The organism is Sphingopyxis lindanitolerans (assembly GCF_002993885.1).
Taxonomy (GTDB): Bacteria; Pseudomonadota; Alphaproteobacteria; order Sphingomonadales; family Sphingomonadaceae; genus Sphingopyxis; species Sphingopyxis lindanitolerans.
The window spans coordinates 4105743-4149434 of record NZ_CM009578.1 but is presented as its reverse complement, the minus strand read 5'-3'; the positions used below and the strand labels follow the sequence as shown (position 1 = coordinate 4149434).

Below are 43692 nucleotides of genomic sequence, written 5' to 3'. Positions count from 1 at the left end.
GCGTCGCAATCGGCAGCGAAGGGCGCACCGCGCTTGCCGCCATGGTGACCGGCGGCGTCGGCGACATCCCGCTCCCGGCCGGGTTCCGGCTCGACGCTTATGCGCAGGCGGGCATCGTCGGGACGCGACCGCACCGACGCCGACGCCTTCGCCACTTGGCGCGGCGCGGCGTTTCCGTCGATCGATACCGCCGCCGTAGGGGCGCGGGTCGCCGCCCGGCTATGCGGCGACGCGGCCGCCGGTTGTTTTTTCGCGCTCTGCGAGAGCGAAGGTCGGGCCGCACTGATGGTCGGCCTCTGCGCCCACGAGGATGCGCGCGAGGCGCTCGCCCTGGCGGTCGCGGCGCGAAGCTTTCTCGAACGCCATTGGCATGAACGGACCACCGAGGATGCGCTGGCCGCCGTGCGCGACCGATTCGCCGCGACGCAGCTTTGTCACCTGGCCTGGAGCGAGGGCCATCCCCCGGTCGCCCCCCGCCTGCTGGCGGTCACCGATACCGGAACCGCCGCCGCCGCCGAATCCTATGTTCGCGCGACCGGCGATGCACCGCCCGCCACGACGATCGACCGGATCGAGGCGCTGCTCGAACCGAACGGCGCCCTTGCCGTCGTCGGTCCGGCCTGATCAGCCGAGCGCGGCAAGCCCCGCCGCGACATCGGCCTCGATGGCAAAGATCGGCGTGAAACCGCTGATGTCGAAAACCTCGTGGACCGCGGGCGACAGGCCGGTCAGCACCAGCCGGTGCCCCCCGGCCTTCGCCGCCTTCATCCCTTTCAGAAAGACGCGCAGCCCGGCCGAGCTGACATAGGCGACACCAGCCAGGTCCATGATCGTCGCCGGATGCTGCTGGACGCGATCGGGCAGGACCGCTTCCAGTTCCGGCGCGCTGTTGCTGTCGATCCGTCCCGATGCCGCGACCAGCCATGCGCCGTCGAGTTGCTGTTCGCTGATATCCATCATTCCGTCCCATTGCCCTTTGGCGCGCGCCGCCGCGCACCCTTATGTAGCGATTGTGAAATTTTTCCACTCGATTAAGTTGAAGCCCCGCAGGCGCAAGGCCCTGCCCCTGGATCGATCGGTGTCGTGGCGACGGAATATAACTGCACCCTGTCCGACAGCCGCGCCGGTTTGCAGGCGCTGATGGACAGCGCGGAGGCTTTTCTCGCAGGCAATGCGGTTCCCGATCGCGCCGCGGCGCAGATGCTCGTCGCGCTCGACGAGATCGTCAGCAATATCTTCGCCCATGGCGCCCGTGAGGGCGAGCCGACCGTCACGGTCGCGCTGCACGTCGCCGAGGGGCGGATCGCGGGCGAGATCGTCGACGACGGCATCGCGTTCAACCCGCTCGCGGCGGCGGCGCCCGACACCGGCCTGGCGATCGAGGACCGTCCGATCGGCGGGCTCGGCCTTCATATCGTGCGCGCGACGATGGACGATATCCGCTATGATCGCGATCACGGACAGAACAGGCTACGATTCCATAAGATATTCGCGCTAAACGATTCGGATTAGGGGCCGCGGCGCCGCCTGTGGGGGCACGGCGCGATCGGGGGGTGGTGAATGTTCAGTTCGTCGTGCAAGTTCGTGCCCGACCCGGCGGCGCCCGCGCCGCTGCTCGCGGTTTGTCGCGACGCCGCGCTGGGCCTGTGCGTCCGGGCGCTGCACGACTGCGCACCGGGAAGCGTCATCGAGAGTTTCGACGGCGACATCGGCCCGCGCGTCTCGCAGCACAGCCTGCAGGTGCGACCGGGGCGGCACATCGCGGGAACGCGGCATATCGGCTATCTGTCGCACGCCTGCGACCCCAATTGCCGCCTCGACATGACGCGCTTTGAACTGGTGGCGCTGCGCGCGATCGCGGCGGGCGAGCTGCTCTCGATCGATTATGCCGCGACCGAGGACAGGCTTTACGCGCAATTCGCCTGCGCTTGCGGCGCCCCCGGCTGCCGCCGCTGGATCACCGGACGCGACGAGGCGATCAGCCCGGTCGGCGCCCGCTTCCTCGCGGCGCAGGGCGGCGCGGTCGCGCCCGTCTGACCGGCCCGGGCGATGACAAGCCATTGGTGGGAGCGCGACGATCTTCGCTATGAGGCCGGTCAGCTGACCTTCGCGGGCCATGACGTCGCGGCCCTCGCCGCGGCGGCGGACGGCCCGCTCTACCTCTATTCCGCCGCCCGCGTCCGCGCCAATCTCGCGCGGCTGCGCGCCGCGTTCGCCGAAACCGGCCGCGCGCATCGCGTCTATTATGCGATGAAGGCCAACCGTCATCCGGCGCTGCTCGCGATGCTCGCCGGGACGGGGCAATGCGGCATCGACATCTGCTCGCCGCGCGAACTCGATCAGGCGCTCGCCTGCGGTTTCGGCGCCGACCGGATCAGCTTCACCGGCACCGGCGTCTCGCGCCGCGATCTCGACGCGCTGCTGGTGCACGACGGCCTCGTCATCAATTGCGATTCGATCGGGATGATCCGCCGCATCGGCGAACGCAGGCCCGGACGCGCGATCGGCATCCGCGTCAATCCGGCGCGCGGAGTCGGCTATGGCGACAGCGAACGCCTCACTTACGCAGGCGCCCGGACCACCAAATTCGGTATCTATCGCGAACAATGGGCGGAGGCGCTCGCCGCCGTCCGGGCGCATGATCTTCGCGTCACCAGCCTGCATTTCCACGTCGGCTGCGGCTATCTCGACGACCAGCTCGGCGATTGGGAAGCGGCGCTGGCGGCGGGCCTCGCCTTTCTCGCCGACCTTCCCGACGTGCGCGTCGTCAATATCGGCGGCGGGCTGGGCGTGCCGCACCGCGCGTCGGACCGGCCGCTCGGTCTCGCGAAATGGGCGGCGCTGCTCCGGCGTCATTTTGCGGGTCGCACGGTCGAAATCGCAGTCGAGCCGGGCGATTATCTGGTCAAGGATGCCGGGATGCTCCTGCTCGAAGTCACCAATGTCGAGCGCAAGCAGGACACGCTGTTCGTCAGCGTCGACGGCGGTTTCAACCTGCATCCCGAACCGGCCTTTTACGACCTGCCCTGCGAGCCCGTGGCCTGCGTCCCGCGCACGGCCGACCCCGCGTCGTTCCAGCGCTGCACCATCGCGGGCAATATCAACGAAGCGCTCGACCTGTGGGCCGAGGACGCCCTGCTCCCGCCGCTCGCGGAGGGCGACGTCCTCGCCCTGCTCAACGCCGGTGGCTATGGCGCCGCGATGAGTTCGGATCATTGCATGCGCGGAATTTTCCGCGAAACCCTGCTCGCCTGATCAGAAATCGAACTGCGTCCGCAGCCCGAAGGCGTCGGCCGAATAGTCGCGGTCGCCGGTCACCGTGCCCAGCGCGGCATCGTCGACCATCAGATGGCCGTAATTGGCGGTCAGCCGGACGTAAGAGATCGGCGCCCAGACCAGCGAAACGCCCAGCGTCCGCTGGCGCCCGCCGACGATCCCGGCATCGTTCAGGTCGAGATGGTCGTAGCGCGCGTTGATCTCGATCGCCCCCGGACCGCCCTCGGTGATCGGGCGTTTCGGCGACAGGCGATCGAATGCGCCGTCCTTATACCCGCGGCTGTCGCCGCGCGTCAGGACATAGCCGACCTCGGCATAGCCGCCAAAGAAGGTCGGGTTGGCGAAACCGGGGCGGCTCGCCTTTTGCCAATAGGCTTCGCTCGCAACGTGGAACGGCCCGCGCAGCACCGCGCCCTCCAGCCCCAGCCCGCGTTCGCTCGACACGGCAAAGACGCCGGTATCGACGAGGCGGGCGTCGGTCGTGTGAACGAACGGTCGCGGCGCGTAGCGCACCCCGCTCGGCCCGTCGTTGAGCTGGCGCCAATGCGCCGATCCGGCGAGATGCAATTGCGTATCGCCCAGGCGGGGCATCCACACCGCGCGCCCGTCGAGACTGAAACTGTTGTTCGTATCGCTCAGCAGGTCATTGGCATTGTCGCCGAATATCCCGCCCTGAAGCAGGAACGCCTTGCCCTTATATTGCCCCGACAGGCCGACGCGGCGCTTGAAATTGAACGCCTGGGTAAAGGCCGCGCGCTCGGTAAAGCTGTTGAACAGGTCGCTCGTCAACTCGTCGAGCGACCAGAAGGGCTTGATCTGGCCCGCGGTGACCGAGAAAGGCCCCGGACCATAGGTGAGATAGACATCGGCCAGCTCGACCCCGCTGTTCGCGAAGTCGGCCTCGGCCCGATAGGCGAACCCGCCCGGAATCTTGCCGTCGACGCCCAGATAGATGCGGCGAAATTCGGTCGCGACACCGCCGCGCGTGTTGGTCACGCCCGCGGGCGCGTCGATGCTCGCGACATCGACCTGCATCCGGCCGCGCGGCTTGAAGCTCCAGCCGTCGGCGGTCTTGAGTTCGGGGGCGCCCTTCCAGACGATTTCAGTCGCGGGCTTCGCCGCCGCCGCCGGGGCGGCGGGCGCGGGGGAGGCGGGCGCCGCGACCGGCGGCGGCGCCGGTTGCCCCATCGCGGCGTCGAGCCGGGTCTCGAGCATCTGCACCTGCCCCTTCAGCGCCGCGATCTGCGCGCGCAGGTCCGCGGCTTCCTCGGCGGTCATGGCCTGGGCGTGGGCAGCAGTCGGCAGGGTGAAAAGCGTCGTCGCCAGCAGGGCGGCGGTCAGGGCGTGGCGCATCGGCGAATTGCTCCATAGCATAAGGTGACAATCGCTGGGCTGTTATGACCGGCAGATGACAGTTGCACGTCATTTCGATGACATTTTTGTTTCATCATGCGTTTTCACGCGCCCCCAATCGCCCTATTGCCTGCCCGCTGCGAACGGTTAAGGACGGGCAAGTTTTTTTGGCCAGCTTTCTTGGCCAGTTTTTTCGGGCAACCGTTCGGCTGCCCCCTTCGGGAGATCATCATGACGATCAAGTTTGACGGGCGTGTTGCCATCGTGACCGGCGCGGGCGGCGGGCTCGGCCGGGCCTATGCCCTCGAACTCGCGCGGCGCGGCGCCAGGGTCGTGGTCAACGACCTCGGCGGATCGCGCGACGGCACCGGTCATTCGGACGCCGCACTGGCCGTCGTCGAGGAAATCAAGGCGGCGGGCGGCACCGCCATGTCGAATGGCGGCAGCGTCACCGAATATGACCATATGGTCGAAATGGTCGCCAAGGCGAAGGCCGACTGGGGCAGCGTCGACATCCTGATCAACAACGCCGGCATCCTGCGCGACAAGAGCTTCGCGAAGATGGAGCCCGCCGATTTCGACCTTGTCGTCCAGGTCCACCTGCTCGGCAGTGCGAACGTCACCAAGGCGGTGTGGGACATCATGCGCGAGCAGGCCTATGGCCGCATCCTGATGACCGCGTCGTCGACCGGCCTTTATGGCAATTTCGGCCAGGCCAATTATGGCGCGGCGAAGCTGGGCCTCGCGGGGTTGACCAAGACGCTCCACCTCGAAGGCGCGAAATATAATATCCGCTGCAACACGATCGCGCCGGTCGCGGGCACGCGGATGACCGAGGATATTTTCCCGCCCGAATTGTTCGAGAAATTCACGCCGGAAAATGTCGTCCCCGCTGCGCTCTATCTGGTCAGCGAGGATGCCCCGACCAACATGATCGTCGGCGCCGGCGCCGGCGCGTTCCACGCCGCCTATGTCACCATGACCCCCGGCATCGCGCTGCCCGAGGGCGAGCGCACCCCCGAAGGCGTCGCCGCCGCCTGGGACAAGATCATCGACCGCAAGGGCGAGACCGTCCCGCAGTCGGGCGCGGAGCAGTCGATGGCGGTGATGAAGGCGTTGCAGGCGCTCGGCTGAGATTTATCCGTCATCCCGGCAAAGGCCGGGATGATGGGACTGCGATTGGCGCCGCACTGTATTGACACACCAATACGCCTATGCCATATTCCAGGCGGGGCAAGGGGATCGGTCTAAGAAGGACGACCCCGATGTATAGTGAAAGCGACCTGCAAGCCGCGGTCGATGCGAAAGTGATGACGCCGGAGGCCGCGCAGGCCTTTCGGTCGCACGTCGCGTCGGTGCGCGCCGCCCCCGGAGCGGACGAGGAATCCTTCCGCCTGATCACCGGCTTCAACGACATCTTCGTCAGCATCGCCGCGGTGATCCTGCTCGTCGCGGTCGGCTGGATCGGCGAATCGATCCACCCCGCCCTCGCCGGGGTCTTCGTCGCCGCATCGGCGTGGGGCCTCGCCGAATATTTCACGAGGCTGCGCCGTATGGCGTTGCCCAGCATCGTGCTTGTCCTTGCCTTTGCGGGCGGCGTGCTCGGTTCGATGATCGGGTTCCTCGTCAAGCATGGCGAGGCGATTTTCGGCCATCAGCCGGCTGAATCGACGATGGCGATCGTCGTCAGCGCGATGGCGTTGATTACCGCCGGCGCGACCTGGCTGCACTGGCAACGGTTCATGGTGCCGATCACCGTCGCCGCCGGAACCGCCGCCATCGCCGCGACTGCGGTCGCGCTGGTCCTGTCCATATTCGGCGTGTCGACATCGCCCGACCTCGTCATGACGCTGGTGCTGATCGCCGGGCTCGGCGTCTTCACGCTCGCCATGTGGTGGGACCGCAGCGACCGGGTGCGCCAGACGCGGCGCAGCGACGTCGCCTTCTGGCTCCACCTGCTCGCGGCGCCGATGATCGCCCACCCGATCTTTCACCTGCTCGGCGTGACGCGCGGCGACGATATCGGCAGCGGCGCCGCGGTGATGGTCGTCGGCATCTATATCCTGTTCGGGCTGATCGCGCTGGCGATCGACCGCCGCGCGCTGCTCGTCTCGGCGCTCGCCTATGTGCTGTTCGCGATGACGCAGCTTTTCCGCACCTTCGGCGCGGTCGAACTCAATGTCGCGCTGACCGCGTTCGTGATCGGATCGGCGCTGCTGCTGCTCTCGGCCTTCTGGCAGAATGCCCGCGCCATGGTGGTGGGGTTGCTGCCCGCGAATCTGGCGAACCAGCTTCCCGCGACGGTGCGGGCCGTCAGCCCGATACCAGCTTCATAAGCTTGCGTTCGACGGGGGCGAGCACATTGGTTAGCTCGTCCCCGCGTTTCAGGATCGCCCCGGCTTCGGAGACAAGGGCCCACATGCCCTGTCGGCTCCGCAAGGCGGGGCGTTTTTCGATGCGGTATTCGGGGCGCTCGGCGGCGCGGCGAAAGGCTGAGAAGATCGCCGCATCGCGGTGGAAATCCATCGCATAATCGCGCCAATGCCCCGCCGCGACCATCCGGCCATAAAGATCGAGAATGCGCATAAGTTCGATGCGCTCGAAACCGGTCTGCTGCGACGCCGCCCGATTGGCGAACGGCAGAGGCGTCACCGTCCCCATGGATTCGCGTTCCTAGGCGCTTTTCCGGCTCCCTTTGCGCTGCGGCGCGTCGGTCTCCTCTTTGCGCGCATCGCGCTCGGCGATCAGCATCGCGAGCTGTTTTTGCATCTGTTCGAGCTGGCATTGCAGCAATTCGACCTTCTGCGTCGCGGGGTCGAAGCTTTCGTTGCACGGCGTCCCATAAGGCACGAACTCGCGCGCATATTCGGTTGCATCGAGCAGGGTCGAGCGCGCCGGGATGCCGACCATCACCGCGCCCTCGGGCACGTCCTTGGTCACCACCGCATTGGCGCCGACGCGCGCGCGCGGCTTGACGATGACCGGCCCAAGAATCTGCGCGCCCGACCCGACGATCACATCGTCGCACAATGTCGGGTGGCGCTTGCCGCCGACGCCGTTGGCGGGATCGGTGCCGCCCAGCGTCACATCCTGATAGATCGATACATTGTCGCCGATCTCGGCCGTTTCGCCGATCACGACGCCGAAACCATGGTCGATGAACAGGTGGCGGCCGATCTGCGCGCCCGGATGGATGTCGATTCCGGTCATCCAGCGCGCGAAATGATTGACGAAGCGCGCGAGGAAGAACAGGTCGGCCTCGAACAGCCAGTGCGCGATGCGGTGCATGCCGACCGCGAGCAGCCCCGGATAGAGCAATATTTCCCAGCGCGACCGCGGCGCCGGATCGCGCGCCTTGATCGAATCCAGATAGGCGATCAGCCCGTTGAACATCGCGTCTATCCCCTGCGACCCTATTTCTGTACCGCGCAAGATAGATGTTCGGGGGCGGCATTTCCACCCCTGGCGTGTTTTTGTCGATCAGCGCCCGAACAGGCCGATCCGCAGCAACCGCAACCCTTCGCTCCGCCAGCGCCTTTCGCCATCCCGCGCGGCGATCGCGGCGGCCCAGCGGTCGAGCATCAGCAAGGCCTTGCTTCCGCCGAAAGACGCGCGCGGCGGCGCGGGCTGGTCGCGGGCGTCCGCCAGGAATTGCCGCCCCTCCCCTTCGCCCGCCTGAAGCCCGGCGCCCCAAAGCAATCCCCAGCGCGCGCCGCCCGCACCACCCGAAAGGCGGAACAACGCCTCGCCGAACCCCGCCGCCGCCTCGCGCCGCTCGGCTTCATTCTCGGCGAGCAGCATTGCTTCAGCCGCGTCGACGAGCGCATCGAGCCCGTCCTGCCCGGCCCACGTCGCCTGCAATTCGGCGAGCAGCGGCTCGCCCTTCGGCAGCGCGGTGGGATCGGTCGCGAGCATCGCCATCATGTCGCGCCACCAGGCAAGCTTGATCTGCCCGATCATCGGCTCGCGCGCATCGCCGATCAACCGAGCCAGCCGCTCGGCCAGCGCCCACAACGCCGCCATCGCCGGGCGCCTTTCGCGCGGCACCGCGACCATCACGCGCGGGTCGCGGATGTCGGGGTAGGGTGCGCCCTCCGCTGCGTGATTATCTAGCATATATCAGATACACCGTGCCCCTGCGAAGGCAGGGGCCCACCTCCTATGCTATCGTCGTCCGGCACGGTCGGCTCAAGGTCGCAATGGCGGGAGATGGGCCCCTGCCTTCGCAGGGGCACAGCCTTTAACTGCGATTGCAGACCGCCTTCACCGCCGCGATCACGCGCGGGGTGTCGACCAGCGCCGCCTTTTCGAGATTATGCGCATAGGGCAGCGGCACATCCTCGTTGCACACGCGCATGACCGGGGCGTCGAGATCATCGAAGCCCTGCTCCATCGCGACCATCGCAAGCTCGCTGGCGATCGAGCAGGTCGGCCAGCCTTCCTCGACGACGACCAGGCGGTTGGTCTTCTTGAGGCTGGCGAGCATGGTCGCGACGTCGAGCGGGCGTAGCGTGCGCAGGTCGATGACCTCGGCCTCGATCCCCTCGCCCGCCAGCGTATCGGCGGCTTCGAGCGCGAGCCCGACGCCGATCGAATAGCTGACGATGGTGACATCGCCGCCCTCGCGCATGATCCGCGCTTTGCCGATCGGCAGGACATAGTCGGCGACGTCGGGAACGTCGAAGCTGCGGCCATAGAGCAACTCATTCTCAAGGAAGACGACCGGGTCTTCGCTGCGGATCGCGGCCTTGAGCAGGCCCTTCGCATCGGCGGCGTCATAGGGGGCGATCACGATCAGGCCGGGGACGCTCGCATACCAGGGCGCAAAATTCTGGCTGTGCTGCGCCGCGACGCGGCTCGCCGCGCCATTGGGGCCGCGGAACACCATCGGACAACGCATCTGGCCGCCCGACATATAGTTGGTCTTGGCCGCCGAATTGATGATGTGGTCGATCGCCTGCATCGCGAAGTTGAAGGTCATGAACTCGATGATCGGCTTCAGCCCGCCCATCGCCGCGCCGGTGCCGAGCCCGGCAAACCCATATTCGGTGATAGGCGTGTCGATGACGCGGCGCGCACCGAATTCATCGAGCAGGCCCTGCGTGACCTTGTAGGCGCCCTGATATTCGGCGACTTCCTCGCCCATCACGAAGATGCGGTCGTCGGCGCGCATTTCCTCGGCCATCGCATCGCGCAGCGCTTCGCGCACGGTCAGACGAACGGTCGCGGTGCCTGCGGGGATCGCGGGGTCGGAGGCGCGTTCGACGGCGGCGGGTTTCGGTACCCTTTCCTCCGTTTGCCCTGAGCTTGTCGAAGGGCCGTTCTTTTCTTCCACCGTTGCAGAAGAGGAGGACGGTGCTTCGACAGGCTCAGCACGAACGGGCTTGGAAGGCGCTTCCTCGCCTTCGCCCGCGATCGTCGCGATCACGGTGCCGACCTTCACATTGTCACTGCCTTCGGGAACCAGGATCGACGCGATCGTGCCTTCGTCGATCGCTTCATATTCCATCGTCGCCTTGTCGGTCTCGATCTCGGCAAGAATGTCGCCCGATTTGACCGTATCGCCTTCCTTGACGAGCCACTTGGCGAGCGTGCCCTCTTCCATCGTCGGCGACAGCGCCGGCATCTTCAGTTCGATCGCCATCTCAATATTGCTCCACCAGCACGTCGGTATAAAGTTCATGCGGCTCGGGCTCGGGCGCGCTTTCGGCGAAGTCGGCGGCGTCGCTGACGATCTGGCGGATTTCCTTGTCGATATCCTTGATCTTGTCCTCGCTGATCCCGGCGCCCTGCATCAGTTTCTTGAGATGCTCGATCGCGTCGGACTTGTCGCGCACCGCCTGCACTTCCTCGCGGCTGCGATATTTGGCGGGGTCGGACATCGAATGGCCGCGATAGCGATAGGTCTTGAGTTCGAGCAGGATCGGTCCCTTGCCCGCGCGCACCCATGCGAGCGCTTCCTCGGCCGCGCCGCGCACCGCGAGCACGTCCATGCCGTCGACCTGCATGCCGGGGATGCGAAAGCTTTCGCCGCGGCGATAAAGCTGGTCCTCGGCGCTACTGCGGTTGACCGAGGTGCCCATCGCGTACTGGTTGTTCTCGATCACGAAGATGATCGGCAGCTTCCACAGCTCGGCCATGTTGAAGCTCTCATAGACCTGGCCCTGGTTCGCGGCGCCATCGCCGAAATAGGCCATGGCGACGCCGCCGTCGCCGCGATACTTGTGCCCGAACGCCAGCCCGGTGCCGAGCGAGACCTGCGCCCCGACGATGCCGTGGCCGCCATAAAATTTCTTCTCGACGCTGAACATGTGCATCGAACCGCCCTTGCCGCGCGAAATGCCCGCGGCGCGGCCGGTCAGTTCGGCCATGATGACCTTGGGGTCGATGCCATAGGCGAGCATATGGCCGTGGTCGCGATAGCCCGTGATGACGCTGTCCTTGTCGCCGTCGAGCGCCGACTGGAGCCCGACCGCCACCGCTTCCTGGCCGATATACAGGTGGCAAAAGCCGCCGATCAGGCCGAGCCCGTAAAGCTGCCCCGCCTTTTCCTCGAAGCGGCGGATGAGCAGCATCTCGCGATAGAAAGTCTCCAGCTCTTCGGGCGTCGCCGGATAGGGAACGGGCTCGCTCGGCTGCTCGCGATTGGTCGCGGGCGCTGGGGTGGAAGCGGTTTTTTTCGGCGCAGCAGTCTTGCGCGCAGGTTCTTTGGCCAAGGCGGATTTCCTCTTGCGATTAGCCGTTACGGCAAGGCTTCCTATAGGAGAGCCGCGCCCTGTTTGGCAACGTCCGCTTGGGATGCCATCCGGTTCGACATTACGTATGCGACCATCGAAAGCCCGCCCCCTTCAGGGGAGGGAAATCATCCATCAGGGCTTCGCCGCGTCGGGCTCCATCGGGATCGCGATTTCGTCGGGGTGCATGACCCCCAGCTTCTCGCGCACATATTCGTCGGCAAGGTCGGGATCGACGCGGCGCCGGTCGAGCAGATTGACCCGGTTCTGCAATTCGCCCTGTTTCTTGGCGAGCTGGCTCAGCACGACGCGCTTCTTCTCCACCGACTGGCTGTAATCGCCCCAGGCATAAAGCCCCGTCGGCCCGAAAATCGCATAGCCGATCATCGCCAGCACCGCAATCAGCGCCACCGCGGGACCAATGGCCCGGTTCATCGATTTACGGAATTTATGGCGCTGCGTCATTTCGGCCCTTGAATCAGAGTTGATTCACGGCGTCAAGCCGTCAGATGCGGGTTTTGCAGCGTTTTCCTGCTCCAAAGCCGACCGACCGAGAATTGTCCGACCACGCTAGGGTCAGGACCCTAGATGACCACGCATCGAACGAAGCGAACGAGCGCCTGCTGCCTGTTCGCGAATGTAGAGGAAGAGGCGCTCGAGAATATCCTGAAATCGCCGCTGGCAACATGAAACTCCTCGTTGCCAAGTTCGATCGTCAACATGCCCTCGACGACGAAAATCATTTCGTGGCCCGTCTCCGAATGCGCTTCCGACCGATGGCGATCGCCCGGTCCAAGCGACCAGAGCCACAATTCGGTTTCTTTCGTCGACGGGGCGGTTCCCAGCAACATCGCCTCGCTGCCCGCGACCTTTCCTTGCCACGCAAGGCTGTTCACCCGGCTGCCATCGGCAGTATCGAGCGGCCGGACAATTTCAGAAAAGGTGACCGACATGGCGGCGGCCAGCCGATCGATGCTGGCCAGGCTGACGTTCGTCTCGCCGCCCTCTATGGCGGAAATCATCCGCCGGCTGAGTCCCGACGTTTCGGCCAGCGCGCTTTGGCTCAAATCCCTTTCATCGCGCAATCTGCGCAAGTTTTTTCCAACATTGGCAAGCACATCGGACCTGTCCGATGCCGGATGTTGACTGCGCAATATATTGCTCATACTAAATTTGACCGTCGGGTGACCGCGATAGCGCGGTTGCCCGCCACGACCAACCCAGGAAAGTGATGGATATGCGCGGACGCCCCCTGCTTCTGGCCATGGCGCTCGCGCCAACCCTATGCTTTTCGCCGGTCGCGACGGCCGAGCCCGCAACCGAGGTATCGGCGGCGACGCCCGTGCTGACCGCCGCGACACGCGATGCGGCGCTAAAAGCCATCAAGGCGCGGCTATCCCGGGCCTATATAAATCCCGACCGCGTTCCTGCGATATTGGCAAGGCTCGATACGTCGAAGGCGCGCTATCAAACCGACGATCCGGCGCGATTTGCGGCGCTGATTACCGAAGACATGCAGGCGGTCGCAAAAGACACGCACCTCTATGTGCGGTTCGCGCCCGAATGGTATCGCGCGGCGACGGCCCGGCCCGATCCGGCCGCGATCGCAGCATCCAATGCCTTCGACGCGCAACATGCGCGCAACTTCAATCACGGACTGGTCGAAACACGGCTTTTGCCGGGCAATATACGCTATCTGAAGATCGTCGGCTTCTTCTGGAACGAAGCCGAGACAGCGCGGGCTTATGACGACGCGATGCGCTTTTTAAAGGGCGGCCGGGCCATCATAATCGACCTGCGCAGCAACCAGGGGGGCGACACCAATGCGCTCGATTATCTGCGCAGTCATTTTTTCGCCCCCGGCACGCTGATGACAACGCTGGTGACGCCTGGCAGCGCCGACGTACAGGTGCTGGCACAGCCGAACCTTCCGAGCGGGCGGCTGACGGGTATCCCCTTATATGTGCTGATCAATCATCGCTCGCGCTCTGCCGCCGAAGCCTTTGCCTATACGATCGGGCAATTCAAACTGGGCGAACTGGTGGGCCAGCGAACCGAGGGCGCGGCCCATTTTTCGGATGATACCGCCGTTCCGCCGTTCTTCCGCTTCTCGGTGCCGCTCGGATATACGCAAGACCCGATAAGCAAGCGCGACTGGGAAGGCACGGGCGTCGCTCCGACGATCGAGGTTCCGGCGCCGGAGGCGCTCGAAACCGCTTATGATCTCGCACTCGCTCGGCTGCTACCCCTCACGCCCGACGGGGTCGAGAAGGATTTTCTTGTCTGGGCGCGCGACGGACTGGCGGCGCAACGCACCGGCCAGGTGCCAACCCCGGCCGAACGCGCCGCGCTCGCGGGCCAATATGGCGCCGCAAAGATCGAGCTTCGCGGTTCGGCCTTATGGCTGGTCCGCCCCGATCGCGAGCCGCGGCAACTGAAACCCCTTGGCGCCGGGGGATTGTTCGAAGCGGAAGATGATGACACCTTCCGCGTCCGAATTGGCCATGATGGCCTATATTTGCTGCGCCCGGGAAGCCCGCTCACTCTCGATTATCCGCGCTGACGCGCCGACACCGAACCGGTCGAATTGGCGCGCTTCGGTCCCTCTCACCCGAAAATCGCCATCCCCGGATAGCGCGCCATGTCGCCCAATTCCTCCTCGATGCGGATGAGCTGGTTATATTTCGCAAGCCGGTCGGAGCGCGCCAGGCTGCCGGTCTTGATCTGGCCGCAGTTGGTCGCGACGGCAAGGTCGGCGATCGTCGCATCCTCGGTCTCGCCCGAACGGTGCGACATCACGGCGGTGTAGCGCGCGCGGTGCGCCATATCGACCGCGTCCAACGTCTCCGACAGCGTGCCGATCTGGTTGACCTTGACGAGCAGCGAGTTGGCGAGACCGTCCTTGATCCCCTGCTCCAGCCGCAGCGGATTGGTGACGAACAGATCGTCGCCGACCAGCTGGCATTTGTCGCCGACCAGGTCGGTCAGTGCTTTCCAGCCGGTGAAATCATCTTCGCTCATCCCATCCTCGATCGACCGGATCGGATAATCCTTGACCAGCGCGGCCAGATAATCGGCCATCTGTTCGGGGCTGAGCGACAATTTCTCGCCGCTGATCTCATATTTGCCGTTCCGGAAGAATTCGGTCGCGGCGCAATCGAGCGCGAGGACGACGTCGCTGCCGAGCTTGAAGCCCGCCTGATCGACCGACGCGGCGATGAAGTCGAGCGCGGCGCGGGTCGAGGCGAGGTTCGGGGCGAAGCCGCCTTCGTCGCCGACCGCGGTGGCGAGGCCCTTTTGCGACAGGCCCTTCTTCAGCGTGTGGAAAATCTCGCTGCCCCAGCGCACCGCTTCGGCGATGCTGCCCGCACCGACGGGCATGACCATGAATTCCTGCACGTCGATCGGATTGTCGGCATGCTCGCCGCCGTTGATGATGTTCATCATCGGCACCGGCAAGGTGCGCGCCGAAACCCCGCCGACATAGCGATAGAGCGGCAGGCCACGCGCATCGGCGGCGGCCTTGGCGGCGGCCAGGCTGACGCCGAGAATCGCGTTGGCGCCAAGGCGGCCCTTGTTCGCGGTGCCGTCGAGGTCGATCATCGCCATGTCGAGTTCGCGCTGATCCTCGGCATCGATGCCGAGCAGCGCTTCGGCGATCTCGCCGTTCACCGCCGCGACGGCTTTCGTCACGCCCTTGCCGAGATAGCGGCTCTTGTCGCCGTCGCGCAATTCGACCGCTTCGTGCGCGCCGGTCGAGGCGCCCGAAGGCACCGCGGCGCGGCCGAAACTGCCGTCTTCCAGCAGAACATCGACTTCGACGGTGGGATTGCCCCGGCTGTCGAGGATTTCGCGGCCGTGGATGTCGATGATGGCGGTCATGGAAACTGTCCTGCTGAGGCCCACTCGGCGGGGCATTGGAGAAAGCGCCCGCCTGTTATCGGCGCCGTGCCGCCAGCGCAACCACGCATGGGAGTTTGGGGGAATTTTGCGAGCCTATGGAACCAACAGGCTCGCCTTGCTATATATCTGGACAGGACCAAAAGGGTTCGCGGTCGCCATTCCCCCCGGCGGCACGAGACCCGATAAAAGAAGAGGACAGTGCCCATGGCCAAAGCCGCTACTCCCACCGCCAAGAAAGCGATGCCGAAGGCACCCGCGAAACCCGCCGCCACCAAGGCGGCTCCGGCGCGCAAGCCCGCTGCCAAGAAGGCGGCCGCCAAGGATCATCCGATCCGCGACCAGCTCGCCGCGACGCGCGACACCATCAAGTCCGAAGCCGGCAAGAAGGCCGCCTCGCTGAAGGATGAGGCGACGACGCTCGCGAACCAGGCATCGACCAAGGCGCGCAACGCCGCGACCAAGGGCAAGGACAAGGCGGCCGAAGCCGTCGGCAGCCTCGCCCGGATGCTCGAGGACAGCGCCGGCACCGTCGACAGCAAATTCGGCAAGCAATATGGCGACTACGCCCGCTCGGCCGCCTCGACCGTCGCCGGTCTCGCCACGACGCTCGACAAGAAGGATCTCGACGAGCTTGCCGCTTCGACAAAGGATATGGTCAAGAAGAACCCGGCGGTCGCGGTCGGCGCCGCGGCGGTGATCGGCTTCGTGCTCGCCCGGATGCTCAAGGGCGGCTCGAACGACTGACCGCAGCTTGCCGCCCTCCAGCCCCCCGCTCGCGCCCGAACCGCGCCGCTTCGATGGCGTGAGCCACGGCTATGCGCCCGACGGGCGTCCGGTCGCGCCGCCGCCGGTGCCGCTCGAAAAGATCGTCGACGACGTCATCGACAATCTGTCGGCCACCGCGAAGGCCGAACTGGCGCTGCTCGAAGCGCGCGGCGAACTGGCCCTGCATGGCGCGACGTGGACCGCGGCGTGGGGCGTGATTGCCGCTTGCGCGCTGGGGGTTGCGATGCTCGCGCTGGCGTTCGGGGCGATCCTTGCGCTTGCTCCGCACGTCGGCCCTCTGCTGGCGACCTTGATCGTCGTCGCCGTGCTGCTCCTCCTGGCCGCCGCCGCCGGGTGGCGCGCGCAGCGCAGCTATGGCGACATCCGCACCGCGCTCCGCCGCGACCTGACGAACGAAGGGAGCGACGACTGATGCCGGGGACGCGCAACCGCCTGATCAACGCCGCGCGCCGCTCGATGCTCGAGCGCGCCGAACTGCACCGCCGGCTCGATGTCGCCAAGGCGGCCTTCAAGCCCAAGGCGCTCGTCGATCGCGGCAAATATCGCATCGGCGAAAAGGTCGACGATGCGGCGCATATCGTGCGTCAGGAATTTCGAGACAATCGTCTGCCGATCGCGCTCGCGGCGGTCGCGGGCGTTGCGTGGCTGTTTCGCGAGCCGATCAAGGAGCATGGGCCCCGGCTTGCCCGGAAGGTTCAGGATCTGGCCGCTGCCGCCATCGATATAGTCCGGCCTGATACGGCCGAAGAGGATTTGACGGAGGAAAAGAATGAAGCCGCTGAGTGAAACCGCAAGCGATGCGCGTGCAAAAGCGAGTGAAGTTGCGGAGAAAACCGCCGAAAATGCGCGCGCGACCGCCGAGGCGGCGAAAGCGCGCATCCAGGACGGCTATGGCCGTGCCCGCGCCGTGACGAGCGAGCTGGCCGACCGGACGCGCGTCGCGACGAGTGACCTCGCCGCGAAGGGCCGCGAACAAGCCGACGCCGCGCGCGAGACCGCCGGCGAAGTCTATGCGAAAGGCAAGGCGCAGGCCAAGCGCGCGAACAGCAAGCTCAAGGCCGCGGCCGAGAAGCAGCCGCTGGCGCTCGTCGCGGGCGCCGTCGCGATCGGCGCGCTGATCGGTTCGCTGCTGCCCAAGGGCCGCAAGGACGAGGATTGAGGCGGACTTGCCGTAACGGCGAAGCGCTGGTAGGGGCGCGCCGTCCCCCTCCCCAGCGCTAGCCGCAAGGAAAGCATCCATGAGCAAATTGCACCTCGTGTTCGGCGGGCGCGTCAGCGATCCGCAGGGCCTCGACTTCGTCGATTTGAACGCGCTCGACGTCGTCGGCCTGTTCCCCGATTACAAATCGGCCGAAAAGGCCTGGCGCAGCGCCGCACAGCGCACCGTTGACGATGCCGAAATGAAATATGTCGTCGTCCACCTGCATAAATTATTGCAGCCGGACGCGGAATAAGAATCCGTCGCCCCCGCGAAGGCGGGGCCCGCGGGCAGCCTTATCCAGCATCGCTGCGTAAGCCGACAGCGGCTCCCGCCTTCGCGGGGGCGACGTTTTTTACCGGAAATTGTCGGCGTAGGCCTGAATCTTCAGCGTCCGCACCGGTGTCGGCGTAATCTCGACCTCGATGCCGTTCTTCTCGACATAGGCGACCGCCTCGTCGCGGGTGGCAAAGCCCAGGCGGATCTGGCGCCGGGTGTCGCCGCTACCCGCCCAGCCCATCAGCGGGTCGGCCTTGCGCGCCTCGGCGGGGGCGAATTCCAGCGTCCAGTGCTGCGTGCCGGCCCGTCCCGACTGCATCGCATTCTTGGGTTTCTGGAAGATACGCGCTTTCATCGAAGATCGTCCTGATACTGTGGTTCTGCTGCCGCCTTAGCGCCAAGCGGCGCGGGCGGAAAGGGGCCTGTTACCCATCGCGCCGCGCCTGTGCCGCCTTGGTCAGCAGGGTCGGCCGCGCGGTCGCCGGATCGTCGGGCCAGCTATGCTTGGGATAGCGGCCGCGCATCTCCTTCGCGACCTCCGACCAGCTTCCGCTCCAGAAGGAGGCGATGTCACGGCTGGTCTGGATCGGCCGATGCGCGGGCGAGGTCAGCGCGAGGACGAGCGGCACCGGCGGATCGCCGATCACCGGGTGGCGGCCAAGCCCGAACATTTCCTGCACGCGCACGCTGACCGTCGGGCCGCCGTCGGCGCCATAGTCGATCGCATGGCGGCTGCCCGCCGGTGTCGCATAGTCGGCGGGTGCCAGCTTTTCGAGCAATTGCCGCGCGGGCCAGTCGAGCAGGCCGGACAGCGCGTCGGCAAGCCGCTGGTCGCCGATATCGCGCAGCCCGCGCGATCGTTCGAGCAACGGCGCGAGCCAGATATCGAGGCTGTCGGCGAGCGCGGGCGCCGACAGCGTGTCGAGCCCCGCGAACGACGCGCGCTGGCGCAGCGCCTGCGACACCGCGCCCCAGCCGATGAGGCCGAGTCCTTTTTCCCGCACCGCGGCGAGCCGCACCACGATATCATTTTCGGCGCCCTCGCTCCGCCCCGCCTGCCCGCTCGTCAGCGCGATCGCGCCGAGGCGGCGTTCGCGGCGATGATCGACGCGGTCGCTGGCCGCGTCATAGCTGCTCGCCGAACGGTTGACGATCTGGTCGGCGAAGATCGCTTCGACCTCGGCCAGCGCGATCGGCGCCGCGCCAAGAATGCGCACCCCGGCGGCATGACCCTGCGCATCGGCGATGGCGAGCCATTCGCTGTTCGCGAGCGGGTCGAGCGGGTCGAGTTTGTAGGCGCGGCCGCCGGTGCCCAGATATTCGCCCCGCTGCCCGGCCCGCTGGCGCGCGACGCGGTCGGGCCAGGCAGTCGCGATCCAGCCGCCGACCGAACGGTCGTCGAGCGCACCCGCGTCGACCGCCAGCTTTTCGCCAATCGCGGCCAGGCGCCGCGCGAGCCGCCACGCCCCCTCGGCGCGGTCGCCCTTCATGCCTTTCCAGCGCTGAAGCCGCGCATCGACATCGACGCCGCGCCCGCCAAGCCCCGGCTCGGTGAGCAGCACCGCAAGCTTCGCGGCCATATCCGCCTCCCCCGCGCGCGCCGCGTCGAGCAGCATATGGGCGAGCGGCACCGGCAGCGGGATCGCCGCGAGCGCCTTGCCATGCGCGGTGATCCGCCCGTCGTCGCCAAGCGCGCCGATCGCGCGAAGTCGCGCCTTGGCTTCGGCAATGGCGGCGGGCGATGGCGGGTCCAGCCAGCCCAATTGGCGCGGATCGACGATGCCCCAGCTCGCGCAATCGAGCACGACGGGCATCAGGTCATTCTCGTGAATTTCGGGCGGGTCGAACGGCGGCATCCCCGCGGTTGCCGCCGCTTCCCACAGGCGATAGGCGACCCCCGGTCCCTGCCGCGCCGCGCGGCCCGCGCGCTGGGTCGCCGACGCCTGGCTCGCGCGTTCGGTGACGAGGCGCGCGATCCCCGCCGCCCTGTCGAAACGCGGGCGCCGCGACAGTCCCGCGTCGATCACGATCCGCACGCCCTCGATCGTCAGGCTGGTCTCGGCAATGCTCGTCGCCAGGATCAGCTTGCGACCGCCGCTGGGGTCGCGAACGAGCGCCTTGCGCTGCTGCGTCGGTTCGATCTGACCGTGCAGCCGATGGACGATGAGCGGCAATCCCGCCGCCTCGACCGCCGCCGCGGTGCGCTCGATATCGGCAGCACCGGGCAGAAAGGCGAGCATGTCGCCTGCGCTCTCGTCGATCATCGCCTGCCGCACCGCCGACAGCATGGAGGCTTCCAGCCGGTCCTCGGCGCGGCGCCCCACATGGCGCAGGTCGAGCGGCCAGCTCTTGCCCTCGCTCCGGACCACGGGCGCGTCGCCGAGCAGCGCCCCGAACCGCGCGCCGTCGAGCGTCGCCGACATCGCGACGAGGCGGAGGTCGTCGCGCAATCCCTGCTGCGCGTCGATCGCCAGCGCGAGCGCGAAATCGCCGTCGAGGCTGCGTTCGTGCACCTCGTCGAACAGCACCGCCGACACGCCCGCGAGTTCGGGATCGGCGAGGATGCGGTTACGGAACAGCCCCGGCGTCATCACCAGCAGCCGCGTCGCCGCCGACTGTTTGCTGTCGAGCCGCGTCGCATAGCCGACCCGGCCACCGACCGCCTCCCCCATCTCCTCGGCGATGCGTTCGGCGGCGGCGCGCGCGGCCAGACGGCGCGGCGACAGCAGCCACACCGTCCCCTTGCACCACGGCTGATCGAGCAGAGCCGGCGCAACGCGCGTCGTCTTCCCCGCCCCCGGCGGCGCGACGACGACGGCATTGGGCTTGAGAAGCAGCGCCGCCATGATGTCGGGCAGCACCGCGTCGATCGGCAGCGCCTGCCTCATCAGCAGCCTCAATAAGCGCGGGCGACCGCGAAGGCGACCGCTTCGGTCAGCGCGGTCTTGGCCTGGCTGGCGCGAAAGCCGCCGATCGCATCGACCGCGCGCTGGCCATAATGGCGGGCCCGCGCCAGCGTGTCGGCGATCGTGTCATGCTTGAGCAGCAATGACGTCGCATAGGCGAGATCCTCGTCCGACGTGCGATGCCCGACGATCGCCTGTTTCCAGAAATCGCGTTCTTCGGCGCTGCCGCGCGCATAGGCGAGGATGACCGGGAGCGTGACCTTGCCGTCGCGAAAATCGTCGCCGACGCCCTTGCCCATCGTTTCGGCGTCGGAAACATAGTCGATCGCGTCGTCAACGAGTTGGAAGGCGATGCCGAGGTTGCGGCCATAGGCGTCGAGCGCGGCTTCGGTCGCGTCGTCGCGTTCTGCGACGACCGCGGCGATCTTGCACGCCGCGGCGAACAGTTCGGCGGTCTTGGCGTTGATGATCGCGAGATACTGGTCCTCGCTCGTCTCGATCCGGCGCTGGGCGGAGAGCTGGTTGACCTCACCCTCGGCGATCACCGCCGAGGCACGCGAGAGGATTTTCAGCACCTTCAGCGAGCCGTCCTCGACCATCACCTCGAACGCGCGACTGAACAGGAAGTCGCCGACCAGCACCGAGGCGCTGTTGCCCCAGATGATGTTCGCGGTCTTGCGGCCGCGGCGCAGGTTCGATCCGTCGACGACATCGTCGTGGAGCAGGGTCGCGGTGTGGATGAATTCGACCGCGGCGGCGAGCTTGCAATGGCGGTGGCCCGGATAGTCGAGCAGTCGGCCGCAAGCGAGCGTCAACATTGGGCGCATCCGCTTGCCGCCGCCCGCGATCAGATGCCCGGCCAGTTCGGGGATCAGCGGCACTTCGGACTGCATCCGGTCGAGAATGACCGCATTCACCTCATTCATGTCAGCGGCGACGAGCGCCATCATCGGGTCGAGCGAGGGCGGCCGGTCGCCGTGGAGCAGGTGGATTTCCGCAGTCATGACGGGCCGAGCCTTGGCCGCGCGGCCATTTTTTTGCAACGACTTTCGGCTTGCCAGCCGCCCCTCGCCGGTGCCAAGCGTGCCGGGTATCGCAAGGAGCCGCGCATGGACGACCAGTTGAGCCGTTACCGTCAAAGTATCGACAATATCGACGCGTCGCTGGTCTATATGCTCGCCGAGCGGTTCAAGGTGACCAAGGCGGTCGGCGAGCTCAAGGCGCGGATCGACCTGCCCCCCGCCGACCCCGATCGCGAGGCCCGGCAGATCGAACGGCTGCGCAGCCTGGCCCGCGACGCCGATCTCGACCCCGATTTCACCGAGAAATTCCTGCGCTTCATCATCGATGAAGTGATCCGTCACCACCAACAGGCCAAGCGGGAGAGCGAAGCATGAGCCATCCGATCTTCGCGAAATGGCCCGCCGCGCATCCCGACCGGCTCCAGCTCTTCGGCTTGCCGACGCCGAACGGGGTCAAGGTCAGCATCATGCTGGAGGAATGCGGCCTGCCCTATGAGGCGCACCGCGTCGACATCATGGCGAACGAAAGCCACGATCCGGCCTTTCTCGCACTCAACCCCAACGGCAAGATTCCCGCGATTTACGACCCCGACGGTCCGGGCGGAAAGCCGCTCGCTTTGTTCGAATCGGGCGCGATTCTGATCTATCTCGCCGAAAAGACCGGCTGCTTCCTCCCCGATGATCCCGGCCGGCGTTACGAGGCGATCCAGTGGCTGATGTGGCAGATGGGCGGCGCCGGGCCGATCTTCGGCCAGCTCGGCTTCTTCCACAAATTCGCCGGGCGCGACTATGAGGACAAGCGCCCACGCGATCGTTACGCGGCCGAATCAGCGCGCCTGCTCGGCGTCCTCGACGACCGCCTCGCCGGGCGGACGTGGATCATGGACGCGGATTACGGCATCGCCGACATCTCGCTACTCGGCTGGGTGCGCAACCTCATCGGCTTCTATGACGCGGCCGAGATCGTCGGGTTCGAGCGGTTCGGAAATGTGCAGGCGTGGCTCGATCGCGGGTTGGCACGCCCGGCGGTGCAGCGCGGGCTGGAAGTCTGCGCGGCCTGACGTCACCTAACGACCAGAAGCTGGCGTTGCCAATTCCTCCCCGGAACGGGGAGGGGGACCGCCCGAAGGGTGGTGGAGGGGTCGCAGCGGTGCGTCCTGACGAGAGGTTTCGACCCCTCCGTCAGCCCTGCGGGCTGCCACCTCCCCGTTCCGGGGAGGAACTGGCAATGGCCGCTTCCCACCCCAAAGCCGCCCTACCCCGCCGGCAACCGCAGCCGCACCAGCAATCCGCCCAGATCCTCGCTTTCCTCCAGCGTGATGCTACCCCCGTAAATCTCCGCCACATCGCGGACGATCGCCAATCCCAGCCCCGTCCCCGGCTTGCCGCTGTCGAGCCGCACGCCGCGGTCGATGACGCGGTCGCGATCGGCGGGCGAGATGCCTGCGCCGTCGTCCTCGACCAGGATTTCGGCCATATCGCCGTCGCGCTGGATCGTGACGAAGACGCTGCCGCCGCCATATTTAGCCGCGTTTTCGAGCAGGTTTCCAATCAACTCGTCCAAATCCTGCCGCTCCAACCGCGCCACCAGCGTCCGGTCGCCCGCCGCGTCGAGGCGGACATCAGGATAGAGCAGCCCGACCGCGCGCGCGACGCTGTCGACGCTCTCGCGGACATTGGCGCGCGCCTGTGCCGCGCCGCGGCGGCCGACCGCGCGGGCGCGCGCAAGGTGATGCTCGACCTGCCTCTGCATCGTCGCCGCTTCGCGCCGCACCGTGTTCGCCAGTTCGCTGTCGGAGCCGGTCGCGCTGTTGACGAGCACGGTGAGCGGGGTCTTGAGCGCATGGGCAAGGTTGCCCGCGTGCAGCCGCGCCTCCTCGGCCTGCTTTTCATTATGCGCGAGCAGCGCGTTGAGTTCATCGACCATCGGCTGCACCTCCAGCGGCAGCGGCGCGGTGATGCGGCGATTCTGCCCACCGCGCATCGCGGCGATCGCGCGGCGGATATGACGCAGCGGCAGCAGGCCGTAAAAGGTCTGGAGCGCGGCGAGGATGATAAGCCCGAGGCCGAGCAGCGCCAGGCTGGGGATCAGCGTCGCGCGCACCGCGCGGATCTGAAGATCGAGCGCATCGCGCGACTGGGCGATCTGGAAGCGCCAGTTCGTCCGGCTGCCCGGAAGCAGGACGTTGCGTTCGAGCACCCGCAGTTCCTCGTCGGGAAACTGGTTGCTGTTATAGGTGTGCAGTTCATCGTCGACATGCTCGCGCGGCGGACGCAGCGTGCGCTCCCACAGCGAGCGCGAACGATAGGGCTCCTGCCCCGTGCCGCTGATCTGCCAATAAAGACCGCTATAAGGTTCGAGGAAGCGCTGGTCGCCGAGCGGCTCGATCAGCCGCACCTCGCCATCGGGGCCGATTTCGGACGAACGGATCATCGCGATCAGCACATATTCGAGGCTGGAGTCGAAATTGCGGGTGATCGCGCCGGTCAGCACCCGGTCGAGCGCGAAGCCGCCGCCGATCAGCAGCACCGAAATCCAGATCGCCGCGATCGCGATCATGCGCCGCGCGAGCGAGCCGGTGACGCGGCTGGTCAGCGCCACCGGCGGGGACGGCGTTGGCGGCGGCGGGGACGGTGCTGCCGCTTCGGTCAAGGCTGCCGGGGCGGCGTCCGCCACGAACGGGTCAGCCCTGCGGATCGTCGAGCTGGTAGCCGAGACCGCGGATCGTGGTAATGATGTCGGCGCCCAGTTTCTTGCGGATGCGCGTCACGAACACTTCGATCGTGTTCGAATCGCGGTCGAAATCCTGATCATAGATATGCTCGATCAATTCGGTGCGCGACACGACCTTGCCCTTGTGATGGAGCAGGTAGGACAGCAGCTTATATTCCTGCGCGGTGAGCTTGACCGGTTCGCCATCAAGGGTCACGCGGCCCGACCGGGTATCGAGGCGCACCTTGCCCGCGATCAGTTCGCTCGACGCATTGCCCGAGGCGCGGCGGATCAGCGCGCGCAGGCGGGCGATCAGTTCCTCGGTCTGGAAAGGCTTGGCCAGATAATCGTCGGCGCCCGCGTCGAGCCCCGCGACCTTGTCCGACCAGCTGTCGCGCGCGGTCAGGACGAGCACCGGGAAATTGCGCTTCTCGCGCCGCCAACGATCGAGCACCGTCAATCCGTCGATCTCGGGCAACCCCAGATCAAGGATCGCCGCGTCATAATTTTCGGTCGAGCCGAGGAAATGGCCGTCCTCGCCATCGGTCGCAAGATCGACGGCATAGCCCGCGCCTTCGAGCGTGGCCTTGAGCTGCGGACCCAGCGTGGGTTCGTCCTCGACAATCAAAATCCGCATGCAAGCGCCTTTCCTTTGCGCACCGATATTCCGGCCGCCATGTCACGACTGTGTATCAAGTCCGAACGATCATCGCAAAATGTCGTTGCGTTGGGAGATGTCAGGGTTTGCGGCCGACGATCCGGCCAGTGCGGGCATCGACATAGACGATAACGACCTGCGAACCATCCATGAATTTCAGTGCATAGATCATCCGGCGGGCGTCGAACTGCGGCCCGCCGAGATAGGTCATGCCGTTGTAGGGCGGCCGCGCCTTCACCTCGGCGACCAACCGGTTGAGCGGGATGACCTGTCCTTGTGCCGCGGCGTTGCGCATATTGTCCTGATCGCGCTCGACGCGCGCGGTCGCGGGCGATGCGGCAAGGAACAGGGCGGAAGCGAGCGAGAGGGTCAGGGTGCGGATCATGGCCCGTGCTTCTAATGCGAACGCATTGAATAAGCGATGAATGGCACGGTCAGCCTCTGTTCTGCCTCTGCCGCGCCGGTCGGGTGGAATGGTGGGCGCGACAGGGATTGAACCTGTGACCCCACCCGTGTGAAGGGTGTGCTCTACCGCTGAGCTACGCGCCCATTCCATGCCGACCGAAAAGCAGCAGCTTCCGAAAGCCGGCCGTCCATAGCCGCTCGCGCGGGTAATGCAACGTCCATTCGACACCGATCGCGCCGAATCAAATCGGGCCGCAGCTTGCGCCACGGCCCGAGATGATATCACCTGAAGGTGCCCGTCAAATCAGTTGACGGCATCCTTGAGGGCCTTGCCGGCCTTGAACTTCGGCTGGTTCGACGCCGCGATGGTCATCGTTTCGCCGGTGCGCGGGTTGCGACCGGTCGACGCCTTGCGCTTGCTGACCGCGAACGTGCCGAAACCGACGAGACGGACTTCGCCGCCCTTCTTCAGCGCGCCGGTGATCGAATCGAACACAGCTTCGACCGCCTTGCTCGCGTCGCCCTTGGTGAGGCCGCTCGAGTCAGCGACGGCGGCGATCAGGTCTTGTTTGTTCATGCCTAAGGAACCCCTGCGTTGGTTGAGAGAATGATTCATGGCCCGAAGCCATGGCGCGTCACTAACGATGTTTCACACGGGATTGTCAAAACAAAAAACGCAGAAAACCGCTCTAAAACGCCAATTCTGCGACGAATCAGGGTGAAACGAGGCTCGTCGTCGGTCGATCAGTGGCGAATCGCCCGCTCGGGATCGCCGCCAGGGACGATGGGAGGCGAAGCGGCAAGCTCGTCGGCTTCGGTCCACTCGATCGGTTCGACCGGCGAGACGAGTGCTTCGGCCAGCACCTGATCGACGTGGCTCACCGGAATCAGCTTGAGCTTTGCGGTGATGTTCGCCGGGATTTCGACCAGATCCTTTTCATTCTCCTCGGGAATGAGGACGGTCGTGATGCCGCCACGGAGCGCTGCGAGCAGCTTTTCCTTGAGCCCGCCGATCGCGAGAACGCGGCCGCGCAGCGTGACTTCACCGGTCATCGCGACATCCTTGCGCACCGCGATGCCGGTCAGGGTCGAAACCATCGCGGTGACCATGCCGACGCCCGCCGACGGACCATCCTTCGGCACCGCGCCTTCGGGCAGATGGATGTGGATGTCGCGGCGCGCGAACAGGCTGGGCTTGATGCCATAAGCGGGGGCGCGCGCCTTTATGAACGACAGCGCGGCCTGCACCGATTCGGTCATCACCTCGCCGAGCTTGCCGGTCGTGCGGACCTGGCCCTTGCCCGACGCGGTGACCGCCTCGATCGTCAACAGCTCGCCGCCGACCTCGGTCCAAGCGAGGCCGGTGACCGCGCCGACCTGATCCTCGCCGTCCGAGACCCCGTGCCGGAACTTCTGCACGCCCGAGAATTCGGCGAGATTGTCGGGGGTGACGCGCACGCTCTCCGCCTTGCCCTCGAGAATCTTGCGCAGCGCCTTGCGCGCCAGCCGCGCGATCTCGCGCTCGAGGGTGCGGACGCCTGCTTCGCGGGTGTAATAACGGATCAGGTCGCGCAGCCCCTCGTCGGTCAGCTCGAACTCGCCGGCTTTCAGGCCGTGCGCTTCGATCTGTTTTTCGATCAGGTGGCGCTTGGCGATCTCGACCTTCTCGTCCTCGGTATAGCCTTCGAGCCGGATAATCTCCATGCGGTCGAGCAAGGCCTGCGGCAGGTTCAGCGAGTTCGCCGTGGTGACGAACATGATGTCGCTGAGATCGACATCGACCTCCAGATAATGATCCTGGAACTTGGCATTCTGTTCGGGGTCGAGCACTTCGAGCAGCGCCGAGGCCGGATCGCCGCGGAAATCCTGACCCAGCTTGTCGATCTCGTCGAGCAGGAACAGCGGGTTCATCGTGCCAGCCTTTTTGAGGTTGGTCACGATCTTGCCCGGCAGCGAGCCGATATAGGTGCGGCGGTGGCCGCGAATTTCGGCCTCGTCGCGCACGCCGCCCAGCGACTGGCGCACGAATTCGCGCCCGGTCGCCTTGGCGATCGAACGGCCGAGCGAGGTCTTGCCGACGCCCGGCGGGCCGACGAGGCAAAGGATCGGCCCCTTCAGCTTGTTGGTGCGCGCCTGCACCGCCAGATATTCGACGATCCGGTCCTTGACCTTTTCCAGCGCATAATGATCGTCGTCGAGGACGGCCTGCGCCTTGGCGATATCCTTCTTGAGCTTCGATTTCTTACCCCACGGCAGGCCGGTCAGCGTGTCGAGATAGTTGCGCACGACGGTCGCCTCGGCCGACATCGGGGCCATCGCGCGCAGCTTCTTGAGCTCGGCGTTCGCCTTGGCCTTGGCTTCCTTCGACATTTTGAGGCCGTCGATCTTGAGCTGCAATTCGCCAAGGTCGTCACCGCCCTCGCCGCTGTCGTTGCCAAGCTCGCGCTGGATCGCCTTCAACTGCTCGTTCAGATAATATTCGCGCTGGCTCTTTTCCATCTGCCGCTTCACGCGGCCGCGGATCTTCTTTTCGACCTGGAGCACGCCCAGCTCGCCTTCCATGAAGGCGAAGACCATTTCGAGCCGCTTCGCGGACGCATCCTCGACCAGCAGCGCCTGCTTGTCGGACACCTTGATATTGAGATTGCCCGCGACCGAGTCGGCGAGGCGCGAGGCGTCGTCGATCTGCGAAAGCTGCACCGCGGTTTCGGCGGGCATCTTCTTGTTGAGCTTGGCATAGTTTTCGAACTGGTCGACAACCGAACGCATCAGCGCCGCGGTGTCGACGCTGTCGTCGATCGTGTCGGCGATCGGCTTGACGCTCGCCATCACCGCCTTGCCGTCGTCTTCGAGCTTCAGCAGCTTCGCGCGCTCCTTGCCCTCGACGAGGACGCGGACGGTGCCATCGGGAAGCTTCAGAAGCTGCAACACGGTGGCGATCACGCCGGTGTCGTAAAGATCGTCGTGCTGCGGGTCGTCCTCGCCGGGATCGAGCTGGGCGACGAGGAAGATTTCCTTGTCGGCTTCCATCGCGGCTTCGAGCGCGGCGACCGAGCGGTCGCGGCCGACGAAGAGCGGCACGATCATGTGCGGGAAAACGACAATATCGCGCAGCGGCAACAAGGGGAAAGATTGCGTCATCGGAACTCCTGGGCGGGCGCAGACCGGCGTGCCGCTCTTCTTATAGGTATTTCATCGCTAATATGGCGTAACTTGCCGCGCATTCAATGACGGTGGGGTGAATGGGGAAAGGCTCGCTCCTCCCCGTCTCAATCCGTGATCCCGGCGAAGGCCGGGATCTCGCCGTCGCGTTCTGATGCACCGGCGAGATCCCGGCCTTCGCCGGGATGACGGAGAATGATCAGTCAGAACGGCAGCTTGAAGCCCGGCGGCAGCGGCAGGCCGCTCGTCATCCTGCCCATTTCCTCGTTGCTCACCGCATCGGCCTTTTCGCGGGCGTCGTTGAACGCGGCGGCGAGCAGATCCTCGAGCATCTGCTTGTCCGACGGCACGATCAGGCTGTCGTCGATATGGATCGCCTTGATGCGGCCCTTGGCGGTCGCGACGATCCTGACCAGGCCGCCGCCCGACACGCCCTCGACCTCGAGGGTATCGAGCTTCGTCTGGGCCTCCTGCATCTGCGCCTGCACGGTGGCGGCGGCTTCCTGCGCCGCCTTCATCATTTCTTCGATCGATTTCATGGATTGGACCTATGGTGGTTGTTGCCGTCTTCGACAAGCCTTGCGTCGGGAAAAGCCGCCAGTGCGGCCTTGACGACGGGCAGTTCGCGGATGCGCGCGTCATTGTCGGCCAGCTTCGCGGCCTTCATCTGACCAAGGCTGGGGCGCGCTTCGCCGTCGCCGACCCGAACCTGCCAGCGACTGCCCGTCTCCTTGAGCAGCGCTTCGCCCAGCTTGCGCGCGAAATCAGCGTCGAGCGCGGAGGTCGCGGCGTAAACGAGCAATGCGGGTTCGAGCTCCAGAAGCTGGAGGTGATCATAAACTTGCAGGGCAAGCTGATGATAACCCGTGCTTTCGAGAAGATGATGAATTTGCGCGATGGTCAGCGCCGACGCCGGCGGCTCGGCCCGCTCCGCTGCCGGTGCGTCCACCATCGTTTCGACGGCGGCGCGCTCGGATCCGCCCGGCGCCGGCGGCGCGGCGAGCGGCATCGTCGGCACACCACCCGATTCGAGCAGCTTCGCCAGTTCGCCGGGATCGGGAAGCGACGCCGCATAAATCACGCGCAGCAGCAGCATTTCGAGATGTTCGAGCGGATTGTTCGCGCGCAGCACCTCATCATGCCCCTTGAGCAGCAATTGCCAGAGGCGATTGAGCGGCGCGAAGCCCAGCTTTTGCGCCCAGTCGCCGATCCGCGCCCGGTCGGTCTCGGCCAGCGCGGGATCGTCGTGGCGCGACACTTTGGCGAGCGTGACCGCGTGGGTCAGGTCCATCAGCCCGCGCACCATCGCGACCGGCTCGATCCCCAGCGCATATTGCGCGCGGGCCAGGTCGATCGCGCCGCCGCTGTCGCCTTCCAATATCGCCGCCATCAGTTGCGCGATCGACGAGCGGTCGGACAGGCCGAGCATCGCGCGCACCTGCTCGGCGCCGATCATGCCGCCGCCATCGCCCGATTCCAGATCGGCGTGAGCGATCGCCTGGTCGAGGATCGACAGCCCGTCGCGCACCGATCCCTCGGCCGCGCTGGCGATCAGCCAGACCGCGGGCGCCTCGGCCGCGACACCCTCTTTTTGCAGGATGGCGCTGAAATGCGCGAACAGCATGTCGGGGGTGATGCGCCGCAGATCAAAGCGCTGGCAGCGTGACAGCACCGTCACCGGCACCTTGTTGACCTCGGTCGTCGCGAACAGGAATTTGACGTGCGGCGGCGGCTCTTCGAGCGTTTTCAGCAACGCATTGAAGGCGTTACGCGACAACATGTGCACTTCGTCGATGATATAGATTTTGTAGCGCGCCGAGACGGCGGCATAGCGCACCGCCTCGATAATCTCGCGCACATCGTCGACGCCGGTATTCGACGCCGCGTCCATCTCGATCACGTCGATATGACGCCCCTCGGTGATCGCGCGGCACGGTTCGCACACCCCGCAGGGGTCGATCGTCGGCCCGCCCTGCCCGTCGGGGCCGATGCAGTTCAGCGCCTTGGCGATCAGCCGCGCGGTCGACGTCTTGCCGACCCCGCGCACCCCGGTCATCAGAAACGCATGCGCCAGCCGATCGCGCGCGATCGCATTGCCGAGCGTCTTGACCATCGCATCCTGGCCGATCAATTCGGCAAAGGTTTGCGGGCGATATTTGCGGGCGAGGACGCGGTAAGGACCGCTCGACGCCTGCGGCGTTGCCTCGGGCAGGTCCATTCCCAGCATCGGGGTATCGTCGTCGGCGGAATCGCTCATGCGGTCCGTATTAGGGATGGCCGCGGCGCTTGTCGAAGGGGAAAGGTGAAGCGGCTTCTCTTCTCTCGTCATGCTGAACTTGTTTCAGCATCCAGGGCCCGCCTGCGCAGAAAAGGCTGCGCGGATCGAGGAATCCGACCATGGACCCTGAAACCAGTTCAGGGTGACGATCCAAAATGAGATGTGGGGGTGGGAGCCGGAACGACCCGCAGCGAATTCGTTGCGGCTGCTTCCTTCCGGACCTGACCGGGTTGGCGAAGACTGCGTCCGCCCGACTCCCGCGGCGCATATGGCGGGGGTGACGGCGAAAAGCAAGATGTGCGGTCAGTCAGGCAGATTTTCGGCCACGGCACGCCCGACCTCGGCGAGGATGGCGTCGGCGGCGTCCCCGTTCACGGTCGGGCGGTCGAGATAGGCGGCGACCATATAGCGACCGCCGTCGGGCGCCTCGACAAAGGCGACGTCATTATAGGCGGTGCCGCACGATCCGGTCTTGTCCCCGGCGATCCATGCCGGCGGCAGTCCGCCGCGAAGGCGCGCACGGCCGGTCGTGCTGCCCACCAGCCAGCTTCGCAACGTCCGCCGACCATCGGCGTCCAAATAGTCGCCATAGACAAGCGTTGCGCCGCTCTTTGCCATCGCTGCGGGGCTGGTGGTGTCGCGCGGATCGCCGGGCACATTCTCGTTGAGGTCGGGCTCGGTCCGGTCGAGCCGGGTCACGGCATCGCCCATCGCGCGCATATGCCGGGTAAAGCCTGGCGGGCCGCCCGTCGCCTTGAGGATCAGATTGGCGGCGGCATTGTCGCTGATCTTGACGCTATGTTCGGCGGCAGAGCCGAGGCGCAGTTCGCCCGCCGCGAGTTGCGTCTCGCTATAGGGCGAATGCGGCAGCAGGTCGGTTTCCACGAGCGGCAGCGACGTGTCCAGCGCCAGGCCGCCGTTCGCGGCATCGTGCAGCACCTGCCCCGCAAGCAGCAGCTTGAAGGTCGAACACATCGCGAAACGCTCGTCGGCCCGCTGGCCGAAGAGCAGCCGCCCGGTGGTGTCGGTCACCGCGACGCCTAGACGCCCACCCCAGCGGCGTTCGATGGCGGTGAGCGTCCTGGCGAGGGCGGCCGAATCGCCCGTGGGTTCGCGCACCGGCTCCGACGAGGCGCAAGCCGCCGACGCCAGCAGCACGGCGGCCACAACGACCACCCGTATCATCAGCGCGGCTCCTGCATGTTGCGGCTTTCCGGCGGGATATGGACGGTCAGCCCGTCGAGGTCGTCGGTCAGGACGATCTGGCACGACAGGCGGCTCGTGCGGCGCACGCCGGCGGCGAGGTCAAGCATATCCTCCTCCATTTCGCTGGCGTCGGGCAGGCGGTCAAAATCCTCCTTGGCGACGATGACATGGCAGGTCGAGCACGCCATCTGCCCCTCGCACGTCCCTTCGAGCGGCATCAGATGCGCCTGCGCGACCGTCAAAAGGATGTCACCGGAATGGGCTTCAGCCTCTGTCCGCCCTTTGCCGTCGGCATGGATGAAAGTGACGCGCACTCAATGAACCCCTTGCAGCCGTGCGGCCTCCCTTATCGCGTTCAGCCCGTCGCGCAACTCGGCTTCGCTCGTGTAGCGCCCCCAGCCGAGACGGATCGACGCGCGCGCGTCGGCTTCACTCACCCCCATCGCGCGCAGCACATGGCTGACCTTGCCCGACCCGCTGCCGCACGCGCTGCCGAGCGAGAAGGCGACGTTTCGGGCGTCGGACATCAGGCGGAGGCCGTTCACCCCCTCGCGCCGGACGTTGAGATTGCCGTGATAGCGCGGGGTCGCGGCGCCGTTGATCGTCCATTGGGGAAGCATGTCCATCGCCAGCGACCAGAGCCGCTCGACATGCGCCGCGTCCGTGTCGAATCGCTCGGCCGCGAGCGCGGCGGCGGTGCCGAATCCGGCGCACAGCGCGGGCGAGACGGTGCCCGAGCGCATCCCCTGCTCCTGCGCGCCGCCGAGCATCAGCGGTTCGAGATCGACCCCGTCGCGCACCCACAGCGCGCCAATCCCCTTCGGCCCGTGGATCTTGTGCGCCGACAGCGCGATCAGGTCGGGGCCGTCGGGGATCGCGACGCGGCCATAGCCCTGCACCGCGTCGCAGAGCAGCAGGCTGTTCTTCGCGTGCGCGGCGGCGGCGAAATCGGCGACCGGCTGGATCGTCCCGACCTCATTGTTCACCAGCATCGTCGCGACAATGCCGTTTTCGGGGATCAGCGCCGCATCGGGCGCCAGCGCCAGCCCTTCGCCGTCGACCGGCAGGATCGCCGCGCCCAGCCGTTCGAGACATATCAACGACCCGGCATGTTCGATGCTCAATCCCGCGACGCCGCCGGGCTTCGCCTTCGCGCCGCACAGCAGCGCCCAGTTGAGCGCCTCGGTCGCGCCCGACGTGAAAAAGACGCGCCCGCCCTTCGGCAGCAGCGCCGCGACCTGGTCGCGTGCGACCTCGACCGCGGCGGCGGCGGCGCGCCCCGCCTTGTGCGCGCTCGACGGGTTGGCGAATCCGGCGCCCGCCCCCGGCCCCTCGAGCCAGCGCAGCATCGCCTCGCGCGCCTCGGGAGCGAGCGGCGTCGTGGCCTGATAGTCGAGGTAGATCATCGAACGAGAGAGTCCTTATTGCGATTGATTCGCAAAAGTTGCATGTTGCTACGGACTTTCTATATAGGCGCCATCTTCGCTCCGCCACCCCGCCAGCCGGCGATTCGGCCGAGAGCTCAAAAGATAAGAGGTGCCCCCATGCCCGACGTGATTTTCCCCGGCCCCGAGGGCCGCATCGAAGGCCGATTCTCGCCGCCACCGCGTCCGCGCGCGCCGGTCGCGCTGATTCTCCACCCACACCCGCAGGGCGGCGGCACGATGAACGACCGCATCACCCAGGCGATGTACAAAAGCTTCGTCGCGCGGGGCTTCGCGGTGCTGCGCTTCAACTTTCGCGGCGTCGGTCGCAGCCAGGGGACGTTCGACAATGGCATCGGCGAACTGAGCGACGCCGCATCCGCGCTCGACTGGGTCCAGTCGATCCATCCCGAGGCGCAGACGACGTGGATCGCGGGCTTCAGCTTTGGCGCGTGGATCGGCATGCAGCTTTTGATGCGGCGCCCCGAAATCCGCGGCTTCCTGTCGGTCGCGCCGCCGGCGAACATGTACGACTTCAGCTTCCTCGCCCCCTGCCCCTCGTCGGGAATCATCGTCGCGGGCGGACAGGACGAAATCGTGCCGCCGCCAGCGATCCAGAAGCTGGTCGACAAGCTGCGCACCCAAAAAGGCATCACGATCCACCACGACGAGATCCCGCGCGCGAACCATTTCTTCGAGCATGAACTCGACCAGTTGATGAAGTCGCTCGATAATTATCTGGATATGCGGCTCGCGCCCGATTCGCCGATTCGGTAATCAATCCTCCCCGGCATGGGGAGGGGGACCACCGAAGGTGGTGGAGGGGCAGGTGCGTCATGACGTGCCCTTTTTCGGAGCAAAGCGTAAACCGCCAGTGCCCCTCCACCATGCTTTGCATGGTCCCCCTCCCCCTGCCGGGGAGGATTCAGGTCGTCGGGATCAGCCAGATCACGACGTTCGCGAACATCACCAGCGCCGCGACCAGCATCAGCAGCGCACGCTTCCGGTCGCCGGTGCGAAAGACATAGACGGCCCCGCCGGTAAGAATGACCCCGGCGAGCATGAGCAGGGATATGATCGTGTCGGACATCGGGCGGCTTTATCGCGCGCGTCACAAATTTGCTACCTGGCTTATGGTCAATCCGGGCGGCTTCGCCTAAAGCGCGCTCATCGATTCCCTTCACCCTGCGGGAGCCGCCCCGATGCGCATCGCGATAGCCTCTGACCATGCCGCTTACGAGCTCAAGGCCGTGCTCGCCGATTGGCTGCGCGGCGAAGGGCATGATGTCGCCGACCTCGGCACCAACGGCCCCGACAGCGTCGATTATCCCGACTATGGCTACCGCCTTGCCGCCGCCGTGGCCGACGGCAGCGCCGAGCGCGGCATCGCGCTCTGCGGCTCGGGCATCGGCATCTCGATCTCGGTCAACCGCAACCCCGCCGTCCGCTGCGCGCTCGTCTCCGAACCGCTGTCGGCGAAGCTGGCGCGCGAGCATAATGACGCGAACGCCATCGCGATGGGCGCGCGGCTGACCGGCATCGACATGGCGAAGGCGTGCATCACCGCCTTCCTGACCACCGACTTCGCGGGCGACCGCCATGCGCGCCGCGTCGACAAGCTTTCCCACCCTCCCCAATTGGAGACCAGCCGATGACTACAGAAACGCTCGACAAGCCCATCAAATCGGCCGGCTATTTCACCGACGGCGTCGATATCGTCGATCCCGCCGTCGCGGCGGCGATGAAGCATGAACTCGACCGCGAACAGCATCAGATCGAACTGATCGCGTCGGAAAATATCGTCTCCAAGGCGGTTCTCGAGGCGCAGGGCAGCGTCTTCACCAATAAATATGCCGAAGGCTATCCGGGCAAGCGCTATTATCAGGGGTGCGGTCCGTCGGACGAGGTCGAGACTCTCGCGATCGATCGCGCCAAGAAATTGTTCGACTGCAATTTCGCCAACGTCCAGCCGCACTCGGGCGCGCAGGCGAACGGCGCCGTCATGCTCGCGCTGACCAAGCCCGGCGCGACGATCATGGGCATGAGCCTCGATGCGGGCGGGCATTTGACCCACGGCGCGGCGCCGGCGATGTCGGGCAAATGGTATAATGCCATCCAATATGGCGTGCGCGCCGACGACCATCTCGTCGATTTCGACCAGGTCGAGGCACTGGCGAAGGAACATCGCCCCTCGCTGATCATCGCGGGCGGCTCGGCCTATCCGCGCACGCTCGACTTCGCGCGCTTTCGCGCCATCGCCGATGACGTCGGCGCGCTGCTGATGGTCGACATGGCGCATTTCGCGGGGCTGGTCGCGGGCGGCGCGCACCCCTCACCGATGGAACATGCGCATGTCGTCACCACGACGACGCACAAGACGCTGCGCGGCCCGCGCGGCGGCATGATCCTGACCAATGACGAAGCGATCGCCAAGCGGATCAACTCGGCGGTCTTCCCCGGCCTGCAGGGCGGCCCGCTAGTCCATGTCATCGCCGCCAAGGCGGTGGCGTTCGGCGAAGCGCTGCGCCCCGAGTTCAAGGCCTATGCCAAAGCGACGATCGCCAACGCGCAGGCGCTGGCGAACCGGCTGAAGGCGCGCGGCGCCGATGTCGTCGCGGGCGGCACCGACACCCATCTCGCGCTGATCGACCTGCGCCCGCTCGGCATCACCGGCCGCGACGCCGACGAGGCGCTCGAACGCAGCGCGATCACCTGCAACAAGAATGGTGTCCCCTTCGATCCGCTGCCGCCGGTCAAGACCAGCGGCATCCGCGTCGGATCGCCCGCAGGCACGACGCGCGGCTTCGGAGTCGCCGAGTTCGAGGCGATCGGCGACATGGTAGCTGATGTTCTGGAAGCACTTCGAGATAAGCATGTCCTGAGCGACGCCGCAGGCGGCGTCGAAGGGGGCGAGCATGGCGACGCCGATGTCGAAGCCGATGTTCGGGGCCGCGTCCGCGCGCTGTGCGAGCGTTTCCCCATCTATCAGGGATAAGGTGATGGCGCGGCAGCACCCCGAGGAACCGACGCTGGTCGAACTGACGATCGAGGAGGTCAAGGCGATGGGCAAGCAGGGCATGTCCCACCCCTCGACGCGCCCGGTGCTCACCGGCGGCGCGGTCGGTGCAGTCGCGGGCATCCTGCTGCCCGTCGTCAGCTGGCCTGTCGGCCTGCTCGCGGGTGCCGCCATCGCGCTGTATACGCGGGTGAAACGCTGACCCATGCGCTGCCCCTATTGCGGACATGAAGACAGCCAGGTGAAGGACAGCCGCCCGACCGAGGACGGCGCCGCGATCCGCCGCCGCCGCCAGTGCGAGGATTGCGGGGCGCGCTTCACCACTTTCGAGCGTATCCAGCTTCGCGACGTCGCGGTGCTGAAGGCGGGCGGCGGACGCGAGCCCTTCGACCGCGAGAAGCTGATGCGCAGCGTCCAGATCGCCTGCCGCAAGCGCCCGATCGACGGCGCGCGCATCGAACGGCTCGTCTCGGGTATCCAGCGCCAACTCGAAACCTCGGGCGATAATGAGGTGCAGGCGGCACAGATCGGCGCGATGGTGATGGAAGCGCTCAAGGGCTTCGACAATGTCGCCTATATCCGCTTCGCCAGCGTCTATCGCGATTTCACCGAAGCCAAGGATTTCGAGGAATTCGCGTCGTCGATCACCGAGGCGGCACGGCCGAGCAAATGAAAGCGGCCGCCCCGCCCCCGATCATCGTGCTTGTCCGCCCGCAGCTTGGCGAGAATATCGGCAAGGCGGCGCGCGCGATGCTCAATTTCGGGCTCACCGAACTCCGCCTCGTCGCCCCGCGCGACGGCTGGCCCAACCCCGACGCCGGGCCGGCGGCATCGGGCGCCGATGTCGTGCTTGCCGAGGCCAAGGTCTTTGACAGCCTCGCCGACGCGGTTAGCGACTGCACGACGATCTATGCCACCACCGTGCGCAAGCGCGGGGTGAGCAAACCGGTGCTGACGCCCGCGGCGGCCGCGGCCGAAGTCTGCGCGAGCGCGGGCCGGTCGGCCTATGTCTTCGGGGCCGAGCGGTCGGGGCTGGAAACCGACGATGTCGCGCTGGCCCACGCGATCGTCACCGTTCCGATCAATCCCGAATTCAGCTCGCTCAACCTTGCGCAGGCGGTGATCCTGCTCGCCTATGAATGGTCGAAACATGCCCCGAGCGAGGCCGAGGGGGGCATCGCGCTGGCGAGCCCGCCCGACGGGCCGATCGCCGCGCCCGCGCCGCACGCCGAGATGGAAGAATTGATCCGGCATTTCGTTCGCGACCTCGATACGGCGGGCTATTTCTTTCCCGCCGACCGGACGGCGGCGACGCTGCGCACCTTGCGCACCACCCTGACGAAGACGGGCTGGTCGCATAATGACATCCGAATGATGCACGGCATCATCACGGCCCTTGGCCGCAAGAAAAAAGGATTGTAAGGGCCGCCATCTTCAAATTCGGGGCCTTTTATGATCGCTACATTATTTTCTCTCGCTCTCGCGGCGTCGTCGTCCAACATGACGGCCACCGATAGCGCCCCCACGCATGGGATCGACGAACAGTCGGCCAAGCCCGCGAAGCCCAAGCGGGTTTGCGAAAAGGTTGGAATGTCGGGCAGCAATATCCCCAAGCGCATATGCCGCACGATCACGCCGCCGGCCGCACCGGCCAAGGAGGCCTCGCGCGTCGATCAGGCCCAGCCGGACGGCAGCACAACCAACTGAAACGCGCGGATCAGCGATTCGCGCGAATCTGGTCCCACATGATCATTTCATGCGCGATCGACTGTTCGACCAGCTCGTTCCACACCGCGCGAAGTCGTTCGGGCGTCAGCCCGGCGGCTTCGGCCGCGCGCACGACATTGTCGAGAACCTGGGCCTTGCGCGCTTCGTCGCGGACGGTGCCGCGCTCGGTCTTGATGCGCGCGGCGGCGTCCATATAACCAAAGCGACGGACGAGCAGCGCGACCAGCGCGCGGTCGACTTCGTCGACTCCGACGCGGACCTCGGTCATCGTTTCGCAGTGTTCGGGAAGTTTGGCGACGGTCATGTGCGCTGCCTTTAGCGGCTTTTTCCGCGCTGTCGAGGCATCGCGCCGATACGCGCGCCGCGCTTGACTTTCCGCGCCTCCCCGTCTAACCGCGCGCCTTCGCAATGGACCCCGCACCCCGGTGAAGCGGCGGTCGCATATGGCATCTGCCCATATGGTGCGACCCGGGAACCGCCGAAATCCTTCGGCACACAGCATATTGGAGACGACATATGTCGAAGCGCCAGAGCGCCAAGTATAAACTCGACCGCCGGATGGGCGAGAACATCTGGGGTCGCCCCAAGAGCCCGGTCAACCGCCGCGAATATGGCCCCGGCCAGCACGGTCAGCGCCGCAAGGGCAAGATGTCGGATTTCGGCATCCAGCTTCGCGCCAAGCAGAAGCTGAAGGGCTATTACGGCGACATCACCGAAAAGCAGTTCAAGAAGAATTATTTCGAAGCGTCGCGCATGAAGGGCGACACCGGACAGAATCTGATCGGCCTGCTCGAACGCCGCCTCGACGCGGTCGTCTATCGCTCGAAGTTCACGCCGACCATCTTCTCGGCGCGCCAGCTCGTCAGCCACGGTCACGTCTATGTCAACGGCGTGAAGTGCAACGTCGCCAGCCGCCTCGTGAAGCCGGGTGACGAAATCACCCTCGGCAAGAAGGCGCAGGAAATGGCGCTGGTCGCCGAAGCGCAGAGCCTGCCCGAGCGTGACCTGCCCGAATATCTGGCGATCGACGGCACCAAGGCGACCTATGTCCGCGTGCCCACGCTCGACGAAGTGCCCTATCCGGTGAAGATGGAGCCGAATCTAGTCGTCGAATTCTATTCGCGCTGATCTGGTTTCGACCGAAACGATTTCAGGGGGGCGGTCCGAAAGGGCCGCCCTTCTTGCATCGGGGCCGCGCGGCTGGCACAAGCCCGTCGTCGCAAACGAAATTCAAGGACATTGCATGCTTCGTTTTCCCCGAACTGCCGCGGCTTTCGCGGTTCTTCTTTCCGTTGCCGCGTGCAGCGGCGCCGACAAGGCGGCTGGCCCCGACGCGGCTTCGCTCCCCGACGTCCAGTTCCCCGAGCTGTCGCTGCAGACGTTGCAGTCGGTGACGAAGGAACTCTCGTCGGACGCCTATGAAGGCCGCGCGCCGGGCACCGCGGGCGAGGAAAAGACCCTCGCCTATCTGATCAAGCAGTTCGAGGAAGCCGGCCTCAAGCCCGGCAACAACGGCAAGTGGACGCAGGACGTACCGCTGGTCGAGATCACCGCGAAGAACGCGACGCCGCTGAGCTTCACCGGCGGCAAGGCGCCGGTCACGCTGAACTATGGTGATGATTATGTCGCCTTCAGCTATCGCGTGCAGCCCAAGACCGCGATCAAGGACAGCGACGTCGTCTTCGTCGGCTATGGCATCAACGCCCCCGAAAAGGGCTGGAACGATTATGCCGGGCTCGACGTCAAGGGCAAGACCGTCATCATCCTCGTCAACGATCCCGACTGGCAGACCCCCGAAGCCAAGGGTGAGTTCAACGGCCGCGCGATGACCTATTATGGCCGCTGGACCTATAAATATGAGGAAGCGGCGCGCCAGGGCGCGGCCGCGGCGCTGATCGTCCACGACACCGAACCCGCCGCCTATGGCTGGAACGTCGTGGAAAGCAGCAACACCGGCACCCAATATCTCGCCGAGACCAAGAATGGCGGCGCCGACCAGACCGCGGCGAATGGCTGGATTCAGCTCGGCAAGGCGAAGGAATTGCTCGCCAGCGCGGGCCAGGATTTCGACAAGCTGCGCGCCGCCGCGGGCAAGAAGGGCTTCAAGGCGGTGGCGCTGACCGGCGTGAAGGCGGCGTTCGGCTTCGACAACCAGATCGCGAAGAAGATGTCGCATAACGTCATCGGCGTCCTGCCGGGCGCGAAGCGCCCCGACGAATATGTCCTCTATACCGCGCACTGGGACCATCTCGGCCGCTGCACGCCAGTGAACGGCGACGATATCTGCAACGGCGCGGTCGACAATGCGACCGGGGTCGCGGGACTCGTGACCCTCGCGCAGGCCTATAAGAAAGCGCCGGCGCCCGACCGCAGCGTCGTCTTCCTGGCGGTGACGGCCGAGGAATCGGGCCTGCTCGGCTCGCAATATTATGCCGACAATCCGGTCTTCCCGCTCGCCGAGACGGTCGGCGGCGTGAATATGGACGCGCTGAACCCGAACGGCCCGGCGAAGGACATCGTCGTCGTCGGCCGCGGCAAGTCGGATCTCGACTCCTATCTGGAAAAGATCGCCAAGGCGGCGAAGGTCGCGATCGTCGACGAACCGACGCCCGAGAAGGGCTTCTATTACCGCTCCGACCATTTCAGCTTTGCCAAGCACGGCGTCCCCTTCTTCAACTTCGGGGCCGGCGAAGATCTGGTCGACGGCGGCAAGGAAGCCGGCAAGAAGGCGGCGGAAGATTATGAGAAGAACCGCTACCACGCGCCGGGCGACGAATATGCGGCGATCAAGAATTGGGACGGCATGCTCGCCGATCTCAAGCTCTTCTATGCCGCAGGCCGCATGCTCGCCTCGACCGACGCCTGGCCGAACTGGGTGAAGGGCGACGAGTTCCGCGCCGCACGCGACAAGTCGCGCCCGGCGAAATAAAGACCTCGCCATTGCGAGCGAAGCGAAGCAATCCAGGGCGGCCAGCCGCCCTGGATTGCCGCGTCGCTCCGCTCCTCGCCATGACGAGCGTGTCGGACGGAGGACCAAGGCTCAATGACGCTGCGCATGCCTGCCGAATGGGCGCCGCACGAAGCCGTGTGGATCGGCTTTCCGCACCTCGACGCCGAATGGGCGGGCCGGATCGATGCCGCGCGCGCCGACGTCGCCGCCTTTGCCAACGCCGTGCATGACGGCGGCCGCGGCGAAGAGGTGCGGCTGGTCGTCAACGACGAGCATCAGGCGGGCATCGCCGCCGGGCTCGTCGCAGCGGGCGTGCGCATATTCGTCCAGCCGCTCGGCGACATCTGGCTGCGGGACACCGGGCCGATCGTCGCGGGCACTGGCGCGGCGCGGCGGGCGCGCAATTTCCAATTCAACTGGTGGGGCGAAAAATTCGTCATGCCGGGGGATCGGGAAATCGGCGCCGCGCTCGCGCACAGCGGCGGGCTTCCGGTCGACGATCAGGACTGGGTGCTCGAAGGCGGCGGCATCGACGTCGACGGCACCGGGCTGTGCGTCACGACCGAGGAATGCCTCCTCAACCTCAACCGCAATCCGACACTGACGCGCGAGGATATTGCGGTTCGGCTGCACCAGTCGCTCGGCATCGAACGGCTGCTGTGGCTCGGCAAGGGGCTGATCGGCGATCACACCGACGGCCATGTCGACAATCTGGCGCGCTTCGTCGGCGAAGGCCGGCTCGCGATCCCGGTCGCGGCGGGCGACGATGATCCCAATGCCGAAATCTATGCCGACGCGCGGGCGCGAGCGGCGGCATTCGGCGAGGTTGAGATCATCGACCTCCCCTCACCCGGCCGCGTCGAACTGGATGGCGAGATTGCGGCGGCGAGTTATATGAATTTCTATATCGGCAACAGCGTCGTGGTCGTCCCGACCTATGGCGTCGCCAATGACGCCGCCGCGGTCGATGCCCTCGCCGCGCTCTTTCCCGGCCGCCGCGCCATGGGCGTGTCGGCGCGCGGGATCCTCGTCGGCGGCGGCAGCTTTCATTGTTCGAGCCAGCAGCTTCCGAAATAGCGCCAGCCGCTTTTGCGCTGGCAAGATGCGCGGCCTCGCCTATATCCGCTCCATGACCCGCACGATCACCGTCGCCGCGTTGCAGCTTGCGCTCCCCGGCCCTGCCCAACCGAACATCGATGCGGTCACCGCGCTCGTCGAGGAGGCCGCCGGACAAGGCGCGCAGATCATCCTGCCGCCCGAACTTTTCGAGGGTCCCTATTTCTGCCAGGTCGAGGAGGAAGCGCTGTTCGCCGGCGCGCACCCCACCACCGACCATCCGAGCGTCGTCGCGATGCAATCGCTTGCCGCCAAGCTCAAGGTCGCGATCCCGACGAGTTTTTTCGAAAAAGACGGCCCGCATTATTACAACAGTCTCGCGATGATCGGCCCCGACGGCGCCATTATGGGGACGTATCGCAAGAGCCACATTCCCGACGGCCCCGGCTATGAAGAGAAATATTATTTCCGCCCCGGCAACACCGGCTTCAAGGTCTGGGATATTTTCGGGACGCGCATCGGCGTCGGCGTCTGCTGGGACCAATGGTATCCCGAATGCGCGCGCGCGATGGCGCTGATGGGCGCCGAACTGCTTTTCTATCCGACCGCGATCGGATCCGAACCCTATGATGCCGACCTCGACACCAGCCGCATGTGGCGCCGCGCGATGCAGGGGCATGCGGTGTCGAACTGCATGCCGGTGATCGCCGCGAACCGGATCGGCGCCGAGGGCGACGCCAATTTCTATGGCCACAGCTTCATCACCGACGAATGGGGCGACCTGACACAGGCGTTCGGCGCAAGCGAGAGTGGCGTCCTGGTCGAGACGATCGACCTCGACCGCGCCGCGAAGCACCGCGCGGGAATGGGCTTTTTCCGCGACCGCCGACCGCAACTCTATGGGCGTCTGGCCGAAGACATCTGACAAGCCGTAAAGGGGACAGCATGGACATACCCGACGACATCTTCACCGAACCCGAGGACGTCGACCCCGACACGCTCGCCAATCTTGGTCCGCTGCGGCGGCTCGCGGGCATCTGGGAGGGAACACGCGGCGTCGATGTGAACCCCAAGGCCGACGGCCCCGAGACGCGCGAATATTACGAGCGGATCGAGATGCAGCCGATCGACCCGCAGGCGAACGGACCGCAGCTTTTCTATGGCCTGCGCTACCATGTCCGCATCAACACACGCGAGGAGGACATCGCCTTCCACGATCAGGTCGGCTATTGGCTTTATGAAGCCGCGACGGGCCTGATCCTCCAGACCCTCGCCATCCCGCGCGGCCAGATTGCCATCGCCGCGGGGCATGCGAAGCCCGATGCGAAGCAACTGACCCTCAAGGCGACACGCGGACAAACCGAATATGGCATCTGCTCGACGACCTTCCTCGAACTCGCCTTCCGCACCGACAGTTACGAATTGGCCGTCGATTTTCATGACGATGGATCGTGGAGCTATGTCTCCGACACGATGCTGATGGTGAAGGGCGCGGCCGAACCGTTCCGGCACCGCGACCATAACCGGCTGACCAAGATCGCCGAACCCGACCTCAACCCCTGGGCCAGAATCGTGAAGGGCGCGGCTTAAAATCCTCTCGGAATAAAAACCCTGTTCCCCCGCGAAAGCGGGGGCACGA

Annotated in this window: 51 protein-coding genes, 1 tRNA gene and 1 other RNA gene; 26 read left to right on the top strand and 27 right to left on the bottom strand. The window is 65.9% G+C overall.

All coding sequences use genetic code 11. The features are described from left to right. Positions 1–99 precede the first annotated feature (99 nt). Entirely contained in the window at positions 100–624 is a 525-nt protein-coding gene (locus CVO77_RS19655; protein ID WP_106000524.1) for a hypothetical protein, read from the top strand. On the opposite strand, the gene CVO77_RS19650 is transcribed toward CVO77_RS19655, so the two are convergent. Continuing rightward, positions 625–957 carry an STAS domain-containing protein gene (locus CVO77_RS19650; RefSeq protein WP_106000968.1) on the bottom strand — a complete coding sequence of 111 codons (333 nt, stop codon included), beginning with the start codon at positions 955–957 and terminating at the stop codon, positions 625–627. A 126-nt stretch (positions 958–1083) separates the two neighbouring features. Between CVO77_RS19650 and CVO77_RS19645 the strand changes: the two genes are divergently transcribed. The 3 genes from CVO77_RS19645 to CVO77_RS19635 are packed head-to-tail and all read left to right on the top strand — an operon-like array spanning position 1084 to position 3255. Continuing rightward, positions 1084–1512: an ATP-binding protein gene (locus CVO77_RS19645; RefSeq protein ID WP_242446026.1), complete on the top strand. Its 429-nt coding sequence runs from the start codon at positions 1084–1086 to the stop codon at positions 1510–1512. A 48-nt stretch (positions 1513–1560) separates the two neighbouring features. Beyond that, positions 1561–2037: an SET domain-containing protein-lysine N-methyltransferase gene (locus CVO77_RS19640; protein WP_106000523.1), complete on the top strand. Its 477-nt coding sequence runs from the start codon at positions 1561–1563 to the stop codon at positions 2035–2037. A 12-nt stretch (positions 2038–2049) separates the two neighbouring features. Then, positions 2050–3255, top strand: coding sequence for a diaminopimelate decarboxylase (locus tag CVO77_RS19635; protein WP_106000522.1), 1206 nt, complete (start codon positions 2050–2052; stop codon positions 3253–3255). On the opposite strand, the gene CVO77_RS19630 is transcribed toward CVO77_RS19635, so the two are convergent. Next, positions 3256–4629 carry an OprO/OprP family phosphate-selective porin gene (locus CVO77_RS19630; RefSeq protein ID WP_106000966.1) on the bottom strand — a complete coding sequence of 458 codons (1374 nt, stop codon included), beginning with the start codon at positions 4627–4629 and terminating at the stop codon, positions 3256–3258. A gap of 231 nt (positions 4630–4860) precedes the next feature. Here CVO77_RS19630 and CVO77_RS19625 point away from each other — a divergent pair, with 231 nt between their 5' ends. Both CVO77_RS19625 and CVO77_RS19620 read left to right on the top strand, forming a co-directional pair. Further along, positions 4861–5763, top strand: coding sequence for an SDR family oxidoreductase (locus CVO77_RS19625; RefSeq protein ID WP_106000521.1), 903 nt, complete (start codon positions 4861–4863; stop codon positions 5761–5763). 131 nt (positions 5764–5894) lie between these two features. Then, a complete protein-coding gene (locus CVO77_RS19620; RefSeq protein WP_106000520.1) occupies positions 5895–6965 on the top strand; it encodes a hypothetical protein in 1071 nt (356 codons plus the stop codon). On the opposite strand, the gene CVO77_RS19615 is transcribed toward CVO77_RS19620, so the two are convergent. The 7 genes from CVO77_RS19615 to CVO77_RS19585 all read right to left on the bottom strand — a co-directional run bounded on the left by CVO77_RS19615 (position 6943) and on the right by CVO77_RS19585 (position 12529). Beyond that, positions 6943–7290, bottom strand: coding sequence for a DUF2794 domain-containing protein (locus tag CVO77_RS19615; RefSeq protein WP_106000519.1), 348 nt, complete (start codon positions 7288–7290; stop codon positions 6943–6945). The two genes, CVO77_RS19620 and CVO77_RS19615, sit on opposite strands and share 23 nt — an antisense overlap. A 12-nt stretch (positions 7291–7302) precedes the next feature. Continuing rightward, positions 7303–8022: a serine O-acetyltransferase EpsC gene (epsC, locus tag CVO77_RS19610; protein ID WP_106000518.1), complete on the bottom strand. Its 720-nt coding sequence runs from the start codon at positions 8020–8022 to the stop codon at positions 7303–7305. An 87-nt stretch (positions 8023–8109) separates the two neighbouring features. Next, complete coding sequence (locus tag CVO77_RS19605; RefSeq protein WP_106000517.1) at positions 8110–8745, bottom strand: isoprenoid biosynthesis enzyme family protein; 636 nt, start codon at positions 8743–8745, stop codon at positions 8110–8112. Between the two features lie 124 nt (positions 8746–8869). Next, complete coding sequence (locus CVO77_RS19600) at positions 8870–10273, bottom strand: pyruvate dehydrogenase complex E1 component subunit beta (protein ID WP_106000516.1); 1404 nt, start codon at positions 10271–10273, stop codon at positions 8870–8872. 1 nt (position 10274) lies between these two features. Then, entirely contained in the window at positions 10275–11345 is a 1071-nt protein-coding gene (pdhA, locus tag CVO77_RS19595; RefSeq protein ID WP_106000515.1) for a pyruvate dehydrogenase (acetyl-transferring) E1 component subunit alpha, read from the bottom strand. 153 nt (positions 11346–11498) lie between these two features. Beyond that, positions 11499–11798 carry an FtsB family cell division protein gene (locus tag CVO77_RS19590; protein ID WP_242446025.1) on the bottom strand — a complete coding sequence of 100 codons (300 nt, stop codon included), beginning with the start codon at positions 11796–11798 and terminating at the stop codon, positions 11499–11501. Positions 11799–11947: 149 nt separating this feature from the next. After that, the gene (locus CVO77_RS19585) at positions 11948–12529 is read right to left on the bottom strand and encodes a helix-turn-helix domain-containing protein (RefSeq protein WP_106000513.1); all 582 of its coding nucleotides are present in this window, start codon (positions 12527–12529) and stop codon (positions 11948–11950) included. 71 nt (positions 12530–12600) lie between these two features. On the opposite strand from CVO77_RS19585, the gene CVO77_RS19580 reads away from it, so the two are divergent. Further along, positions 12601–13926 carry a S41 family peptidase gene (locus CVO77_RS19580; protein ID WP_158258140.1) on the top strand — a complete coding sequence of 442 codons (1326 nt, stop codon included), beginning with the start codon at positions 12601–12603 and terminating at the stop codon, positions 13924–13926. A gap of 44 nt (positions 13927–13970) precedes the next feature. Here the strand turns inward: CVO77_RS19580 and eno are convergent, their stop codons facing one another. After that, positions 13971–15245: a phosphopyruvate hydratase gene (gene eno / locus CVO77_RS19575; RefSeq protein ID WP_106000511.1), complete on the bottom strand. Its 1275-nt coding sequence runs from the start codon at positions 15243–15245 to the stop codon at positions 13971–13973. A 225-nt stretch (positions 15246–15470) separates the two neighbouring features. On the opposite strand from eno, the gene CVO77_RS19570 reads away from it, so the two are divergent. From CVO77_RS19570 to CVO77_RS19550, 5 genes are all read left to right on the top strand, one after another. Further along, positions 15471–16010 (top strand): hypothetical protein, encoded by a 540-nt coding sequence (locus tag CVO77_RS19570; protein WP_106000510.1) that lies wholly within the window; start codon positions 15471–15473, stop codon positions 16008–16010. 7 nt (positions 16011–16017) lie between these two features. Further along, positions 16018–16464, top strand: a complete 447-nt coding sequence (locus CVO77_RS19565) for a phage holin family protein (RefSeq protein WP_106000509.1) — start codon at positions 16018–16020, stop codon at positions 16462–16464. Next, positions 16464–16838, top strand: coding sequence for a hypothetical protein (locus CVO77_RS19560; RefSeq protein WP_106000508.1), 375 nt, complete (start codon positions 16464–16466; stop codon positions 16836–16838). The genes CVO77_RS19565 and CVO77_RS19560 overlap by 1 nt, the downstream gene beginning before the upstream one ends. Beyond that, the gene (locus CVO77_RS19555) at positions 16822–17211 is read left to right on the top strand and encodes a hypothetical protein (protein ID WP_106000507.1); all 390 of its coding nucleotides are present in this window, start codon (positions 16822–16824) and stop codon (positions 17209–17211) included. The genes CVO77_RS19560 and CVO77_RS19555 overlap by 17 nt, the downstream gene beginning before the upstream one ends. Positions 17212–17290: 79 nt before the next feature. Next, complete coding sequence (locus CVO77_RS19550) at positions 17291–17506, top strand: DUF4170 domain-containing protein (RefSeq protein ID WP_106000506.1); 216 nt, start codon at positions 17291–17293, stop codon at positions 17504–17506. Positions 17507–17605: 99 nt separating this feature from the next. Here CVO77_RS19550 and CVO77_RS19545 read toward each other — a convergent pair whose 3' ends face one another. The 3 genes from CVO77_RS19545 to CVO77_RS19535 form a co-directional block, all read right to left on the bottom strand. Then, positions 17606–17884: an ETC complex I subunit gene (locus CVO77_RS19545; RefSeq protein ID WP_106000505.1), complete on the bottom strand. Its 279-nt coding sequence runs from the start codon at positions 17882–17884 to the stop codon at positions 17606–17608. A gap of 70 nt (positions 17885–17954) precedes the next feature. Next, complete coding sequence (gene hrpB, locus CVO77_RS19540; RefSeq protein WP_106000504.1) at positions 17955–20417, bottom strand: ATP-dependent helicase HrpB; 2463 nt, start codon at positions 20415–20417, stop codon at positions 17955–17957. Positions 20418–20425: 8 nt separating this feature from the next. Beyond that, positions 20426–21439, bottom strand: a complete 1014-nt coding sequence (locus CVO77_RS19535; protein WP_106000965.1) for a polyprenyl synthetase family protein — start codon at positions 21437–21439, stop codon at positions 20426–20428. Positions 21440–21544: 105 nt separating this feature from the next. Here CVO77_RS19535 and CVO77_RS19530 point away from each other — a divergent pair, with 105 nt between their 5' ends. Both CVO77_RS19530 and CVO77_RS19525 read left to right on the top strand, forming a co-directional pair. Further along, positions 21545–21832: a chorismate mutase gene (locus CVO77_RS19530; protein WP_106000503.1), complete on the top strand. Its 288-nt coding sequence runs from the start codon at positions 21545–21547 to the stop codon at positions 21830–21832. Continuing rightward, on the top strand, positions 21829–22518 hold the full coding sequence (locus tag CVO77_RS19525) for a glutathione S-transferase N-terminal domain-containing protein (protein WP_106000502.1): 690 nt from the start codon (positions 21829–21831) through the stop codon (positions 22516–22518). Before CVO77_RS19530 ends, CVO77_RS19525 begins: the two co-directional genes overlap by 4 nt. A 194-nt stretch (positions 22519–22712) precedes the next feature. On the opposite strand, the gene CVO77_RS19520 is transcribed toward CVO77_RS19525, so the two are convergent. The 12 genes from CVO77_RS19520 to CVO77_RS19465 all read right to left on the bottom strand — a co-directional run bounded on the left by CVO77_RS19520 (position 22713) and on the right by CVO77_RS19465 (position 33285). Then, entirely contained in the window at positions 22713–24017 is a 1305-nt protein-coding gene (locus CVO77_RS19520) for a sensor histidine kinase (RefSeq protein WP_106000964.1), read from the bottom strand. 124 nt (positions 24018–24141) lie between these two features. Next, on the bottom strand, positions 24142–24807 hold the full coding sequence (locus CVO77_RS19515; protein WP_106000501.1) for a response regulator transcription factor: 666 nt from the start codon (positions 24805–24807) through the stop codon (positions 24142–24144). A gap of 100 nt (positions 24808–24907) precedes the next feature. Then, positions 24908–25213 carry a hypothetical protein gene (locus CVO77_RS19510; RefSeq protein ID WP_106000500.1) on the bottom strand — a complete coding sequence of 102 codons (306 nt, stop codon included), beginning with the start codon at positions 25211–25213 and terminating at the stop codon, positions 24908–24910. A gap of 89 nt (positions 25214–25302) precedes the next feature. Continuing rightward, positions 25303–25377, bottom strand: a tRNA-Val gene (locus tag CVO77_RS19505). Positions 25378–25537: 160 nt separating this feature from the next. Beyond that, on the bottom strand, positions 25538–25810 hold the full coding sequence (locus tag CVO77_RS19500) for an HU family DNA-binding protein (RefSeq protein WP_003044445.1): 273 nt from the start codon (positions 25808–25810) through the stop codon (positions 25538–25540). A 167-nt stretch (positions 25811–25977) separates the two neighbouring features. Next, positions 25978–28374: an endopeptidase La gene (gene lon, locus CVO77_RS19495; RefSeq protein WP_106000499.1), complete on the bottom strand. Its 2397-nt coding sequence runs from the start codon at positions 28372–28374 to the stop codon at positions 25978–25980. A 224-nt stretch (positions 28375–28598) separates the two neighbouring features. Then, on the bottom strand, positions 28599–28934 hold the full coding sequence (locus CVO77_RS19490) for a YbaB/EbfC family nucleoid-associated protein (protein ID WP_106000498.1): 336 nt from the start codon (positions 28932–28934) through the stop codon (positions 28599–28601). After that, positions 28931–30652 (bottom strand): DNA polymerase III subunit gamma/tau, encoded by a 1722-nt coding sequence (locus tag CVO77_RS19485; protein ID WP_106000497.1) that lies wholly within the window; start codon positions 30650–30652, stop codon positions 28931–28933. Before CVO77_RS19485 ends, CVO77_RS19490 begins: the two co-directional genes overlap by 4 nt. Before the next feature lie 185 nt (positions 30653–30837). Next, positions 30838–30935, bottom strand: an RNA gene (gene ffs / locus CVO77_RS19480) — signal recognition particle sRNA small type. 41 nt (positions 30936–30976) lie between these two features. Next, positions 30977–31858 (bottom strand): class A beta-lactamase, encoded by an 882-nt coding sequence (gene bla / locus CVO77_RS19475; RefSeq protein WP_106000496.1) that lies wholly within the window; start codon positions 31856–31858, stop codon positions 30977–30979. Further along, a complete protein-coding gene (locus CVO77_RS19470) occupies positions 31858–32193 on the bottom strand; it encodes a 2Fe-2S iron-sulfur cluster-binding protein (protein WP_106000495.1) in 336 nt (111 codons plus the stop codon). Before CVO77_RS19470 ends, bla begins: the two co-directional genes overlap by 1 nt. Next, positions 32194–33285, bottom strand: a complete 1092-nt coding sequence (locus CVO77_RS19465; protein ID WP_106000494.1) for a cysteine desulfurase family protein — start codon at positions 33283–33285, stop codon at positions 32194–32196. Between the two features lie 138 nt (positions 33286–33423). Between CVO77_RS19465 and CVO77_RS19460 the strand changes: the two genes are divergently transcribed. Beyond that, positions 33424–34080, top strand: a complete 657-nt coding sequence (locus tag CVO77_RS19460) for an alpha/beta hydrolase (RefSeq protein WP_106000493.1) — start codon at positions 33424–33426, stop codon at positions 34078–34080. Between the two features lie 148 nt (positions 34081–34228). On the opposite strand, the gene CVO77_RS21450 is transcribed toward CVO77_RS19460, so the two are convergent. Then, entirely contained in the window at positions 34229–34393 is a 165-nt protein-coding gene (locus CVO77_RS21450) for a hypothetical protein (RefSeq protein ID WP_192878848.1), read from the bottom strand. A 112-nt stretch (positions 34394–34505) separates the two neighbouring features. Between CVO77_RS21450 and rpiB the strand changes: the two genes are divergently transcribed. The 6 genes from rpiB to CVO77_RS19430 all read left to right on the top strand — a co-directional run bounded on the left by rpiB (position 34506) and on the right by CVO77_RS19430 (position 38026). Next, on the top strand, positions 34506–34958 hold the full coding sequence (rpiB, locus tag CVO77_RS19455; RefSeq protein ID WP_106000492.1) for a ribose 5-phosphate isomerase B: 453 nt from the start codon (positions 34506–34508) through the stop codon (positions 34956–34958). Continuing rightward, the gene (glyA, locus tag CVO77_RS19450) at positions 34955–36298 is read left to right on the top strand and encodes a serine hydroxymethyltransferase (protein ID WP_106000491.1); all 1344 of its coding nucleotides are present in this window, start codon (positions 34955–34957) and stop codon (positions 36296–36298) included. The genes rpiB and glyA overlap by 4 nt, the downstream gene beginning before the upstream one ends. A gap of 4 nt (positions 36299–36302) precedes the next feature. Beyond that, the gene (locus CVO77_RS19445) at positions 36303–36521 is read left to right on the top strand and encodes a hypothetical protein (RefSeq protein ID WP_106000490.1); all 219 of its coding nucleotides are present in this window, start codon (positions 36303–36305) and stop codon (positions 36519–36521) included. Positions 36522–36524: 3 nt separating this feature from the next. Then, positions 36525–36992 carry a transcriptional regulator NrdR gene (nrdR, locus tag CVO77_RS19440; protein WP_106000489.1) on the top strand — a complete coding sequence of 156 codons (468 nt, stop codon included), beginning with the start codon at positions 36525–36527 and terminating at the stop codon, positions 36990–36992. Continuing rightward, positions 36989–37741, top strand: a complete 753-nt coding sequence (locus CVO77_RS19435) for an RNA methyltransferase (RefSeq protein ID WP_106000488.1) — start codon at positions 36989–36991, stop codon at positions 37739–37741. Before nrdR ends, CVO77_RS19435 begins: the two co-directional genes overlap by 4 nt. Positions 37742–37819: 78 nt before the next feature. Next, positions 37820–38026: a hypothetical protein gene (locus CVO77_RS19430; protein WP_106000487.1), complete on the top strand. Its 207-nt coding sequence runs from the start codon at positions 37820–37822 to the stop codon at positions 38024–38026. A 10-nt stretch (positions 38027–38036) separates the two neighbouring features. Here CVO77_RS19430 and CVO77_RS19425 read toward each other — a convergent pair whose 3' ends face one another. Beyond that, positions 38037–38351, bottom strand: coding sequence for a chorismate mutase (locus tag CVO77_RS19425; RefSeq protein ID WP_106000486.1), 315 nt, complete (start codon positions 38349–38351; stop codon positions 38037–38039). Positions 38352–38563: 212 nt separating this feature from the next. On the opposite strand from CVO77_RS19425, the gene rpsD reads away from it, so the two are divergent. From rpsD to CVO77_RS19400, 5 genes are all read left to right on the top strand, one after another. After that, a complete protein-coding gene (gene rpsD / locus CVO77_RS19420) occupies positions 38564–39175 on the top strand; it encodes a 30S ribosomal protein S4 (protein WP_106000485.1) in 612 nt (203 codons plus the stop codon). 115 nt (positions 39176–39290) lie between these two features. Then, positions 39291–40976 carry a M28 family metallopeptidase gene (locus CVO77_RS19415; protein ID WP_106000484.1) on the top strand — a complete coding sequence of 562 codons (1686 nt, stop codon included), beginning with the start codon at positions 39291–39293 and terminating at the stop codon, positions 40974–40976. 114 nt (positions 40977–41090) lie between these two features. Continuing rightward, the gene (locus CVO77_RS19410; protein WP_106000483.1) at positions 41091–42074 is read left to right on the top strand and encodes an agmatine deiminase family protein; all 984 of its coding nucleotides are present in this window, start codon (positions 41091–41093) and stop codon (positions 42072–42074) included. A gap of 52 nt (positions 42075–42126) precedes the next feature. After that, positions 42127–42978 carry an N-carbamoylputrescine amidase gene (aguB, locus tag CVO77_RS19405; RefSeq protein WP_106000963.1) on the top strand — a complete coding sequence of 284 codons (852 nt, stop codon included), beginning with the start codon at positions 42127–42129 and terminating at the stop codon, positions 42976–42978. 20 nt (positions 42979–42998) lie between these two features. Beyond that, positions 42999–43643, top strand: a complete 645-nt coding sequence (locus tag CVO77_RS19400; RefSeq protein ID WP_106000482.1) for an FABP family protein — start codon at positions 42999–43001, stop codon at positions 43641–43643. Positions 43644–43692 lie beyond the last annotated feature (49 nt).

Bases quoted from the DNA above. Each gene is read 5' to 3' on its own strand.
- CVO77_RS19655 (WP_106000524.1), top strand. From the start codon at position 100: ATGCGCAGGCGGGCATCGTCGGGACGCGACCGCACCGACGCCGACGCC.
- CVO77_RS19650 (WP_106000968.1), bottom strand. From the start codon at position 957: ATGGATATCAGCGAACAGCAACTCGACGGCGCATGGCTGGTCGCGGCA.
- CVO77_RS19640 (WP_106000523.1), top strand. From the start codon at position 1,561: ATGTTCAGTTCGTCGTGCAAGTTCGTGCCCGACCCGGCGGCGCCCGCG.
- CVO77_RS19635 (WP_106000522.1), top strand. From the start codon at position 2,050: ATGACAAGCCATTGGTGGGAGCGCGACGATCTTCGCTATGAGGCCGGT.
- CVO77_RS19630 (WP_106000966.1), bottom strand. From the start codon at position 4,629: ATGCGCCACGCCCTGACCGCCGCCCTGCTGGCGACGACGCTTTTCACC.
- CVO77_RS19625 (WP_106000521.1), top strand. From the start codon at position 4,861: ATGACGATCAAGTTTGACGGGCGTGTTGCCATCGTGACCGGCGCGGGC.
- CVO77_RS19620 (WP_106000520.1), top strand. From the start codon at position 5,895: ATGTATAGTGAAAGCGACCTGCAAGCCGCGGTCGATGCGAAAGTGATG.
- CVO77_RS19615 (WP_106000519.1), bottom strand. From the start codon at position 7,290: ATGGGGACGGTGACGCCTCTGCCGTTCGCCAATCGGGCGGCGTCGCAG.
- epsC (WP_106000518.1), bottom strand. From the start codon at position 8,022: ATGTTCAACGGGCTGATCGCCTATCTGGATTCGATCAAGGCGCGCGAT.
- CVO77_RS19605 (WP_106000517.1), bottom strand. From the start codon at position 8,745: ATGCTAGATAATCACGCAGCGGAGGGCGCACCCTACCCCGACATCCGC.
- CVO77_RS19600 (WP_106000516.1), bottom strand. From the start codon at position 10,273: ATGGCGATCGAACTGAAGATGCCGGCGCTGTCGCCGACGATGGAAGAG.
- CVO77_RS19590 (WP_242446025.1), bottom strand. From the start codon at position 11,798: ATGAACCGGGCCATTGGTCCCGCGGTGGCGCTGATTGCGGTGCTGGCG.
- CVO77_RS19585 (WP_106000513.1), bottom strand. From the start codon at position 12,529: ATGAGCAATATATTGCGCAGTCAACATCCGGCATCGGACAGGTCCGAT.
- CVO77_RS19580 (WP_158258140.1), top strand. From the start codon at position 12,601: ATGCGCGGACGCCCCCTGCTTCTGGCCATGGCGCTCGCGCCAACCCTA.
- eno (WP_106000511.1), bottom strand. From the start codon at position 15,245: ATGACCGCCATCATCGACATCCACGGCCGCGAAATCCTCGACAGCCGG.
- CVO77_RS19570 (WP_106000510.1), top strand. From the start codon at position 15,471: ATGGCCAAAGCCGCTACTCCCACCGCCAAGAAAGCGATGCCGAAGGCA.
- CVO77_RS19560 (WP_106000508.1), top strand. From the start codon at position 16,464: ATGCCGGGGACGCGCAACCGCCTGATCAACGCCGCGCGCCGCTCGATG.
- CVO77_RS19555 (WP_106000507.1), top strand. From the start codon at position 16,822: ATGAAGCCGCTGAGTGAAACCGCAAGCGATGCGCGTGCAAAAGCGAGT.
- CVO77_RS19550 (WP_106000506.1), top strand. From the start codon at position 17,291: ATGAGCAAATTGCACCTCGTGTTCGGCGGGCGCGTCAGCGATCCGCAG.
- CVO77_RS19545 (WP_106000505.1), bottom strand. From the start codon at position 17,884: ATGAAAGCGCGTATCTTCCAGAAACCCAAGAATGCGATGCAGTCGGGA.
- hrpB (WP_106000504.1), bottom strand. From the start codon at position 20,417: ATGAGGCAGGCGCTGCCGATCGACGCGGTGCTGCCCGACATCATGGCG.
- CVO77_RS19535 (WP_106000965.1), bottom strand. From the start codon at position 21,439: ATGACTGCGGAAATCCACCTGCTCCACGGCGACCGGCCGCCCTCGCTC.
- CVO77_RS19530 (WP_106000503.1), top strand. From the start codon at position 21,545: ATGGACGACCAGTTGAGCCGTTACCGTCAAAGTATCGACAATATCGAC.
- CVO77_RS19525 (WP_106000502.1), top strand. From the start codon at position 21,829: ATGAGCCATCCGATCTTCGCGAAATGGCCCGCCGCGCATCCCGACCGG.
- CVO77_RS19520 (WP_106000964.1), bottom strand. From the start codon at position 24,017: ATGATCGCGATCGCGGCGATCTGGATTTCGGTGCTGCTGATCGGCGGC.
- CVO77_RS19515 (WP_106000501.1), bottom strand. From the start codon at position 24,807: ATGCGGATTTTGATTGTCGAGGACGAACCCACGCTGGGTCCGCAGCTC.
- CVO77_RS19510 (WP_106000500.1), bottom strand. From the start codon at position 25,213: ATGATCCGCACCCTGACCCTCTCGCTCGCTTCCGCCCTGTTCCTTGCC.
- CVO77_RS19500 (WP_003044445.1), bottom strand. From the start codon at position 25,810: ATGAACAAACAAGACCTGATCGCCGCCGTCGCTGACTCGAGCGGCCTC.
- lon (WP_106000499.1), bottom strand. From the start codon at position 28,374: ATGACGCAATCTTTCCCCTTGTTGCCGCTGCGCGATATTGTCGTTTTC.
- CVO77_RS19490 (WP_106000498.1), bottom strand. From the start codon at position 28,934: ATGAAATCGATCGAAGAAATGATGAAGGCGGCGCAGGAAGCCGCCGCC.
- CVO77_RS19485 (WP_106000497.1), bottom strand. From the start codon at position 30,652: ATGAGCGATTCCGCCGACGACGATACCCCGATGCTGGGAATGGACCTG.
- bla (WP_106000496.1), bottom strand. From the start codon at position 31,858: ATGATACGGGTGGTCGTTGTGGCCGCCGTGCTGCTGGCGTCGGCGGCT.
- CVO77_RS19465 (WP_106000494.1), bottom strand. From the start codon at position 33,285: ATGATCTACCTCGACTATCAGGCCACGACGCCGCTCGCTCCCGAGGCG.
- CVO77_RS19460 (WP_106000493.1), top strand. From the start codon at position 33,424: ATGCCCGACGTGATTTTCCCCGGCCCCGAGGGCCGCATCGAAGGCCGA.
- CVO77_RS21450 (WP_192878848.1), bottom strand. From the start codon at position 34,393: ATGTCCGACACGATCATATCCCTGCTCATGCTCGCCGGGGTCATTCTT.
- rpiB (WP_106000492.1), top strand. From the start codon at position 34,506: ATGCGCATCGCGATAGCCTCTGACCATGCCGCTTACGAGCTCAAGGCC.
- glyA (WP_106000491.1), top strand. From the start codon at position 34,955: ATGACTACAGAAACGCTCGACAAGCCCATCAAATCGGCCGGCTATTTC.
- CVO77_RS19445 (WP_106000490.1), top strand. From the start codon at position 36,303: ATGGCGCGGCAGCACCCCGAGGAACCGACGCTGGTCGAACTGACGATC.
- nrdR (WP_106000489.1), top strand. From the start codon at position 36,525: ATGCGCTGCCCCTATTGCGGACATGAAGACAGCCAGGTGAAGGACAGC.
- CVO77_RS19435 (WP_106000488.1), top strand. From the start codon at position 36,989: ATGAAAGCGGCCGCCCCGCCCCCGATCATCGTGCTTGTCCGCCCGCAG.
- CVO77_RS19430 (WP_106000487.1), top strand. From the start codon at position 37,820: ATGACGGCCACCGATAGCGCCCCCACGCATGGGATCGACGAACAGTCG.
- CVO77_RS19425 (WP_106000486.1), bottom strand. From the start codon at position 38,351: ATGACCGTCGCCAAACTTCCCGAACACTGCGAAACGATGACCGAGGTC.
- rpsD (WP_106000485.1), top strand. From the start codon at position 38,564: ATGTCGAAGCGCCAGAGCGCCAAGTATAAACTCGACCGCCGGATGGGC.
- CVO77_RS19415 (WP_106000484.1), top strand. From the start codon at position 39,291: ATGCTTCGTTTTCCCCGAACTGCCGCGGCTTTCGCGGTTCTTCTTTCC.
- CVO77_RS19410 (WP_106000483.1), top strand. From the start codon at position 41,091: ATGACGCTGCGCATGCCTGCCGAATGGGCGCCGCACGAAGCCGTGTGG.
- aguB (WP_106000963.1), top strand. From the start codon at position 42,127: ATGACCCGCACGATCACCGTCGCCGCGTTGCAGCTTGCGCTCCCCGGC.
- CVO77_RS19400 (WP_106000482.1), top strand. From the start codon at position 42,999: ATGGACATACCCGACGACATCTTCACCGAACCCGAGGACGTCGACCCC.